The sequence below is a fragment of the Hoyosella sp. YIM 151337 genome (genome assembly GCF_026041215.1).
Lineage (GTDB): Bacteria > Actinomycetota > Actinomycetes > Mycobacteriales > Mycobacteriaceae > Hoyosella.
Window position 1 is genome coordinate 113919 of record NZ_JAPEIQ010000043.1, and the last position, 46328, is coordinate 160246.

At 63.1% G+C, this 46328-nt stretch carries 43 protein-coding genes and 2 tRNA genes (1 of these 45 only partly in view); 19 read left to right on the forward strand and 26 right to left on the reverse strand.

Annotated elements, in window-relative coordinates; genetic code table 11:
* Positions 1-1136, forward strand: partial view of an NAD(P)/FAD-dependent oxidoreductase gene (locus ONR57_RS20890; protein ID WP_265125639.1) — the 3' portion only. 154 nt of this gene lie to the left of the window's left edge; 1136 of the gene's 1290 nt are visible here — the last part of the coding sequence; the start codon falls outside the window, past its left edge; it ends in the stop codon at positions 1134-1136.
* Complete coding sequence (locus tag ONR57_RS20895) at positions 1133-1543, forward strand: RidA family protein (protein WP_265125640.1); 411 nt, start codon at positions 1133-1135, stop codon at positions 1541-1543. The genes ONR57_RS20890 and ONR57_RS20895 overlap by 4 nt, the downstream gene beginning before the upstream one ends.
* A gap of 8 nt (positions 1544-1551) precedes the next feature.
* Here ONR57_RS20895 and ONR57_RS20900 read toward each other — a convergent pair whose 3' ends face one another.
* Positions 1552-1743 (reverse strand): ferredoxin, encoded by a 192-nt coding sequence (locus ONR57_RS20900; protein ID WP_265125641.1) that lies wholly within the window; start codon positions 1741-1743, stop codon positions 1552-1554.
* A gap of 18 nt (positions 1744-1761) precedes the next feature.
* Positions 1762-2559 carry a 2-keto-4-pentenoate hydratase gene (locus tag ONR57_RS20905; protein WP_265125642.1) on the reverse strand — a complete coding sequence of 266 codons (798 nt, stop codon included), beginning with the start codon at positions 2557-2559 and terminating at the stop codon, positions 1762-1764.
* Between the two features lie 122 nt (positions 2560-2681).
* On the opposite strand from ONR57_RS20905, the gene ONR57_RS20910 reads away from it, so the two are divergent.
* Positions 2682-4547, forward strand: a complete 1866-nt coding sequence (locus tag ONR57_RS20910) for a 2-oxoacid:acceptor oxidoreductase subunit alpha (protein WP_308198729.1) — start codon at positions 2682-2684, stop codon at positions 4545-4547.
* Complete coding sequence (locus tag ONR57_RS20915; RefSeq protein ID WP_265125643.1) at positions 4544-5476, forward strand: 2-oxoacid:ferredoxin oxidoreductase subunit beta; 933 nt, start codon at positions 4544-4546, stop codon at positions 5474-5476. The genes ONR57_RS20910 and ONR57_RS20915 overlap by 4 nt, the downstream gene beginning before the upstream one ends.
* Before the next feature lie 81 nt (positions 5477-5557).
* Here the strand turns inward: ONR57_RS20915 and ONR57_RS20920 are convergent, their stop codons facing one another.
* Positions 5558-5968: a hypothetical protein gene (locus ONR57_RS20920; protein WP_265125644.1), complete on the reverse strand. Its 411-nt coding sequence runs from the start codon at positions 5966-5968 to the stop codon at positions 5558-5560.
* Between the two features lie 348 nt (positions 5969-6316).
* Between ONR57_RS20920 and ONR57_RS20925 the strand changes: the two genes are divergently transcribed.
* Both ONR57_RS20925 and ONR57_RS20930 read left to right on the forward strand, forming a co-directional pair.
* The gene (locus tag ONR57_RS20925) at positions 6317-6706 is read left to right on the forward strand and encodes a glyoxalase/bleomycin resistance/extradiol dioxygenase family protein (RefSeq protein ID WP_265125645.1); all 390 of its coding nucleotides are present in this window, start codon (positions 6317-6319) and stop codon (positions 6704-6706) included.
* Between the two features lie 16 nt (positions 6707-6722).
* A complete protein-coding gene (locus ONR57_RS20930) occupies positions 6723-7286 on the forward strand; it encodes a PadR family transcriptional regulator (RefSeq protein WP_265125646.1) in 564 nt (187 codons plus the stop codon).
* On the opposite strand, the gene ONR57_RS20935 is transcribed toward ONR57_RS20930, so the two are convergent.
* Complete coding sequence (locus ONR57_RS20935; protein WP_265125647.1) at positions 7283-7762, reverse strand: Lrp/AsnC family transcriptional regulator; 480 nt, start codon at positions 7760-7762, stop codon at positions 7283-7285. The genes ONR57_RS20930 and ONR57_RS20935 overlap by 4 nt on opposite strands.
* Positions 7763-7966: 204 nt before the next feature.
* On the opposite strand from ONR57_RS20935, the gene ONR57_RS20940 reads away from it, so the two are divergent.
* The 6 genes from ONR57_RS20940 (at position 7967) to ONR57_RS20965 (ending at position 17469) form a co-directional block, all read left to right on the forward strand.
* The gene (locus tag ONR57_RS20940) at positions 7967-11452 is read left to right on the forward strand and encodes an indolepyruvate ferredoxin oxidoreductase family protein (protein WP_265125648.1); all 3486 of its coding nucleotides are present in this window, start codon (positions 7967-7969) and stop codon (positions 11450-11452) included.
* Positions 11453-11564: 112 nt separating this feature from the next.
* Positions 11565-12494, forward strand: a complete 930-nt coding sequence (locus ONR57_RS20945; RefSeq protein WP_265125649.1) for a carbohydrate ABC transporter permease — start codon at positions 11565-11567, stop codon at positions 12492-12494.
* On the forward strand, positions 12494-13393 hold the full coding sequence (locus ONR57_RS20950) for a carbohydrate ABC transporter permease (protein ID WP_265125650.1): 900 nt from the start codon (positions 12494-12496) through the stop codon (positions 13391-13393). The genes ONR57_RS20945 and ONR57_RS20950 overlap by 1 nt, the downstream gene beginning before the upstream one ends.
* 26 nt (positions 13394-13419) lie before the next feature.
* Positions 13420-14742 (forward strand): ABC transporter substrate-binding protein, encoded by a 1323-nt coding sequence (locus tag ONR57_RS20955; protein ID WP_265125651.1) that lies wholly within the window; start codon positions 13420-13422, stop codon positions 14740-14742.
* 26 nt (positions 14743-14768) lie between these two features.
* The gene (locus tag ONR57_RS20960) at positions 14769-15863 is read left to right on the forward strand and encodes an ABC transporter ATP-binding protein (RefSeq protein ID WP_265125652.1); all 1095 of its coding nucleotides are present in this window, start codon (positions 14769-14771) and stop codon (positions 15861-15863) included.
* Between the two features lie 73 nt (positions 15864-15936).
* Positions 15937-17469 carry a phospholipase C gene (locus ONR57_RS20965; protein ID WP_265125653.1) on the forward strand — a complete coding sequence of 511 codons (1533 nt, stop codon included), beginning with the start codon at positions 15937-15939 and terminating at the stop codon, positions 17467-17469.
* Positions 17470-17513: 44 nt separating this feature from the next.
* Here the strand turns inward: ONR57_RS20965 and ONR57_RS20970 are convergent, their stop codons facing one another.
* Both ONR57_RS20970 and ONR57_RS20975 read right to left on the reverse strand, forming a co-directional pair.
* Positions 17514-18368 (reverse strand): type IV toxin-antitoxin system AbiEi family antitoxin domain-containing protein, encoded by an 855-nt coding sequence (locus tag ONR57_RS20970; RefSeq protein WP_265125654.1) that lies wholly within the window; start codon positions 18366-18368, stop codon positions 17514-17516.
* A 172-nt stretch (positions 18369-18540) separates the two neighbouring features.
* Positions 18541-18613, reverse strand: a tRNA-Lys gene (locus ONR57_RS20975).
* A 285-nt stretch (positions 18614-18898) separates the two neighbouring features.
* Here ONR57_RS20975 and ONR57_RS20980 point away from each other — a divergent pair.
* Positions 18899-20092: an Ig-like domain-containing protein gene (locus ONR57_RS20980; RefSeq protein ID WP_265125655.1), complete on the forward strand. Its 1194-nt coding sequence runs from the start codon at positions 18899-18901 to the stop codon at positions 20090-20092.
* Positions 20093-20145: 53 nt separating this feature from the next.
* Here ONR57_RS20980 and ONR57_RS20985 read toward each other — a convergent pair.
* The 15 genes from ONR57_RS20985 to ONR57_RS21055 all read right to left on the reverse strand — a co-directional run bounded on the left by ONR57_RS20985 (position 20146) and on the right by ONR57_RS21055 (position 33677).
* A tRNA-His gene (locus tag ONR57_RS20985) sits at positions 20146-20218 on the reverse strand.
* 61 nt (positions 20219-20279) lie between these two features.
* Positions 20280-20927, reverse strand: coding sequence for an oligoribonuclease (gene orn, locus ONR57_RS20990; RefSeq protein ID WP_265125679.1), 648 nt, complete (start codon positions 20925-20927; stop codon positions 20280-20282).
* Between the two features lie 56 nt (positions 20928-20983).
* A complete protein-coding gene (locus tag ONR57_RS20995) occupies positions 20984-22663 on the reverse strand; it encodes an AMP-binding protein (protein WP_265125656.1) in 1680 nt (559 codons plus the stop codon).
* Between the two features lie 10 nt (positions 22664-22673).
* Positions 22674-23480: a mycolate reductase gene (gene cmrA / locus ONR57_RS21000; RefSeq protein WP_265125657.1), complete on the reverse strand. Its 807-nt coding sequence runs from the start codon at positions 23478-23480 to the stop codon at positions 22674-22676.
* A gap of 48 nt (positions 23481-23528) precedes the next feature.
* Entirely contained in the window at positions 23529-24575 is a 1047-nt protein-coding gene (locus tag ONR57_RS21005; protein WP_265125658.1) for a zinc-dependent alcohol dehydrogenase family protein, read from the reverse strand.
* 74 nt (positions 24576-24649) lie between these two features.
* Positions 24650-26710 carry an NADPH-dependent 2,4-dienoyl-CoA reductase gene (locus ONR57_RS21010; protein ID WP_265125659.1) on the reverse strand — a complete coding sequence of 687 codons (2061 nt, stop codon included), beginning with the start codon at positions 26708-26710 and terminating at the stop codon, positions 24650-24652.
* Positions 26711-26759: 49 nt separating this feature from the next.
* A complete protein-coding gene (locus tag ONR57_RS21015; RefSeq protein WP_265125660.1) occupies positions 26760-27332 on the reverse strand; it encodes a PadR family transcriptional regulator in 573 nt (190 codons plus the stop codon).
* 40 nt (positions 27333-27372) lie between these two features.
* Positions 27373-27891, reverse strand: coding sequence for an O-acetyl-ADP-ribose deacetylase (locus ONR57_RS21020; protein ID WP_374116504.1), 519 nt, complete (start codon positions 27889-27891; stop codon positions 27373-27375).
* A 118-nt stretch (positions 27892-28009) separates the two neighbouring features.
* Entirely contained in the window at positions 28010-28711 is a 702-nt protein-coding gene (locus tag ONR57_RS21025) for a fasciclin domain-containing protein (RefSeq protein WP_265125662.1), read from the reverse strand.
* A 155-nt stretch (positions 28712-28866) separates the two neighbouring features.
* On the reverse strand, positions 28867-30477 hold the full coding sequence (locus tag ONR57_RS21030) for a molybdopterin-dependent oxidoreductase (protein WP_265125663.1): 1611 nt from the start codon (positions 30475-30477) through the stop codon (positions 28867-28869).
* Between the two features lie 84 nt (positions 30478-30561).
* On the reverse strand, positions 30562-30699 hold the full coding sequence (locus ONR57_RS21035; protein ID WP_265125664.1) for a hypothetical protein: 138 nt from the start codon (positions 30697-30699) through the stop codon (positions 30562-30564).
* Positions 30700-30739: 40 nt separating this feature from the next.
* Positions 30740-31093 carry a hypothetical protein gene (locus ONR57_RS21040; protein ID WP_265125665.1) on the reverse strand — a complete coding sequence of 118 codons (354 nt, stop codon included), beginning with the start codon at positions 31091-31093 and terminating at the stop codon, positions 30740-30742.
* 88 nt (positions 31094-31181) lie between these two features.
* Positions 31182-31907, reverse strand: a complete 726-nt coding sequence (locus ONR57_RS21045; protein WP_265125666.1) for an anti-sigma factor — start codon at positions 31905-31907, stop codon at positions 31182-31184.
* Positions 31904-32503: a sigma-70 family RNA polymerase sigma factor gene (locus tag ONR57_RS21050; protein WP_265125667.1), complete on the reverse strand. Its 600-nt coding sequence runs from the start codon at positions 32501-32503 to the stop codon at positions 31904-31906. The genes ONR57_RS21045 and ONR57_RS21050 overlap by 4 nt, the downstream gene beginning before the upstream one ends.
* Positions 32504-32684: 181 nt before the next feature.
* The gene (locus ONR57_RS21055) at positions 32685-33677 is read right to left on the reverse strand and encodes a YihY/virulence factor BrkB family protein (protein WP_265125668.1); all 993 of its coding nucleotides are present in this window, start codon (positions 33675-33677) and stop codon (positions 32685-32687) included.
* Between the two features lie 79 nt (positions 33678-33756).
* Here ONR57_RS21055 and ONR57_RS21060 point away from each other — a divergent pair, with 79 nt between their 5' ends.
* From ONR57_RS21060 to ONR57_RS21075, 4 genes are all read left to right on the forward strand, one after another.
* A complete protein-coding gene (locus ONR57_RS21060; RefSeq protein ID WP_265125669.1) occupies positions 33757-34824 on the forward strand; it encodes a hypothetical protein in 1068 nt (355 codons plus the stop codon).
* A 100-nt stretch (positions 34825-34924) separates the two neighbouring features.
* A complete protein-coding gene (locus ONR57_RS21065) occupies positions 34925-35566 on the forward strand; it encodes a DUF4232 domain-containing protein (protein ID WP_265125670.1) in 642 nt (213 codons plus the stop codon).
* A 14-nt stretch (positions 35567-35580) separates the two neighbouring features.
* Positions 35581-36141, forward strand: a complete 561-nt coding sequence (locus ONR57_RS21070) for a DUF4232 domain-containing protein (protein WP_265125671.1) — start codon at positions 35581-35583, stop codon at positions 36139-36141.
* A 590-nt stretch (positions 36142-36731) separates the two neighbouring features.
* On the forward strand, positions 36732-37040 hold the full coding sequence (locus ONR57_RS21075) for a sigma factor-like helix-turn-helix DNA-binding protein (protein WP_022916702.1): 309 nt from the start codon (positions 36732-36734) through the stop codon (positions 37038-37040).
* A gap of 370 nt (positions 37041-37410) precedes the next feature.
* On the opposite strand, the gene ONR57_RS21080 is transcribed toward ONR57_RS21075, so the two are convergent.
* Complete coding sequence (locus tag ONR57_RS21080) at positions 37411-37800, reverse strand: heavy metal-responsive transcriptional regulator (RefSeq protein ID WP_022916703.1); 390 nt, start codon at positions 37798-37800, stop codon at positions 37411-37413.
* 104 nt (positions 37801-37904) lie between these two features.
* Here ONR57_RS21080 and merA point away from each other — a divergent pair, with 104 nt between their 5' ends.
* Complete coding sequence (gene merA, locus ONR57_RS21085; protein WP_265125672.1) at positions 37905-39305, forward strand: mercury(II) reductase; 1401 nt, start codon at positions 37905-37907, stop codon at positions 39303-39305.
* Positions 39306-39583: 278 nt separating this feature from the next.
* Here merA and ONR57_RS21090 read toward each other — a convergent pair whose 3' ends face one another.
* From ONR57_RS21090 to mobF, 4 genes are all read right to left on the reverse strand, one after another.
* On the reverse strand, positions 39584-40180 hold the full coding sequence (locus tag ONR57_RS21090) for a cadmium resistance transporter (protein ID WP_265125673.1): 597 nt from the start codon (positions 40178-40180) through the stop codon (positions 39584-39586).
* Positions 40177-40536: a helix-turn-helix transcriptional regulator gene (locus tag ONR57_RS21095; protein ID WP_022916706.1), complete on the reverse strand. Its 360-nt coding sequence runs from the start codon at positions 40534-40536 to the stop codon at positions 40177-40179. Before ONR57_RS21095 ends, ONR57_RS21090 begins: the two co-directional genes overlap by 4 nt.
* A gap of 326 nt (positions 40537-40862) precedes the next feature.
* Entirely contained in the window at positions 40863-41252 is a 390-nt protein-coding gene (locus ONR57_RS21100; RefSeq protein WP_022916707.1) for a hypothetical protein, read from the reverse strand.
* Positions 41253-41398: 146 nt separating this feature from the next.
* A complete protein-coding gene (gene mobF / locus ONR57_RS21105) occupies positions 41399-44953 on the reverse strand; it encodes a MobF family relaxase (protein WP_265125674.1) in 3555 nt (1184 codons plus the stop codon).
* Between the two features lie 319 nt (positions 44954-45272).
* Here mobF and ONR57_RS21110 point away from each other — a divergent pair, with 319 nt between their 5' ends.
* The gene (locus ONR57_RS21110) at positions 45273-46268 is read left to right on the forward strand and encodes a DNA cytosine methyltransferase (RefSeq protein WP_265125675.1); all 996 of its coding nucleotides are present in this window, start codon (positions 45273-45275) and stop codon (positions 46266-46268) included.
* Positions 46269-46328 lie beyond the last annotated feature (60 nt).

Here is a 46328-nt window from a genome sequence, read left to right on the forward strand (position 1 = left end):
TGGCGAACGGGCCGGCCTGGCACGACCGATTCCCCAACATGGAATTCAGTGACGTCGCTCCGGACGCTTTCGCCCCGAAGGACCAGGTTGCCGACTACTTCGTCAAATACGCGGAGAAGTTCAGCGCGCCGATCCAGTGCGGTGTTGAGGTGCTTTCCGTCAGCAAGCTCGACCGCCGTCCCGGATTCCATGTGCAGACGTCAAAGGGAACAATAGGCGCGCAGTTCGTAGTCGCCGCGACCGGGCCGTTTCAGCGGCCGGTTATCCCGCCGGTCGTTCCGGATGATTCGGGTTTCCACCAGATCCACTCGAGTTCGTACCGCAACCCGCGACAGCTGCCCGACGGCGCTGTTCTTGTGGTGGGGGCCGGGTCTTCGGGAGTGCAGATCGCCGACGAACTACAGAAGTCAGGACGCCAGGTCTATCTCTCTGTAGGCCCCCACGACCGGCCCCCGCGGCGGTATCGCGGTCGCGATTTCTGCTGGTGGCTGGGTGTTCTCAACAAGTGGGACGCCGTGGCGCCGCCGCAGGGCGCGGAGCATGTGACGATCTCAGTCAGTGGGGCCGGCGGCGGCCAGACGGTCGACTTCCGCGGACTTGCCGCGAGCGGCATTCAGCTTGCTGGAATGGCGGGGTCGTACGAAAACGGAATCTTGCACTTCGCGCCGGACCTTCGAGACAACATCGCTCGTGGCGATGCCAACTATCTCGCGCTCCTCGCTGAAGCCGACGCATACGTTGAGTGCAACGGTCTCGATCTCCCCGAGGAGTCCGAGGCTCACGTGCTAGGTCCGGACCCGGAAAGCGTGATCAGCCCACTGCTCTCCGTCGACTTAGCCGCTGCGGGTGTCACCACGATCGTCTGGGCAACCGGATTCAGTGTTGACTACAGCTGGCTCGGCGTTGACGCCGTCGATGAGAAAGGCCGTCCCAAGCATCAACGTGGTGTCTCGCCCGAGCCGGGAGTCTATTTTCTGGGCCTGCCCTGGCAGTCACGACGCGGATCCAGCTTCATCTGGGGAGTGTGGCACGACGCCAAATACATCGCGGATCACATCGAGATTCAGCGTGGATACCGCCAGCATGGGCTTCCCCACGCCCGTCCACAACTCAATCCCGTAGGAGCTCACCAGTGAAACACACCAGAATCCGGCGCTTCAATACCAGGGAAACGTATCCGGAGCAGAACCTGGACAACGATCTGTGTCAGGCCGTGGTTGCCAATGGCGTGGTGTATCTGCGCGGGCAGATCGGCCAAGATCTGGAGACGCGCGAAAGCGTGGGTATCGGTGATGTTGAAGCCCAGGCGGAAAAGGCCATGGCCAACATTGACATGCTCATGAAGGAAGCGGGTGGCTCGCTCGAGCACATCGTCAAGGTCACTGTCTACGTGACGGATATCCGCTACCGCGAAGCCGTCTACCGGGTGATGGGGCGATGGCTAAAGGGCGTGTATCCAGTGTCCACCGGCCTGGTGGTCGATGCCCTGGCCCGGCCTGAATGGCTTGTCGAGATTGACGCTACCGCCGTGCTCGGAGACTAGAACAAAAGTCACTCGTCGACGTACAGCGCTCCCATGGGACATTGAGCGACGGCCTCATCTATGTCAGTTCGGTCAGCCTCAGTGAAGTCTTCTATGAGCAGTTGGACGACACCATCGTCGCCGACTTCAAAGATGTCCGAGCGGATTGCCTCGCAGAATCCCGTGCCCACGCAGGCGTTGGTATCGACCTGAATTTTCATATCTCTGTCCTCCTCGAGCTAGCGCTGGTCGCTATCCGAAAAAACTGCTGTTACGTCGCCAAGCTCTCCCATGAACGCGGTGACCGAGTCCCCAGCGCTGATTGACTCGGCGCGCGTCATCGAGCCCGGCAGGATGACATGTCCGGGTTCGAGTGTCGTGCCGAGGGGCCCGACCGTGTTGGCGAGCCAGACCAGCGCATTGATGGGGGAGCCCAGCACAGCTCCGCCGACTCCCGTGCCGACGGTTTTCCCATTGATGCTCATGACGCAGCTGATCTTCGCGAGATCAGCCTGGTGAAGGAGCGTCGGCTTGCTCCCGAGTACTACGCCGCCGGATGACGCGTTGTCCGCGATCGTATCGACGATCGAAATGCGCCAGTCCCGGATGCGTGAATCGACGATTTCCAGCGCAGGAACGACGTAATCGACCGCCCGCACAGCGTCGGCAACGGTGACGCCAGGCCCCGTCAGCTGTCGCCCCAGGACAAATCCGATTTCTGGTTCGATGCGGGGCTGGAGATAGCGAGTCGCGTCGATGGGCAGATGTTCCAGATGGAACATCGATGTCAGGAGGTGTCCATAATCCGGCTGGTCTACGCCCATTTGTGTTTGCATCGCGAGCGATGCCAGACCGACCTTATGTCCCTTGATGGTGTCACCACCAGCGAGCCACTGCTGGACGACTTCCTTTTGGATGCGGTACGCGTCTTCGATGGTAGATCCGGGAAAGTGATCAATGATGGGCTCTGTAGGTTTCCCCGTCTCGTAGGCATCCAGGATTGCCTGTGCGGCTTGGGAAATCGTTCCCGCTTCCATATAGCTCTCCGTCTGTTGGTGCACTAGACCCCCACTAGAATAGTAGAACGTGTTCTATTAGTGTGGGAAGGGGTAACGCGCGGACGATCCCGTGCGGACGTGACACAAAGGAACCACACCGAATGGCAGACAACACGACAGAGCGGGTTGTAGTACGGTTCGCGGGGGACTCCGGTGACGGCATGCAACTCACAGGAGAACGCTTCGCGTCCTCCACCGCCATCTTCGGCAACGATCTCGCGACACTCCCCGATTTTCCAGCCGAGATTAGAGCCCCACAAGGCACCATTCCAGGGGTCTCATCGTTCCAGATCCATTTCGCTGGCCACGACATCCTCACACCTGGTGACCGTCCCGACGTACTGGTCGTCATGAACCCCGCGGCCCTGCACGCGAACCTCAAAGATTTGCGTAGCGGCGGCGTCATCATCGCGAACAGTGACGAGTTCACCAAACGCAACGTACAAAAAGCGGGATACACCACGAACCCACTCGAAGACGACTCGCTCGACAGTTACCAGGTTCACCCAGTCGCGATGACGTCGCTCACCGAGGGTGCCGTCGCGCCCGCGGGCGTCGGCAAGAAGGACGCTTCCCGCTGTAAGAATATGTTTGCCCTGGGCCTTCTGTCCTGGATGTACCACCGGCCTGTCGCACACACCGAGCAGTTCTTGCGGCGCAAATTCGCGAAGGCACCCGCTGTCGCGGATGCGAACGTTCTCGCGTTGCATGCTGGCTGGAACTACGGCGAGACGATCGAATCGGCGGTCGCCCGCATCGAGATTCCGCCCGCGCGGTTACCGCCGGGCAAGTACCGGCAGATCACCGGCAATATCGCCCTGGCGTACGGCATTGTTGCCGCAGGGCAGTGCGCGCGCATGCCCGTCCTTCTTGGGTCGTACCCGATCACGCCAGCAAGCAGCATCCTGCATGAGCTCAGCAAGCACAAAAACTTCGGCGTCACGACCATTCAGGCAGAAGACGAAATCGCCGCGGTAGGTGCGGCACTTGGCGCCTCGTTCGGCGGGGCGCTCGGGGTTACCACAACATCGGGCCCAGGTCTCGCGCTCAAGGCGGAGACCATCGGGCTCGCCGTGATGACCGAGTTACCGCTGATAGTAGTCGACGTCCAGCGCGGTGGGCCCTCCACCGGACTTCCCACGAAGACCGAGCAGGCGGACCTGCTGCAGGCTTTTTACGGTCGCAATGGGGAGTCGCCGGTGGCAGTGCTAGCTCCGGCATCTCCCGCCGACTGTTTTGACATCGCGCTGGAAGCAGCCAGGATCGCACTGACGTACCGCACGCCGGTCATCGTGCTGTCGGACGGAATGATCGCGAACGGCAGCGAACCCTGGCGCATCCCTGACGTCTCCACGTTGCCGGAATTTTCCGCAGATTTTGCGACCGAACCCAACGCACCCGACGGTTCTGGGGAGTATTGGCCGTATCAGCGCGACCCACACACTCTCGCACGCGAGTGGGCGATACCCGGCACCCCCGGGCTCGAGCACCGCATAGGTGGTCTCGAGAAAGCTGATGGCAAGGGCGGCATTTCGTACGACCCAGAAAACCACGACACAATGGTGCGGCTGCGCCACGCCAAGATCGATGGCATCGACGTTCCCAACGTAGAGGTCGACGACCCAACCGGCGACGCGGATGTGCTCGTCGTCGGATGGGGGTCGACACACGGGCCGATCGGTGCGGGCTGCCGCCGCGTGCGGCGCCGGGGATTGAGCGTCGCGCAGGCACATCTGCGGTATCTCAACCCGCTACCAGCGAATCTCGGTGACGTACTGCGGCGCTATGAACGCGTCGTTGTGCCGGAAATGAACCTCGGACAGCTGGGAATGCTGCTTCGCTCGAAGTTCTTGATCGACGCGATTCCCTACACCAAAGTCAGCGGTATGCCGTTCAAGGCGGAGGAAGTAGAGCAGATGCTGCTCGATCAGCTGGCGCCCACGACAGCCAAAGCAGGTGCACGATGAATGGACTCGACCTCATCCCGCTGAGCGAAAGCCCGCAAAAAGCGAAAGACTTCAAGTCCGACCAGGAAGTCCGCTGGTGTCCCGGTTGTGGCGACTACATTGTTTTGAACGCCGTGCAGGCGTTCCTCCCTTCGCTGGGTCTGAAACGCGAAAACATCGTGTTCATTTCCGGTATTGGGTGTTCTTCGCGGTTCCCGTATTACCTGAATACCTACGGCATGCACTCGATCCACGGCCGCGCCCCGGCGATCGCGACGGGACTCGCCGTCGCGCGGCCAGACCTGTCAGTGTGGGTAGTGACAGGTGACGGCGACGCATTGTCTATCGGCGGCAACCATTTCATCCATGCGCTCCGCCGCAACGTCAACCTAAAGATCTTGCTGTTTAACAACCGCATCTACGGCCTGACAAAAGGACAGTACTCACCAACATCCGAAGCCGGGAAGATCACCTCGTCAACACCAATGGGTTCGCTCGATCATCCCTTCAATCCGGTGTCGCTGGCGCTTGGCGCGGACGCCACATTCGTCGGGCGTGCGCTCGACTCTGATCGACAAGGACTGACAGAGGTGCTCGAAGCGGCCGCCCGTCATCGGGGTGCCGCGTTCGTCGAGATCTACCAGAACTGCCCGATTTTCAACCAGGGCGCGTTCGACGCTCTCAAAACGGATGATGGCGAATCGTTGCTGCTGCGGTTGCAGCCGGGGATCGAGGTCGACGGCCGAATCCACGACCCCTCTGACCCCGATCCGACCGGCGCCTTCGCCTTGTCTCGTATCGAGGGCCGGACGCCGATCGGTATCTTCCGGCAGGTTGAGCGACCGGCGTACGACGACCTGGTGCGCGATCAAGTGGCGCAGGCGCAAGCTTCGGCGCAGCCGAACCTGCAGTACCTGCTCGATGGGCATGACACCTGGGTGGTGGAGTAGGGGGCGTGTTTCGAGAGAGAAGGCGATTTCTCCCCAGTCACGGGCCGGGGAGAAATCGCGTTACCGCGTGGGTGAGAGTTCTTAGCTGCCGGAGATGCTTCCGAAGCCGCCGCCGCCGTTGGCTGTTGGGATCACAAAGGGTCCATCGATTCGGGCGAATGGAATGAGATCACTATCCTCGCACAGGGCTTGCGTGAAGTAGGTGCCGTCGGGGAGGGCATCGAAGGTTACGGTTTCCTCGATAGCACCATCCTCATCTCCGTCGGCAACATGTGCCTCGTCCATATATGAAAGGTCGTTCGAAACGACCATCAGGTTGCACGCGAAACCTGGCTCCCCCGTCAGACCGAGGGCGAAAGAAATCTCGTCGCCGCTCGCAGTGACGTGGGCAGTTCCCGTCACCGCCGCTGCGCTGGCGCCTGTGCCCAAGGTAAGTGCGAGTGCTGTTGCAGCAGCGAACGCAGTTGTACGCCCGATGACGTGACTCTTCATCGCAGATGTCTCCTATTTCCAGGGCATGCAGTAAACACTGCAGCTCGGGTGTGGGTGCGCGGAGCTCGTGTGCCTGCTGCTCGACGACGAAACAAGGCATGGCGTACGTGACTCCTGTGCCCGCTGGGGCTTGAGGAGCATATCCGGCAGAATGCCGCGGAGTTTGAGCTATTTGTGCAAATTAGGCTGTTTGACTGACATGTGGACCTGGTCGCCAGAGCGTCCCCCAGGGGCGTGTGACCGAGGCCGGAGGCCTCTCTCATCGGGAGTGCGCGATGTCCAGTAGTCAAGTTTGTCTAGCTGCGGTAGAGTGAGTCTAGACAAATTTGATTAGTAAAGGAGGCCGCGATGGCTTCGCTCGCGCCGTACGTCATGGTGGATGACGCAAGGGTGTTCAAGAACTTCGTAGAACAGGTCTTCGGGGCTGAGGTGCTTACGGTTGTCCCGCTGCCGGAGGACCCGTCGCGGACGCTTCACGCTCAGGCGCGAATCGGTGACGACATCTTCTACTTCGCGGATTCCGGCCCTGGTGGCATGAAGTGTTTGGACTCGCCTGACGAGCCGGTGCACATCCAGATGTGGACGACAGTGGCAGACCCGGACACTTCGTTCTCCCGGGCGATTGCCGCCGGGGCCCGACCGGTCCTGGAGGTCAGCGAACTAGAGGACGGCACGAGGTCGGGCGGATTCGTCGATCCATTCGGCACGCTGTGGTGGGTCAACAGTCAGGCTCAGTAACTTAATCGGAGGTCATATGTCGGCGGTGCGGTTGCTGGTGCTCGGTGCAGTGCGCAGGAGGGGGTGCGCCCACGGCTATCAGGTCCGCTCCGACTTGGAATCATGGGGTGCGCACGAGTGGTCAACCGCGGCGCCGGGGTCGATCTACCACGCGCTCAAATCGATGGCCGGGCGCGGTTTGCTCGCCGTTCACGAAGAGGCTGCGAGCGATGCGGGAGGTCCGCCCCGCATCGAGTACGAGCTGACGGCCGAAGGGGAAGCCGCCTACTTCTCGCTGCTCCGTGAGGCGCTCTCCGGCAGGGATGACAAGCTCGACGAGCTGACGGCGGCCGTGGGCCTCATCGACGATCTTCCCCGCGCGGAGGCAATCGAACTCCTTCACAAGCGTGCCGAAGCAATGGACTTGTGGTTGCGGAGCATTCGTGAGCATGTCCCGACGGATGCCAACCTCGATGAGTGGGGACCAGTTGGTGAGGTGATCGGGCTGTGGACGACTACTGCCAGGACTCGCGCAGAGTGGACTCGCGGTCTGATCAGCCGTCTGGAGGGCGGGGCGTTCACGATGGCGGACGAGCGCTAACTCAACTCCCGGGCCAGCGCATCGATCAGCGGCCCGACGCGCAACGGTATCCGGCGGCTCAAAACGATCTCCGTTCGCGTCCGGACAACTCCCGGTGTGCCGATAATCCGCTGGATCACGCGCTCGAGCTCGTTATTGTCTTTGGCCACGACTTGGCAGATCAGATCACCTTCGCCAGCGATCGAATCAGCCGCAATGACCTCGGGTATCGCGGCGAGCAATCGGCTCGTCTGATCCAGCTGTCCCTGGGCCAGATGTATATGGATGTACGCGCGGCCGCTGAACCCCAGGCCGGCGGGGGATATCTGCGGCGCGTAGCTTTCGATGACTCCTGCACGCTGCAGCTTGTCGATGCGCGCCTGCGCGGTGCCGCGGGCAATCCCGAGTTGACGCGCGTATTCACGCACACCAGCCCTCGGCTGTTCCACGAGCAACCGCAAGATCGTCAGGTCGAGCCGATCGAATTCCGGGGCCATATCACCTCATATGCAGATGGCACACCAGGGGTATGCCTGATCGTGCGTTGACTGTACCAATGGCTCAATGTGTTGCGCATCACTTGCGGGGTTTCCGTCCTATCAGGCTAACTAGTAGGCACATGGACATTTATGAGCCGGATCACACCCGATTTTGGCTCACGCCGGGAGTCACCCATTCCAGGCGCGACAGGAGGTGCCACGATGACCACGTCCGAGGCTGCCCATGGTGCGGACATCACCACTGGCGGCAAAAGGAAGACCGAATCCTTCTATCTCGATGAGAGATACGAACGCGAAGACGGCGTTGTATACCTGACCGGTATTCAGGCGCTGGTCCGCATGCTCCTTGATCGCGCCCGCCAGGATCGCCGCAGCGGGGTGAAGACCGCGACCTTCGTCTCCGGTTATGAAGGATCGCCACTTGCTGGCTACGACCTCGAACTCATTCGGCAGCGCAACCTCATCGGCAAGCTCGATATTGTGCACCAGCCGGGCCTCAACGAGGAGTACGGCGCAACTGCGGTGATGGGCAGTCAAATCACACGCGGTGTCGGCACGCTTACGTGCGACGGTGTCACTGGAATCTGGTACGGCAAAGCACCCGGTCTCGACCGGTCGACGGACGCGCTGCGGCACGCGAACATGATCGGCACCGACCCCATGGGTGGGGCGGTGGCGCTAGTGGGGGACGATCCCGGTGCGAAGTCTTCGACAATCCCGTCAGCGTCCGAAGCGCTGATGGCGGACATGTACATGCCCGTGCTATATCCGGGTGATAGCCAAGACGTCGTCGAACTCGGTGTACACGCGCAGTACATGTCTCGTTTTACGGGCCTGTGGACGGGTTTGAAGGTTGTGACCGCAGTCGCCGATGGCGCAGGTACGGTGCAGGTCAACCGGCACATGTCGGCGCCGCTTCTTGGTCACTCGGAACCAAGTAAGCATCAGCCGACCGGCATGGTACTGGGCAAGACGCTTGCCGCGCTCGAGCGCAGCCTCCACGAGGTGCGGTTGCCGCGCGCGCTCGAGTACGCACGCAATAACGGGCTCAACAAGATCACCCGTAGCGGCGCCAATGACCGGATCGGTGTCATCGCGTCCGGCAAGACGTATCTTGACCTGCAAAGCGCTTTCCGCACGCTCCGCATCACCGATGCGGACCTCGCCCGGTTCGGTATTCGTGTGCTCAAGCTCGGCATGATCTATCCGCTAGAGCCGCGCATCGTCGAGACCTTCGCGGACGGCCTCGAAGAGATCATCGTCATTGAGGAAAAGCATTCGTTCATCGAGTCGGCGGTCCGCGACCTCCTGTACGGGCGCGTCAACGCGCCGCGCATTATCGGACGCAAGGCCGTCGACGGTTCGGTGCTGTTCCCCGTGACAGGTGAACTGGACCTCGACACCGTCGCGAAAGGTATGGCAAAGGCCCTCAAACCCCGCGGGATCGAAGCAGTCAAGGCCTACTACAAGCGTCCCCGCGCACGCACATTGTCGCTACCGCTCGCAGTGCGCAGCCCATACTTCTGCTCCGGCTGTCCGCACAACTCGTCCACCAAGGTGGACGACAACACACTCGTCGGCGGCGGCATCGGCTGTCACGCGATGGTGCTGCTGATGGATGAAAAGCAGGTCGGCAACGTCACCGGTGCGACCCAGATGGGTGGCGAGGGCGTGCAATGGATCGGCATGGCACCCTTCCTCGAAGAAGGTCACCTGGTGCAGAACATCGGTGACGGCACGTTCATGCACTCAGGATCGCTCGCTGTTCGCGCAGCGGTCGCTGCTGGCGTCAACATCACCTATAAGTTGCTGTACAACAGCGCGGTCGCGATGACGGGCGGCCAGCATCCAGTCGGTGAAATGACGGTCGAACAGATCACCAAGATCCTCATTGATGAGCGCGTCGCGAAGGTGGTCATCACCAGCGACAACCCGAAGCGAATCAACCGGAAGCTCTTGCCGAAGGGCGTTGACGTGCGTCCGCGCGACGACCTGATGGACGTGCAGCGGGAACTGGCGCAGGTCCCCGGCGTAACCGTTCTCATCCACGATCAGGAATGTGCGGCGCAGAAGCGGCGCAAGCGCAAGCGCGGCAAGGTCGCCACACCCACCACCAAGGTCATGATCAATGAGCGTGTGTGTGAAGGCTGTGGAGACTGCGGTGAGAAGTCCAACTGTCTCTCCGTGCAGCCGATCGACACCGACTTCGGCCGCAAGACCCAAATCAACCAGTCGTCGTGCAACCTCGATTACTCCTGCATCAAGGGTGACTGCCCCTCATTCATGACAATCACGCCGGGGGAGAAGCAGCAGCACCAGATGCTGCCGCCGCTGAGCCTCGACGACTTGCCGCACCCGAAGTACTACTCAGGCCGCGACGAGTTCGATATGCGCGTCATGGGTATCGGCGGCACTGGCGTGGTGACGGTGAGCCAGGTGCTCGCCATGGGGTCTGTCATCGACGGTCACGCGGTGCGCACACTCGACCAGACCGGACTCGCCCAGAAGGGCGGCGCCGTGGTGTCCGACATCAAGATGACGGACGGTCCCGAGGAACTGTCCGCGAAGGTCGGTGAAGGTTCGTGCGACCTGTATCTGGGCTGTGATGCGCTCGTCGCGACCGACCCGCAGAACCTCAAGGTCGCGTCGCCGAACAAGACGATCGCCGTCATTTCGACGACGAAGGTCGCTACGGGCCAGATGGTCACTGACACCAGCGCGACCTATCCGGCCGACAGCTCGATCCACTCGGCGATCGACGCTGCGACGAAGCAAGTGCATTACCTCGATGCAGCGGACCTGGCGGACCGCCTCTTCGGTGACGAGCAGTACGCCAACATGATCCTCGTCGGTGCTGCGCTGCAGACCGGTGTGCTCCCGATCAGCGAGTCTGCAATCGAGCAGGCGATCGTTCTGAATGGCGTCGCAGTGGAGAAGAACATACAGGCCTTGCGTCGCGGACGGCAGTCAGTTGCTGATCCAGATGCGCTCGCCGCCGCGATGCGTCAGGAACCGAAGAAGCGGGCGATTTCCTCGCAGGCACGGCAGCTTGGCGCGCTGATCGGTATGCCGCATCCGTCTGAGGCGATCGAGACCCGCATCGACGAGCTCATCGCATACCAGGATCTCAAGTATGCGAAGAAGTACGTGGCGTTCGTCGCGGAGACGTACCGGGCTGAGAAGGCGGTACAGCCGAGCTCGACCGTCCTCACCGAAACCGTCGCGATGTATCTGCACAAGCTGATGGCGTACAAGGACGAGTACGAGGTTGCGCGCCTTGCGCTACTCCCGGAGATTCGTGAGCAGATCGAAGGCGAGTTCGGTAAGGGCGCGAAAGTGCATTACAAGCTGCACCCGCCGATGCTGCGCGCCATGGGCATGAAGAACAAGATGACGTTCGGTCAGTGGTTCGATCCGGCGTTCCGCAGCCTGAAGTCGATGAAGAAGCTGCGCGGCACGAAGCTCGATCCCTTCGGTAAGGCAGAGGTCCGTAAGACCGAACGGGAACTCATCGACGAATACATCGGTGCGATGCGCACAGTATTCGCGGGCCTCGGCGCCGAAACGCTCAGCACCGCTGTGGAGACCGCCGCTCTGCCAGACATGGTCCGAGGCTACGAGGACATCAAGATGCGCAACGTGGCGAAGTACCGAAAGGCACTGGCGCAGCGGCTGGCACGCCAGTAGCAAAGAACTCGTTTGGGGCCGAGACCGGTTCGGCCCCAAATGTTTCTTGCGCGCCACGCGTGCTCAAGCTGGGCGTAACCTTCTGTTGAGCTGAGACCGGCACGCTCCCGGGGTGACTTCGACGACGACCGAGCGAGTGCTGCCCGAAACGGGCAAGCGAGGGTTCAGGGGCCGGCCGTGGCGCGATTACGCACTATTCGCCGCCCTCGCTGGGCCCAACCTGCTGCTGCTCGCACTGTTTACGTACCGGCCGCTCGTCGACAACATCCGGCTGTCGTTCTTCGACTGGAACTTGGCTTCGCCGGTCTCGACGTTCATCGGCTTCGACAATTACATCGAGTGGTTCGGGCGGGCTGACTCGTGGCAGATCGTGCGGAACACCGTGATTTTCACGGTGTTTACGGTGGTCGGCTCCATGATCCTTGGCCTCGCCCTCGCGCTGCTTCTCGACCAGCAGCTCAAGGGCCGCAACCTGGTTCGATCCGCGATCTTCGCGCCCTTTGTCATCTCGGGTGCCGCTGTGGGAATTGCCTTCCAGTTCGTGTTCGACCCGAACTTCGGGCTTGTCCAAGATCTCATTCGCCGCATCGGCCTCATATCCCCTGACTTCTATCAGAACCCGAACTGGGCGCTGTTCATGGTGACCCTCACGTTCATCTGGAAGAACCTCGGCTACACATTTGTCATCTACCTCGCTGCCCTGCAAGGTGTGCGCAAGGATTTGACGGAAGCCGCGCAGATTGACGGCGCCAGCCGCTGGACCACCTTTTGGCGCGTTCTCATGCCGCAGTTGCGGCCGAGCACGTATTTCCTCTCGATCACGGTGTTGCTGTCGTCCGTGCAGGTCTTCGACATCATTCACGTGATGACGCGGGGCGGGCCGCTCGGTACCGGCACGACCACCATGGTGTACCAGGTGTATCAGGAGACATTCCTCAATTTCCGTGCCGGTTACGGCGCGACCGTGGCAACCCTGATGTTCCTCGCGCTGCTCATCCTCACGGTGGTGCAAGTGCGAATGATGGATAGGGGGCGTGACTGATGCACACGAGCACCGCGATCGAAACACCCGTACTGCCCCCTGCGCAGCCTGCCGCGGCCACAGCGCCCACGCGGCGGCGAGTCCCCGCACGCAAAATATGGGGGTATCTGGCGATGGCCGTCGCACTGCTGATCATTGGCCTGCCGCTGTACTGGATTCTGATCACGTCGTTCAAAGAACGTGGCGACGTGTACGTACAACCGGTGACGTGGTGGCCCTCGGTTTTCCACCCGCAGAACTACGCGGACGCGACGGGTCTCGTCCCGTTCACCACGTTCCTTCGGAACTCGCTCATCATCACGACAACACTCGCCGTCATCAAGTTCGTGCTCGGGATTCTCTCGGCCTACGCGCTGGTTTTCCTGCGTTTCCCCGGGAAAACGGTCGTGTTCCTGACGGTGATCGCGGCGCTGATGGTACCCAATCAGATCACAGTCATCTCGAACTACGCGCTCGTCGCGGAGTGGGGCTGGCGCAACACCTTCCAGGGCATCATTCTCCCGCTCGCGGGGGTCGCCTTCGGAACCTTCCTGATGCGCAACCACTTCCTCTCCATCCCCTCGGAAATCATCGAGGCTGCACGGATGGACGGCGCGGGCCACGTCAAACTGTTGTGGCGCGTGGTACTGCCTATCTCCGGACCAACCATGGTGGCATTCGCCATCATCGTTATCGTCAACGAATGGAATGAGTACCTATGGCCATTCCTCATGTCGGATGATCACCGCGTCGCGCCGCTCCCGGTCGGGCTGACACTTCTGCAAAACAACGAGGGCCTTACCAACTGGGGGCCGGTGATGGCTGGCACGATCCTTACGATGCTGCCCATCCTGATCGTCTTCCTCATCTTGCAACGACACATGATCAAGGGCCTGACTTCAGGCGCGGTCAAAGGCTGACCATGACAGAGAAGGAAAAACACCCAATGGCTGGTTTCAATCGACGTCACTTCCTGGGTCTCGCAGGCACAGCTGCCGCGGCGGCGGCGCTGACCGCCTGCGCAGGTACCGGCGGCGGTGCCGGGGGAGGAAACGGCAACGGGTCAGGGGGCGGGAACCGCATTACATTCTGGTCCAACCACCCGGGCACCTCACGTGACGTCGAACTCGAACTGATCCGCCGTTTCGAAGCGGAGAACGACATCACCGTCCAGTTGATCAGCGCTGGGAAAAACTACGAAGACGTCGCGCAGAAATTCAACGCATCCCTGGCAGGCGGGGAACAGCCCGATGTCGTTGTGCTGTCAGATGTCTGGTGGTTTAACTACGCCCTGAACCGCCAGATCGAGCCTCTCGACGCGCATTTCTCCACCGCTGGTGTCGATGCCGATGACTACGTCGACGCGCTGCTCGCGGACTATCTGTTCGACAACAGCCACTTCGCGCTTCCGTACGCGCGCTCAACACCGCTGTTCTACTACAACAAGGACCTGTGGGAGCAAGTGGGACTTCCGGACCGGGGCCCGGAAAGCTGGGCCGAATTTGGGGAGTGGGCGCCGGAATTGCAGCAGGCGATCGGCAACGGCAGGTTCGCGCACAGCTGGGGCAACGCCGTCGACTACCTGGCCTGGACGTTCCAGGGGCCGAACTGGACCTTCGGCGGCGCGTACTCGGACGAGTGGCAACTGAAGCTCACCGACGAGCGGACTATCGAGGCGGGCAACTGGCTCCGTGATCAGATCCACGAGGCTCGATACGCGAACGTGTCACCCGATATCGCGACCGATTTCGCAGCTGGGCTGTGCGCGTCGACGATCGCATCAACCGGAAGCCTCAGCGGCATGATGGCGACGGCGACCAGCTTTGAGGTCGGCACCGCGTTCCTGCCTCGCACCGACGCGCCTGGCTGCCCAACAGGCGGCGCCGGACTCGCGATCCCGTCCGGCATTGCAGACGAGCGGAAAGAAAACGCACTGAAGTTCATCGAGTTCATCACCAACGCGGACAACACCGCGTACTTCGCACAAAACGTTGGTTACATGCCAGTGCGGAAGTCAGCCGCTGACTCAGCCGAATTCGCGCAGTATCTCGATGAAAACCCGAATGCCCGCACCGCTGTCGACCAACTGCCCTTCACTGGCCCGCAGGACTACGCGCGTGTCTTCGTACCTGGGGCCGACCAGATCCTCGGTACCGGTTTTGAGCGCATCGCGCTGCAGAACGCCGACGTCGAACCCACGTTCGCGGATGTTCAGAACCAGATCCAGCGGATCATTGACCGCCAGATCGCGCCCAGCCTGCCGCGCTGACCGCCCGTTACGAAAGGAGGCCCGCTGTGGCGGGTATTCGGCTCGACGATGTCACTCACCGCTATCAGGGCAGCGATGTCGTTGCTGTGGACGCACTGAACCTGGACATTGCCGACGGGGAGTTCCTCGTCCTCGTCGGCCCCTCGGGATGCGGGAAATCAACAACACTGCGGATGCTCGCCGGGCTCGAATCCGTTGAGCGTGGCAGCATTCACATCGGGGCGACGGACGTCACGCATCTGCCGCCCACGAAACGCGACGTCGCGATGGTGTTTCAGAATTACGCGCTCTACCCGAATATGACTGTCGCGGAAAACATGGCGTTCGCGCTGCGCAACGCGGGCGTGCCGAAAGCGGAACGGGCCGCGAAGGTCGCCGAGGCTGCACGGATGCTCGATCTGGAGCCTCTGCTGGACCGCAAACCCGCGCGCCTCTCCGGCGGTCAGCGGCAGCGCGTCGCGATGGGCCGTGCCATCGTGCGCCACCCGAAGGTGTTCTGTATGGACGAGCCGCTGTCGAACCTGGACGCGAAACTGCGCGTCAGCACCAGGTCGCAGATTGCAGCGTTGCAGCGCCGCCTCGGCGTCACCACTGTCTACGTCACTCACGATCAGGTGGAGGCGATGACGATGGGGCACCGGGTGGCAGTGCTCAACGGTGGAAAGCTGCAGCAAGTGGGCACGCCGCGCGCTCTGTACGACGACCCGGACAACGTGTTCGTCGCGGAGTTCATCGGGTCACCCGCGATGAATCTGATCACCGCCCCACTCGAGGATGGCCGGGCAGTTGTCGGCGGGCTGAAGATCGCGGTACCGCGATCGGTGCTGAGCCGGCTCGGTGGTGACACCGTCGTCGTGGGTATCCGTCCGGAGACATTCGAACTTGTGACAGAGGAATCTTCGGTAGCGCTTCGAGTGACGCTGCACGAGGAACTGGGGTCTGAAGGTTTCGCCTACGGCGTTCCGGTGCACGGTGACGCCTGGTCGAGCAAATCTGGCCAGCTCGTTGTGCGACTCCCAGCCCGTGTGCCGGTCACCGTCGGCGAAACGCTGCGGGCATGTGTCCATGCTGGAGGCGTCTTGTTTTTCGACTCCGTCACGGGCGAGCGATTGCGCGGCTGAAATACGCATTCGCGACTCACATGGTGTGAAAAAAGCTAGCATTAGCCAAATCGTTCTCACATCAGGGGCGCGTATGGCCAGTTCAGGGCCTTTTGCGGGCATGAGCCGCAGGGAATTCTTCGCCAAGTCATTCGCCGCTGGAGGAACGCTCCTGCTCACCTCCTGGGCGGGACCAGTCATCGAGCGGGCGTACGCCGCGGATCCGCTGGGCCATGGACGGCTGGATGACATCGAGCACTTCGTGTTGCTGATGCTCGAGAACCGATCCTTCGACCACTACTTCGGCACGCTGTCCGGTGTCCGCGGTTTCGGCGATGCATCACCCGCGTTCCAGCAGTATGGCTACTCGCCTGGGGTCGGGCCGACACCCACCGGATATCTCAACCCGTTCCGGCTCGACACCACCCGCGGGGCGACCCTGTCCGGCGAGTGCATCAACGACCCGACCCACAGCTGGGGTCCGCAGCATCGGGCGTGGAACGGCGGTCGCATGGACCAGTGGGTCAACGTGCACCTTCAGCATGAGGGACCAGGAAACGGCCCCGCAACGATGGGCTACTACACGCGTGAAGATCTGCCGGTACATTTCCAGCTCGCTGACGCTTTCACACTGTGTGACCACTACTTCTGCTCCGTCATGGGGCCAACTGACCCGAACCGGTTGTACTGGATAAGCGCTCATCTTGACCCGGAGGGGACACACGGTGGTCCGCTCGTCTACACCCCACCCGTTCTGCCGCAGCACGTATACAGGTGGCGCACGTACCCGGAGAATCTCGAAGAAGCTGGCGTCAGCTGGAAGGTGTACCAGAACAAGGATTATGGACCGCTTTCTAGTGTTCTGCTCGACGGGATGCTCGGCTGCTTCGTGCAATCCGCAGATCCCGCGTCCGCGCTGTACCGCAAAGGGATCGCGCCGAACTATCCGTACGACTTCCAGGTGGACGTCCAGAACGGCACGCTTCCTAGTGTCAGCTGGATCGTGCCGTCCCTGCTGGAATGCGAACATCCCGCGCTGCCCCCGGCATTCGGTGCCGTCGGACTTGTCCAGGTGCTCGACATCCTGACGTCGAACCGTGCGCTGTGGGAGAAGACAGCCCTCATCGTGAGTTACGACGAGAACGGCGGATTCTTCGATCATGTGCCGCCGCCCACGGCCCCGCCCGGCACGCCAGGGGAGTACTTGACCGCGCCGCTTAATACAGTCACGGAATCGGATGGGATCGCTGGGCCCATTGGCCTCGGATTCCGGGTTCCGGGCATGGTGATCTCGCCGTACAGCCGGGGCGGACTTGTGAGCTCCGAGACGTTCGACCACACGTCACAGCTGCGACTCCTGGAGAAACGCTTCGGTGTACCCGTCCCGAATCTGACGCCGTGGCGGCGCGCCGTCGTTGGCGACATGAGTTCAGCCTTCAACTTCGCGGCCGCGCCTGATTCCGGTGGTGTTGCGCTCATCGACCCGATCCCAAAGGCGCACGCCGCGCTGGTGCAGTGCAACCCCAATATCGTCACCGGCTTCTTCAACCAGGGCACGCCGTACCCAGTGCCACCCAACGCGATGCCACAACAGGAGCCGGGCGGGCGCGGCCGGCCAAGCGGCTGAGGTGTGATTGTGAAGAATCCGGGCGCCCCTTGCGCCCTGATCCTTCACAATCTTCCTTGGCGAGCGAGGGCCGAGCGGATTTCCCTCAGCACCCGATCGGGCTCATTTGCCAAGTGATGCCAGGTAAACCGGAGCACCAGCCAGCCAGCATTCATGAGGGCGTTCTGACGGTCAACGTCACTGCGAAACCGTGCAGCGTCCCGGTGCCACGCCCAACCGTCGACTTCTATCGCGACACGCTCCCGGATGAACGCCACGTCGATCTCGTATCCGATGCTTCGGACGTGCGGCTGCCACCCGCCGATATCAGCGCGGCGAAGCAAGCGATGAAGAAGCCGTTCGGCTGCGGAGGCTCCGCCTTCCCCGGCCGCCTGCAGCAACACCTCCGCCGCGCGAGCCCCTGCCCGTCCTCTGTTACGCTCGTGCACACGGCGCAGCGCATCCAGAGTCGTATGGGTCTGCAGCGCACGATCAAGGAAGACAGAGCCCCGCGGATGGTCCACTGCGGCTTCCAGGATTGTCAAGGGAAGACCGGTCACCGGCAGGCCGCGAACGGTTGTCACATCGTGTTTGTGGATGTCCCGGTGCCGGATGCGGCGGCCTTCGGCTTTCGTGATTCGGCGGCTGTGCGGAATAGTGACGTAATGTAGCCGGGGCGGGTGGGTGAGGAGCCCATGCCACCACGCAGCACTCAAACCGTGCGCCACGGCAGAATCACCCGCTGCGTGCACCGCGGCCCGCAGCGTCACAGCCGCGTCCACCGCACGGTCGGTCGCAACGTAGACGCCCGGGTACAGCCTAGTCCACCGGCCCGTGCGGAGCCTGCCTTTAACTTGATGCCGCGTGAGCCCCGCAGCAAGCGCCTGCTGCAGCGTGATCACGCCGTCATTCCGAGCCATGATCGCGGTCAACCGGTGTATTGCCATGCTCTGTTAGACGCGGCACACGACGACCGGTTCCATCGCGCGCCGATTGTGAAGAATCCGGGCGCCCCTTGCGCCCTGATTCTTCCGAATTACGCTGCACTTGGAAGTGGACAGCAAAAAACCCGCCGACTGGCGGGCTTGGGAGTGCGCCATCAGGGACTCGAACCCCGAACCCGCTGATTAAGAGTCAGCTGCTCTGCCAATTGAGCTAATGGCGCGCACATCGTGCTGCGGTGAGAAACAGTAACAGGTCCGCCGTCAGAAACGAAATCCGCAGGTCATGGCGGCCTCACAGCGGTTGTCATCCAAATAGGAGACAGATAGTTGCTTAGGTCACCATCCTCTATGCCGGGACGGTCCCACTCATGCATACTCTTCGATAGGTTCCGCCTCGTGCGGACATTGTGTCTCTTATGTCCAGTATGCGTAACAAGCGGGTCTCAACCGACCGAAAACTAAACGCGTACGGCAGCAAACAAGATATGACGAATGTGGTGGGATGCATGAAAAGCCGGCTAAGTAGCCCGGATCGACATACCCGAGCAGTGGGCGGGGCAGTACTCGCAGCCAGTGCTCTCTTTTTGTCTGTCGCGTGCACGGTTCCGTCCGGCAACAGCGCGGTACCCGCTGGCGAGCAGGAACAGTTGCCTCGCCCGGCGATCAGCAAATCACAGCCCGATGGTGCTGTCGGCATCAACCCCCTGGAACCGTTCACGCTCGCGGTTTCGGAGGGCGCACTGACGGACGTCACATTGACCAACCAGGATGGCAAGGTCGTCGAAGCGGAAGTGTCGGACGACGGTACATCTTGGACGACAACAGAGGTACTCGGCTACGGCCGCGTCTACACCCTTGATGCCGCAGCGACTGGTCCCGGCGGCACAACCGTGACATCAAGTCAGTTCACCACGGTGCAGCCGAACAATCTCACGAAGCCCTACGCGCTTCCATGGGACGGATCCGTCGTCGGTATCGGCCAGCCTGTGCGCGTCCAGTTCGATGAGCCGATCGCCGATCGGCAAGCGGCTGAAGATCGCATCACCATCACGACCGAACCGGCAGTCGAGGGCGCGTTCTACTGGGTGAACAACACGGAAGTGCGGTGGCGCCCCGAAAACTACTGGGAGCCCGGCACCACCGTCACCGTGGACGTTGACGTCTACGGCCATGACCTCGGCGGCGGCATGTATGGCGAAACCAACGCCAAGTCGACGTTCACGATCGGTGACTCGGTGATCGCTATCGCCGATGACTACACCAAAACGGTTTCCGTGCAGGTTAACGGCACCACGGTGCGCACCATGCCGGTCTCGTTCGGACGGCCATCGTCGCCCACCCCGAACGGAACTTACATCATCGGCGACCGGCAGCAATCGATGATTATGGACTCTTCCACCTATGGCGTTCCGGTGAACTCCGCATACGGGTACCGCACGCGCGTCGAGTGGGCGACCCAGATGTCGTACAGCGGCATCTACGTGCATTCCGCGCCGTGGTCGCTTGGTGACCAGGGATACCGAAACGTCAGCGCGGGCTGCCTCAACGTGAGCCCCGCCAATGCGCAGTGGTTCTACTACAACACCAAGCCTGGCGATCTGGTCGTCGTTCAGAACACGGTCGGCGGCACGCTCTCGGGAGTTGACGGTCTCGGCGACTGGAACATTCCATGGTCGACGTGGAAGGCCGGCAACGCCTGACACAAGTAAGACAAAACCCCGCTCCGGGAAACCCGGGGCGGGGTTTTGTTTTGGGTGAACGACGGGGCTCGAACCCGCGACACCTGGGATCACAACCCAGTGCTCTACCAACTGAGCTACGCCCACCATGCTTGCAGTAGATACAACATCATCCAGCCGTCGTATCTTCCCGCAGCGACTCCCGATATTAGCGTGTCTGGGTGGGGTTTGCCGAATCGGCCCCCTCAACTGCGTTGATTTCTTGTTGCAGATCACGCGCGACCTGCGCGATCTCACCGGTAGTGGGGCCCGGCTCGGCTACAAACGCGGTCCGGCGGTAAAACCTCAGCTCGAGGATCGACTCGCGAATGTCCGCGAGCGCGCGGTGTGCGAGGCCTTTGTCTGGCTGCCCGTAGTAGATGCGCGGATACCATCGGCGGCACAACTCCTTGATCGAACTCACATCGATCATTCGGTAGTGCAGGTGCGCGTCAAGGGCGGGCATGTCCCGGGCGAGGAAGCCGCGGTCGGTCGCGATGGAGTTGCCGGCAAGGGGCGCGGTGGATGCTGTGGGTACGTGCTGCCGGATGTAGCTGAGCACACGTTGTTCAGCTTCTTCGAGCGTGACTGTTGATCTGCGGACTTCCTCGGTAAGCCCGGAACGCTGATGCATCTCTGCGACCACTGGCTGCATTCCATCAAGTGCGGCATCGTCGGCATGGATAACCACGTCGACGCCTTCGCCGAGGATGTTCAGGTTCGCGTCTGTCACGAGCGCTGCGATTTCGATGAGTTTGTCCTTGCCGAGGTCAAGGCCCGTCATCTCACAGTCGATCCACACCAGCTTGTCTTGCACTCCATTCACAGTAGCCAGCATGTCATGGCGTCGCTGCCGCGTTGACCCCGGACTGCTTAGTTGTTGTCCGGGTCGGGAAGCTCACGCGGCACGACCTTCCCCGTTGCGTTACGCGGCAGTTCGTCGAGGAAAACTACGTCCCGTGGTACGGAGAACCGCGCCAGTTTCTGCTTGACGTGAGTCTTTACGTCGTCCTCAGTGAGTTCGTTTCCCGCGTCACCGTCTTTGCGCACGACGTAGGCCGCGAGGCGTTTTCCGAAGCTGTCGTCGTCGACGCCAATCACGGCGGCCTCAAGTACCCCGTCGAGTTCACTCAGTACATTTTCGACCTCACGCGGATAGATGTTCTCCCCACCGGAGACGATCATGTCGTCTGAGCGGCCGTCGATGAACAGCAGCCCTTCGTCATTGAAGTGACCGAGATCCCCCGTGGACATGAGGTTCCCGTGGCGGTGCCGATCTTCACCGTCGCGTGTGTAACCCTCGAAGATCATGCCGTTGCCGACGAAAATATTCCCGATTTCGCCGGTCGGTGCCTCGTTTCCGTCGTCGTCGAGGATTTTCACGACGGTGCCGAGCGGCGCCCGGCCTGCCGTCGTGGGATGCTCGAGCAGCTCTTCGGGAGTGGCGATTGCGGCCCAGCTCACCTCCGTCGACCCATACAGGTTGTACAGGACTGGCCCGAGCTCGCTGAGGGTGCGTTTAACAAGGCCAGTGGGGATGGCGGAGCCGCTCGCCGCCACGACCCTCAGCGCTGATAGGTCGACCTTTCGGTCCTCGGCTGGCAGGTCGATGATCCGGTGCAGCATCGTCGGTACAAGGAACAGCGACGCCGCTTTGTGTTTCGCGACGAGGCGTAGCGTGTCCTTTGGGCTGAATTTCCGCTGCAGTACCAGGGTCGAGCGCAGCGCCAGGTTGATCTGAATCGTCGCGAAACCCCAGGTGTGGAAGATTGGCGCCGCGATGAACGACACTTCTTTGCTTTTCAGCGGGAACCGGGACAACAGGGCGGAAGCGGGCATCCAGCTGCGCGGTTCGGGGCGACGCGCACCCTTCGGTGTACCGGTGGTGCCGGATGTGAGAACGATCGTTTTGCCGCGCCTCGGACGCCCGGGCAGCTTCGCCTGCGGGCTTTCCGTATCTGGTGCTTTGTTGATCAGTTGGTCCTGCGTAGTCCATCCGTTACGCAACGCCGTTTTTACGGTTTCTGTCCACGACAGGGCGACGCTGACGTCCCCGAGGTCCTCCGGCAGCGTCTCGGTGAATTCTTCGTCGAGGAACAGCCAGCGGATTTTCTGTTCGCGGATGACCTCGCCAAGCTGTCCACTTGAAGCGCCCGTGTTCAGCATGACCAGATCGGTTCCCAGGCGTGCGGACGCGCCGATCAGCTGCAAGAAGCCGCGATGGTTGCGAGCGAGGACACCGATCCGGTCACCGGCGGTGACGCCCTTTGCGGAGAGCGAGCGTGCGAGAGCCTCGGACGTTTCGTCGAGTTCCCCGTACGTCATCGAGCCGGCATCGTCGATGACGGCAAGGTGGTCGGGGTTTCTTCGCGCGGCGAACGCGATCAGTCCGCCTGGCGTGAAGTCAAAGCGGTACCACGCGGCCGCGAGCTTCCCGAGCCGATCCGGTCGCATGGGCGCAACGATGCCCGCCTTGGTAATCGGGATGAGGCCCTTAGCGAGGTCGCGGGTCTCGGACAGTCGTGACCGCAAGAGTGCGGACAGAGGTGGCATGGGAATCCTTTCACTCGCCGCCGAGCTTCTTATAGAAGCTCCCGACAATCGGTGCGACAACTGCGCGCGGGCTGTATCCGCCCGCCACGGACATGGCTTTGCTGAGTGGACCTGGCACAACCCGCATCTTGTTGCGCGAGAGCGCGTCAAGAGACAGACGGGCAGTGTATTCACCCGATACCCACAAGAAGTCGGGGACTAACCGCTCAACGACTGATTGGTCTTCGATCGGGGGCATGTCGGTGCGCACCGGTCCCGGCGCCAAAAGGGTGACGTGCACGCCGGTGTCTTTGAGTTCACCGCGCAGCGACTCACTGAACGAGTTAGTGAACGCCTTGGTTGCCGCGTAGGTCGCGTTGTGGGGGATCGGCATGTTTCCGGCAGCGGAACCGGTGATGAGGATGCCGCCGCTGCCGCGGTCGAGCATGCCGGGCAGCACCGCGAGGGTCAGATCGTGCACCGCAACCGCGTTGAGTTCGACGACGAACCGTTCGTACGCCGGATCAAGCTTGCTGACCGGCCCGAACGTAGCGATGCCCGCGTTGTTGCACAGGATCGCGATGTCGCGCCGCGCGAACTCGTCAGCCAGCTCCGCGCGTTCACCGCGGTCCGCTAGATCCATCGCGCGCACCTCGACGGTGACGCCGAAGCGGCGCGACAGCTTCTCGGCATTGCGCTCGAGCACGTCTTTGCGCCGGGCAACCGTAATGAGGTTGTACCCGCGAGCGGCGAGTTCAGCAGCGAGCGCTTCACCTATACCTTGGGACGCACCGGTGACAACGGCCCGGTTCTCAGCACTGGGAAGTGGTAAGGGCATGACGCAGATCGTACTGCCCGGTGGCTGCGGCGTCCCCCTAAGCCGTCCTTACGGGATGAGCATCGCTTTGATCGCCGCGCGCTGGTCCATGGCCTCGTACGCGCGGGCGACATCGGTAAGCGGAACCTCCAGGTCGAAAACGCGCCCGGGGTCGATTACGCCTTCCAGCACGTCGGTAAGGAGCTCAGGAATATAGCCTCGCACGGGCGCAACACCGCCTCCCACGCGAAGGTTCTTACCGAAGATCACACCGACGGGCAACTCTGGTGCACCTGCGGGCACTCCAACGAAACCGAGTCGGCCACCCGGCCGCAGACACGCGATCGCCTGGGCCATCGAGTCTTTCATTCCGACGCATTCAAGTGCGCAATCGGCTCCGCCACCGAGGAGTTCTTTGACGTGGGCGACCCCTTCCTTCCCGCGTTCGGAGACGATGTCGGTCGCCCCGAACTCTTTCGCGAGCGCCTGGCGGGGCGAGTGCCGTGACATTGCGACAATGCGGTCAGCGCCGAGGCGTTTGGCTGCGATGACGGCGCAGAGACCGACAGCCCCGTCGCCGACGACGACGACGGAAGAACCCGGGGATACGTCTGCCATCACTGCCGCGTGGTGTCCAGTACCCATGACGTCTGTGAGTGTGAGAAGACTTGCGTAGAGGTCTGGCTCCGGCTGGCTGGGGAGCGGTACGAGTGTGCCGTCGGCGAAAGGCACGCGCACGTATTCTGCTTGCGCACCGCCTAGCTGTTCACCGGCGCGGTTGCGGCCGCCCCAGAACCCGCCGCGTGAGCATGACGTGTAGATCCCGTTACTGCAGTTGGCGCAGGTGCCGTCGCTGTTGGCGAACGGTGCGATTACGAAGTCGCCGTTGCGGACTGTGCGCACCTGTGGGCCCGCGTCCTCCACGATTCCAATGAACTCGTGACCGATGGGGTGAGGACCCTCAGTCGGTTCCGCACCACGGTAGGGCCACAAATCGGAACCGCACACGCACGTGCGAACGATACGGACGATCGCGTCCGTATCCGCCGACAGGGTGGGGTCTGGCACACTCTCGAGCTGAATATCGCGGGGGCCATGGATGATTGTCGAACGCATGCGCCCCACGCTATATGAGGACCGGCTCGCGCAGGTGGGCGATGGGCGGGTTCATCGCCCACCTGCGCGATGGCTCACAACTTCGCTGCGAGCTCGGTGCCTTGCCTGATCGCGCGCTTCGCGTCGATTTCAGCGGCGACGTCGGCGCCACCGATAATGTGGGTCGGGATTTTCGCCGCTTTCAGCGCGTCCTCGAGATCCCGCACCGATTCCTGCCCAGCGCACAGCACAATCGTGTCGACGTCGAGCACTTTCGCGCCCTTGCGGTCCTCACCGAATGAGATATGCAGGCCGGCGTCGTCGATACGCTCGTAGTTCACACCGTTCAGCTTATTGACACCCTTGGCTTTGAGGGCTGCGCGATGGACCCAGCCGCTAGTTTTCCCGAGGTTTTTGCCGATCGGGCCAGTCTTGCGCTGGAGCAGATAAACCTCGCGGGGTGAGGGACTGGGCCGCGGTGCCGTGAGGAAGCCAGGTGCCGACTCGTCGTCGGTCACGCCCCACTCTGCTTTCCATTCCTCGAGGTTGAGTGTGGGTGACGTTTCATGCGTGAGGTACTCACTGACGTCCACCCCGATACCGCCGGCGCCGATGACAGCGACCTTCTTTCCGATCGGCTTCTTTTCCTTCACGGCCTCCGCGTAGGTGATCACCTTGGGATGGTCGACTCCGTCGATAGTGGGGATGCGGGGAACCACGCCGGTTGCGAGGATGACATCGTCGAAACCGCCCGCGACGAGGGCGTCAGCCGACACTCGAGTGTTGAGATGAACGATGACTCCCTTGAGTTCGAGTTGACGCCGGTAGTACCGGATCGTCTCCGTGAACTCTTCTTTGCCCGGTATTTCCTTCGCAATCGCGAACTGGCCGCCGATGTCGGATTCGGCCTCGAATAGCTCAACCTTGTGGCCACGGTCGGCGAGGTTCACGGCAGCGGACAAGCCAGCGGGGCCGGCGCCGACGATGGCGATCTTTTTTGCCCGCTTTGTCGGTAGCAATACAAGTTCTGTTTCACGTCCGGCTCGGGGGTTGAGCAGGCACGATACTCGCTTCATGCCGAAGGCGTGGTCCAGGCATGCCTGGTTACAGGCGATGCACGTATTTATTTCGTCTTCGCGCAGCTCAGCTGCCTTGTTGACCCAGTCGGGGTCGGCCAGCATGGGCCGCGCCATCGAGATCAACTGCGCATCGCCGTTCTCGAGGATTTCTTCCGCGAGTTCGGGCATGTTGATGCGGTTCGAGGCACAAACCGGGATGCCGACGTACTTCTCCAGCTTCGATGTGACATCGACGAAAGCGCCACGGGGTACCGACGTGACGATGGTGGGAACGCGCGCCTCGTGCCAGCCGATGTCGGTGTTGATGATGGTGACGCCTGCGCCTTCAAGATCTTTGGCGAGCGCGACGATCTCGTCCCAGGTTTGGCCGTCTTCGACGAGATCGGCCATGGACAGGCGGAAAATGATGATGAAGTTCGGCCCGACGGCTTTGCGCACCGCGCTGGTGATCTCGACTGCGATGCGGCGCCGGTTCTCCGCCGAACCGCCCCACTCATCTGAGCGTTTGTTGGTGCGTTTGCAGAGGAACTGATTGATGAAGTACCCCTCGCCGCCCATGATCTCGACGCCGTCATAACCGGCATCGTGCGCGAGCTTCGCGCACCGAGCGTAATCCCTGATCGTTTTCTTGATGGCCAGGCCTGGAAGCGGCAGCGGCGCAAACGGGGTAATCGGCGACTTCAAACGAGACGCGGACACGCTGAGCGGGTGATAGCTGTAGCGGCCGCCGTGCAGGATCTGCAATGCGATCTTCGCGCCTTCCGCATGTACCGCGTCGGTGATTTCGCGGTGGCGGCGCGCTTCCTTTTTCGTGGTGAGCTTCCCAGCGAAGGGGTAGAGACAACCCTCGAGGTTGGGCGAGTAGCCGCCGGTGACGATGAGGCCAACCCCGCCGCGTGCGCGCTCAGCGAAGTACGCAGCAAGCTTTTTGGTGTTCTTCGGTCGGTCCTCGAGCCCGGTGTGCATCGACCCCATGATGATGCGGTTGCGCAGTGTCGTGAACCCCAGGTCGAGCGGGGAAAGCAGGTGCGGGTATTTCGGATGCGGCTGCGCTGCCGCGAGAGAACTAGCTGCCATCATTGTCACTTTCGTGGTGATGTGAACCGGGCCGGGCTGCGGCCGCGGTTCAATGTGATTCGGCGGGCTGTGCCGTGAGTTTGTTCGCATCCTCAGTGAGCCGGTCAATGACTTCAGCGCACCAGGAAGCGAAGGTTTGCTGCTCGAGGATGCCTGCTCGAAGCACCAAATGCTGGTGCAGTGCAGTGCCCGTGAGGCTGGTGTGATCTGGAAAATCACGCGCTTCGATTTCGTGGTAGACGGCGAGTTGCCGGGTAGCGGCTTCTCGATGCCGTTTGAACTCCTCGATGAGTTGATCGAGATCGCCGTAGTTCGCGCCACGAAGCTTGACGGCGAGTATCGCCCGCGTGTTCGCTCCGGAGACTGGCTCGGCAATCCATTCGCGCAAGGCACGGCGGCCGTCCACGCTCGGTCTGTAGACCTTCTTATCGGGCCGGTCGTCCTGGTAGACGACCTGCTGGTCGACCCAATGAACATCCGCCATGCGCTTAAGGGTGCGGTAGATCTGCTGGTGGCTTGCGTTCCAGAAGTAGCCAATAGAACGGTCGAAGCGGCGGGCGAGCTCGTAACCCGACGCGGCCCGTTCCATCAGCGACACCAAAATCGCATGCTCCAGTGACATGACAGGAGCATAGCTATGCAACCCGTTTCATAGCAAGGCCCTAGTCGCTCCCCAGTTGGTCAAGGGCATGGCGGAGTGCATCGGCAGCGGAAGGGGAATAGGCGACCAGACGTACACGCATCTTGGCGGTGGAGTCCAGCACGGACTCCACCGCGATCAGGGCCGCGTTCTGCAATGGCCAGCCGTAGGCGCCAGCCGAGATAAGCGGGAAAGCAATTGACTCAGCACCGAGATCTGTCGCGACCTCAACGCTGCTCCGGTAAGCCGAGCGAAGCAGGTGCGACCTGTCCTCGGATTGTGAAAAAACCGGACCAACAGTATGGATCACCCAGCGTGCGGGCAGTTTCCCGGCCGTAGTCGCAACAGCGTTGCCAGCCGGGAGTCCGGAGAGCAGTACGGTGTCCCGAAGCTTCCGGCATTCACGCAAAATTTCTGGACCGCCGGCGCGATGTATCGCGCCGTCCACGCCACCACCACCGAGCAAGGATGAATTGGCGGCATTAACGATCGCATCCACCGCGACCCGCGTTATATCACCCTGATGGACTTCGATGTGCATCGTCATCTCCACTCAGCGTCGCAATAAATGCGATTATATGGGGCGCGCGAAAAGCGCCCCAGCGTTAACTGGGGCGCTCGAGCGAATTAGGTTGGTGCTGCTGGAAAAGGCAGCTGCATCACTCCTCCGGTGGCAGCAGCACAGTGTCGATGACAAACACCGTCGCGTTCGCCGTTGGGATGTTGCCGCACAGCACGCTGGCTTCGTTCACTGTCACGTCGTCGCCGGAACCGCCGATAGTGAGCGTCTCGCCCTGGATAGTCTCAAGTTCGCCTGCCTCGAGGATTGCGTCGCGATCATGCCGCTCGGAAATCACGTGGTAGGTCAGGATGGCCGTCAACTGCTCCTGATCAGCAAGAACCGCGTTGAGCGTCTCCTCGCCGAGCGCATCGAAAGCGTCGTCTGTAGGTGCGAACACGGTGTATTCGGCCGATGGATCGTTCAGTGTATCCACGAGGCCTGCTTCAGCCACCGCGGTGGCAAGCGTCTGAAGCAGCGGATTGTTGCTCGCCGCGGTGGCGACAGGATCGGCAACCATGCCGTCTAGTGATCCTGGGTCCGACGGATCCTGCGGAACAGCGCCGCACGCTTCACCGAATACGTCGTCAACGGTTGTGACCCCGTCGCGCGTTTCCATTTCCATTTCGTCGGTACCATTCATGGTGCCGGTCGTATCGTCGCCCATTTCGGTCATTTCGGTGGGAGCGGCATCCGGAACGGTGTCAGTCGTGCCGTTGCCGTCATCAGTACCGCAGGCCGCCATCGCCAACGCGAGTGCAGAGGCAGCTGAGAGTACGGCGATGTTTTTCGTTACGCGCATGGACTATCACTCCTTCATCGGACGTGGCCCCGGTGGATTTCGTCCGGCACCTACATCCAGTTCTTCGGAACGTCGGGCGCGGGGGATTGGTGGGACTGACAGAAATTTTCGAAGTCCCCTTTTTTTGAGAAAGGGAACGCGCAATGCCGTCGCTTTTACTCAGCCCGGAACGCTACCGAATGCCAGCCGGTAGCCCCGTCAGGGATCGGCGGCACGCGTTGTTCTGTCTGCGTGTACCCGTCGCGGTCGGTCGCGCGGCACTCGATGCGGTGGTTTCCAGGTGAGACGTCCAGCTCGATGCGCCACATGCGCCATGTGTCGTTGTTCACTTCGCTGCTGAGGTCGGCGTCTTGCCACAGACCGCCGTCCACCCTGACCTCGACGCGTGCGATGCCGGTGGGCTGTGCCCAGGCGATGCCTGCAGCGATGAAGCGGCCCGCTGGTACCTCGGCGAACGAGCGGGGCCGGTCGATCCGCGACATCGTTTTCACGGGCGCGCGCGCAGCCCAGTTACGCCGCACCCAGTAGGGAGTGAAGGCGTCGAATGTTGTCAGTTCCATGTCGACGAGCCATTTGGTCGCGGACACATAGCCGTAGAGCCCAGGCACCACCATCCGTACCGGGAAGCCATGCGCGACGGGCAAAGGGTCACCATTCATGCCGATCGCGAGCATTGCGTTGCTGCCTTCGGCCATCACGGCATCGACCGGAGTGCCGCACGTCCATCCGTCCGAACTTGTTGTGGCGATCTGGTTGGACGCGGGATTAACACCCGCTTCGTTCAGTACGTCTGGCAGTGATACGCCGATGAAATTCGCGTTCGAGATATAGGGTCCTCCCACCTCATTTGACACACAGACGAGGGTGATCGTGCGTTCGTACAGCGGCAGCTCGAGAAGATCGTCGAAGGTGAGGAAAAGCTCCCGGTCGACCATCCCGTGAATCCGAAGCTGCCACGCATCGGCGCGCAAGCGCGGCGGGGTCAGCGCGGTGTCGACGCGATAGAAATCTCGGTTAGGCGTGATAAAGGAAGGCGTGCCGTCGGCCGCGAAGTCGGCTCCTGCGGGAATGGGAGGAGCGGGCACATTCGGTGTGATGGAGAGCGCCCGCAATGCGTCCCGCGACTGTTCCGCTCCGGTGCGCTGCGACAGCAGGCTGCCACCTAGCGCGGCGGCGCCGGCGCCCACTGCCACCGCGGTTGACGACACCAGAAATGAGCGCCGACCAAGATCAGGCACGTGCCATGTCACTTGCTTTGGCATTTCGCTAGCGGCGTTCTCAGATGCTGCTCTACGAGCGGCGCGGCGCAGCCAAAGCAGGGCGAGAATACCCGCGACTGGGGCTGTCACGGCTGCGGCGAGCCAGCCGACGGCGAAAGTCGGACGCGAAGCAGCAGCGACGGTGCCGACCAGCCCCAGAGCCAGGATAAGCGTGACGCTGAGGGCCGCTGAAGACCGCGACAGCGAACCAGACACGATCGCGAGCAGCAGCAGCGTCACGCCAATAGAACCAAGCAGAACAGATTTGTTGTCCTCACCGAACTGCTGGATCGCGAACTCTTTCAGCGGAGCGGGTGTGATGTCGATGACGGCGCTGCCGACGACGAAAAGCGGTGACGAATCCGGCGCGACGATGCCCGCCACGAGGTGTCCAGCGCCGACTGCGGCCACCACGGCCACCACACACGCGACAGCGGAATGCAGCCTTGAGATCGGGGGTGTTCGGCCGCGTGCCCCAGTCGCGGTCTCTGTATCACTGCGGTTCATCACGCTAGGCCTCCTGCTTCGGCGCATCAATGGAGGATTCGGCGCAGGGAGGCGGGCGGATTGCCTTAACGGCACAGCACGGAGTCAAGCCCCGAAAAGCGCTGCGAGCGCCTCAGCGCTCTGCCTGGTACATGCATCGAGGATCAGGTAGGCGCCCAGGGCCGCCACAGCGATCATGACGATCCGCCAGACCAGAGGGTTCTTACTTTGCGGATCAGCCATAGTGCCTCGTCCGTCTCGACGTACGTGCGTGTCAAACAGTTTAAGCGTAACGCGCTGACCACGAATTTCGTGCCGCGCTGTCCGAACCGATCGCGTCGATCGCGGTCGCGCCATCTGGGGTCAACATAGCTGGGACGCGTTCCCCAACGCTTCCGGGACGCACCGGGTGCACGAGTCCAGCCCGCACCAGTGCATAAGCTGTGGACTGGTCACACAGCGGTAGTCCGTCGATGAACAGTTCCGGTTCACGGCTGAGCGTGAGATGCACTCGCCCGTTGCGCGTCGCACGCAAGACGCTGAGTTCGCGGCGGTTCAGTACCGACGGGGCGGCTGTGTTGTGTTCCGACATGGTGATCACCGGCTTGGGGATGAGTTTGCTGTCTGGGCCGTACAAGAAGTGACGGTAGCCGCCGCGTCCCAGAGCCGAAATCCTGTGAACGCGGCCGCTATCCATAAAGCGCGCTGCACGCCGGGAACCCCGCCTACCCGACTGGCATCACCATGATCGGGTCCGTAGTGCCCTGCGGCGATCCGCCTGCCGGCTCCACGGTGATGGCTAGCTGCGTGTCAGCACCGATCCCTCGTGCGAGCACTGCGCCTTCCGTTTCGACAACACCAGGCGAATGGGTCCCGTCCGGACCGATGACCCACAGCTGGTAGTCGCTGTCTTCCGGCAGCGGAGGCAAGTCATGCGTCACGAACAACGCAGAATTGTGACTGTGCGCGACGACTGCTGACGCGGTACCTCCACCCTCCATTGTGGTTGTCATCAGCTGCGCATCCCCGGCGGTAACGAGGTCTGCGAACTCCTGGTAGCGCTGCGCGATGAGTTCGCGTGCTTCTCTTTCCTCGCCGAGCTGCTGATTCACTTGGCCGAGTTGGATACCGAGGGCGATCGCGATGAGGAGACTAGCCGCGGCTGCCACGGCCGAAGCAACAGGAAGCCACTGTGGCTTTCGCCGTTCGGGTGCCACCTCTGGCGGTCGTTGCCGGGTTTGTGAAACCTCGTGCAGCACGCGTTCGCGCAAGTGACTGGGCGGCTCCGCAGCCGCCGCGGCGCCGATTCGCGCGGCCGCACCGCGCAATTCAGCAACTTCGTTTGCGCAGGTAGGGCAACGCTTCAGGTGTGCCTCGAAACGTTCGCGCTCGATCGGGGGGAGCGCATCAAGCGCGTACGCTCCGGTCAGAGAGTGAAAATCAATCCTCACCGCGATACCCCCAGACAATCACGCAGCCGGATGAGCCCATCCCGCATCCGGGTCTTGATGGTGCCCAACGGTACTTTCAGTAAGGCCGCCACCTCCGGGTACGTATACCCCTGATAGAAAGCAAGCATCACCGACTCTCGCTGCAGTTCGGTCAGCGAGCCGAGACATCGCTGTACCTGATGCTGTTCCATCTTCGCGTCGACCTTTTCGCTGACTTCGTCAAAGCTCCGTGGCTCAGACATGAATGCCGCTTTGCGCTCACGGTCCGTGGACGCCTGTGCCGAACGCACTCGATCTACCGCGCGCCGATGCGCGAGAGTCAGCACCCAGGTCATCGCGCTGCCGCGCGCGGGATCGAAGCGCGGCGCGGTTCGCCACAGTTCGACGAAGACATCCTGCGCCACTTCCTCCGACTGAGCGTGATCTCGCACAATGCGCCGCACAAGGCCGAACACTGACGGTGCCACCTCGTCGTAAAGCTGCGCGAAAGCGTCCTCATCGCCGAGGCCAGCGCGGGCGAGGAGGACCTCGGGCGGCTCAGGCGCGTCGTCCGCCCCGACTGGAACGACGGCCCGAACACGTTCATGCTCCGGCATTTCGGATCCTTCCTGATCCCTCTCAGCATGTGCGACATCCGCACGCGGCGCACTGTATTGGCGAAACCGGTGTATGCCAGGTCGCACCTCACCACCGCTTGCGACTTCTACATGCCTATTCGAAGCCAGGCGCACACAGGATTGGTCGCTGTCGGGTGACCTCGGACACGCTGCGAAAGACTCAATCAGCCTCGGACGTGCCGCGTGAGCGGCGCAGCGCAACTCCTTCGTCACGCTCTTCTTCACGTTGCTGGGCGCGTTTGTCGAAACCCCTGGTGTCTCTGGCTTCGAGCTGAATGTTGTCTTCGGCAGGCAGCCCTTTTTGCAGCTGCCTCGCGCGCACGATTTCGCTGTCCAGTTCGGCACCGAAAAGGAGCGCCATGTTCGTGATCCACAACCACATGAGGAAAACGATCACCCCTGCCAGCGATCCGTACGTTTGATTGAAGTTGCCGAAGTTCGTGACGAAGATTCCGAAACCGACCGACCCCAACACCCATATGGTGATCGCTACGACCGCACCTGCGCTCAGCCAGCGGAAGTGGTGGCGCCGCACGTTCGGTGTCGCCCAGTAGAGAACACCCACGAGAATAATGACGAGAAATAGAATCAGCGGAAAGCGAGCAAGGTTCCACACTTGCAAAGCCCTGTCGCCGAGACCGACTATGTCGCCCACGGCGCGCAGGATTGGCCCGCTCACCACGAGCATCGCACAAACCAGGGCAACTGATATGAGGACGATCACCGTGATTCCGACCATGAATGGGCGGACTTTCCAGAAAGGCCGCCCTTCTTCGATCTCGTAGATGCGGTTCATCGCACGGCCGAAGCCGTTTACATAAATTGACGCGGTCCACAGCGCACCCACCAAACCGACTGCCAGCGCGAATCCGGCTGCTGGCGCTGTAACGATCTGCTCGACCGGCCCCTCCATGGCCTCCACGACGACGTCAGGCGCTGCGCCGGCGAGGTAGTCGAGTGCGGAATCTACGGTGCGCTGCCCCTCGCCGAGGACGCCCACCAGCGAGACGAGTGCGAGCAGTGCGGGAAACAGGGAGAGGACAGCGTAGAACGTCAAACCCGCCGCGAGATCCATACAGTCATCGCGCAGGAACTGGCGCACTGTCTTTTTTGCCACGAAGCGAAACGATGCAACCGTCAGCTTCACCCTCATGCACTCCTTATGTAATTTGTCGATAACGCATTCCGCGGCGTTAATCGTTATGCCACAGTATGTTGTGCGGGCTACGGCGATGCCACCGCTGCGACAGCGGACGAAGTTAATACGCAACTTCTTCGGCAGCTCTGCTGCCGAAGCGTTCCTCGTCGCCGCAATCGCTACGATCCTGCTGACGCGCCTCTACCTCGCAATTACTGACTACCCGCAGGTGGGAGGTGAAACCCTGCACATCGCGCACGCGGTGCACGGCGGCCTGGCGATGGTGTTGGCCTTGCTGATCGGCTGGTTGTTTCTCGGCTTTGCAGTCCGCGTGACCGCGGTAGTGCTTGGGGGCGTCGGGTTCGGACTGTTCCTCGACGAAATCGGCAAGTTTGTCACAGTCGACAACGACTATTTCTACGGCCCCTCCGCCGAAATCATGTACGTCACGGTCTTGCTGCTCCTCGTCGCGAATCGGGTAATCCGCCAGTTCCGCGCTCCCACGGCGGACGAGAATCTCGCCAACGCCGCTGCGATCGCCGCCGACGGCGTCGTGCATGGACTGCCACCGGGGCGCCGTGCGGCCGCATTCCGTTTGATCGAGCAGGCTGAGCAGCTGGGGGCTGACCCGACCGCGGTGCGTGCGGTGCGGATGCTTCTCGCCAGCGCGGATCAGCGTGACGATCGGCTGCATGCAGTGCGAGAGCTAGCGCCACGGCTCGTGCCGGGTTTTCTGAGACACCCAGTACTGGTGCCGGTACTCGGATGGCTTCTGGTGCTCGCTGCATCCAGCGGACTGGTTCTTGGCGTTGTTCAGTTGCTGGCAGGGGGTCTCGATCTCGACGACCGCGCTCGCGCCATCCAAGTGGGCGAAATGGGAATTGCGAGCGGAATCCTGTTCGTCAGCGCCGTGATTACACTTGCCCTCGCGCTGCCTGCCATGCTTTGGCTGCACCGGGCCGACACGCTGTGGCCGTTGCGGACATTGCGGTTGGCCGCCCTGATCTTCACAGCACTCAACGCGCTCTCCGAATTCGCGACGGACGGGTTCGGTGCCGTTACCAATGTCGCAATCGGTCTTTTCGTGATGGCTGTCATTTCTTATCGGATAAACGTCCGTACCGGCGAGCCAACTGGCGCCGATCGTGAAGTTCTCGGCTGAATAGGGTATTTCAGACACCCGCTATCCTTCTGCGAGTAAGATCACATTCGTTCACAAACCGCCGCCTCGGAGAATCTGACGATGGATGGAGGGCGCGCACATGAATGGACGAACCCCCTTACGTTTGGCTGCAGCCGCAAGCTGCGCCCTTGCTCTCGCGCTTGCCGGGTGTGCGACGGTCGAGGAAGGTGAGCCTGCGCCTGAGCCGGGTGTCACCGACGAGCAAACCGCTGCGCAACCAAGCCCGGAGACACCTGAAGCGCAGCAAACAACCCCGGCTACCGAGACGCCAGTCGGCCCCCCGCACGGCGAACGCTGCCTCACCGATGAGTTGAGTGTCGAGCTCGGCGGGGAGGAAGGCGCAGCCGGTTCGACGGTGTACACGATCGTCTTCACCAACACCGGTGACCGCACATGTGTGCTGCACGGATTCCCCGGCGTCTCCTACGTGACGGGCGAGGACGGCTCACAAATCGGCCAAGCCGCTGAACGGCGCGGGGATGCAGGGACAGCCGTCAACCTCACGCCTGGTGATGAGGCTTCATCAGAAGTAGAGGCCGTCGACGTCACGAACTATCCCGACGATGTGTGTGACCAGACGGACGTGGCAGGATTCAGAATCTATCCGCCCAATGACTTCGACTACCTCTTCATCGCGAACGAAACCACAGCGTGCGCGAACGCGACCGAGGATGCGCACCAACTTGACGTCACCGCCGTCGTCGCCGGTGCCGGTGAATAGCACGGAGGCACGAAATGAGTGGGAAATCAGTCACGACTCGAACCGGCGCTGCCACCATGTTGATCGCCGCGACAGCGCTGGCAGGTTGCGGCACAGCGCAACCGCCGACAACCCCTGAGTTAATGAGTTCATCGCAGTCAGTGGCAGGCTGCACCACCGCGGAACTCGACGTGAGCCTCGGTGAACCACAAGGCGCGGCTGGGTCAACGGTCTACGCCCTCATCTTCACCAACGTCAGTGGCGACACTTGCACGCTGCAAGGCTTTCCGGGAGTCTCCTACGTGACGGGGGCTGACGGTTCACAGATTGGACGCGCGGCGGAACGCAGCGGCGCTACTGGCGGTGCGGTATCTCTGAACCCCGACGGGCAAGCCTCTGCGCGTATTCGCGCGGTGGACGTCGAAAACTATCCTGCGGACGTATGCGACCCGATGCAGGTCGCGGGCTTCCGCATCTACCCGCCTAACGATTACGACTCCCTCTACGTTGCGAACAGTGCTACTGCCTGCGCCAACATCAATGCGGACGCGCACCAGCTCGATGTGACGACGGTAGTGCCGGGCGTACAGGAATAATGCCGCTCAGACCCGGCGCCGACCGGACAACAGCCGTAGACGGTTCCGGAAAGCCGGAGGCAGCTCTGCTCGTGCTCGTCTCCGTATACGCCTCGAGCAGCCGTGATGTGCGGCAATCTGGATAGGGCTGTTCCATCACCGCTTCCTGGTATGTGGGGGCGGTGCGCCTTTGGTTCTGATGACCGGAGTGCCGCAAGGATCGCCGCAGCCTCCGCAAACGCCACGGCCGAGGATTTCGAACACGCATGGAAAGTTGCCGAGAGTGACTCACCGGCCAACGAGGGCACGACCGAAGCAGGTAGCGGCCGCCTGTCTCGCGTTTTCCGGCGCTTCCAGCGCGACCGTACTCGCGCGCCGCCTTGGGTTACGTCTCTGGCACGGGCACGATCAACGGCTATCGAAAATAGCTTTGACCTGCATGAACAGATGTGCACCTCGCTGGGTGGTTCTCAAACCCACGCAAGCCGCTCGTGACGTTGATTCGCCGGGTTCTGCGGGGATCACGGCGCTCGGCGTCGCGTCCTGAACGTCAGCCTATCGCGGATGTGCGCGGCTCAGTGGCGAAAAATTCACCCCGGTCTCAAACCCGTTTGAGTGTCTCGAATCGGGCTGCGCTGGCCGAGGAGTACGCCAAGGGTGTGCCAGTTGATGAGCTGGTGCGGCGGTTCGGGATACATCGCACGACGGTGCACCGGCTCGCTTCTCAGGTGGGCGTCGCGATGCGCCGCCGCGGTCTGGATGAGCCCGGGCGCCGGGAGGCCGCGCGATTGTACGAGCAGGGCATGACGCTCGAAGAGGTCGCAGCTGAACTGGGGGTCGGCCATGAGACGGTGCGCTCTGCGGTCGTGGCCGGTGGGGGAACGATCCGCCCGCGCGGTCGCCGTCCCGCCAGGGTCTGACCCGCTGTGTAGCTCACCTCGCTGTCGGCAGGGGCGGTAGAGGCCGACGATGGCCTTCGCGTTGCTGGATCGGCCGCCATCGGGCGTTCGTGAGATTTCCGGCTGTACCGGCCCGGATTCGGTGGTTTCGTACGGTGTCCGTGCCCCATCCTCCGGTATATCGCGATGATCGCTGGCCTGCGCGGGGTTGGCTGGAGTGCTGCGCCGGTGGGTGTGGCTTTTGGGGTTCTGTCGACGCTCCGTGGCAACTTTCGCTTCCGGGTAATGCTGGCGGGGCTACGCTGACTGACGTTCCGTTAGCCGATCGCTCACCGGACGCTGTTCGGCATTGAGCGTGGGTCCGGTGCCAGACGGCGCCGGTTCCGTGCGGTCACAGGTAGCGGCAGACGGTCGTGGCGTCGCAGTTGGTGGGGTCGCTGGTGGCGGCACCGTCGCGAAGGTGCGCGACGGTGTGTCGCAGTGCCTGCAGGTCGGCGATCTGCTGGTCCAGGTCGCCCAGGCGGGCCTCGAGCAGGTCGTGCACGTGCTGGCAGGGCGCGACTCCGGCGTCGCGGATGTCGAGGACCTCGCGGATCTGGGCCAGGGTGAGCCCAGCGGTGCGGCCGCGGCGAACGAAATCCAGGCGCACCAGGGTATCAGGGGCGTAGTCGCGGTATCCGTTGGCGGTGCGCTCAGGCGGGGGCAGGAGTCCGGCCTCTTCGTAGAAGCGGAGCGTCTTGGTCGTGGTGCCGCTGGCCTCGGCCAGCTCACCGATGCGCACAGTGACCCCTTGCTCGGCTCTCTTCCATGTTCACCTTGACCTTCCCCTGCACTGGAACGTCCAGTGTGGTCACTGAAAACGCGTAACGCAAATGAGGGTGCGAGATGACTGAGGACTACGACATCGATCTGGCCGTGATCGGCTCAGGAGGCGCGGCCATGTCGGCCGCCATCGCGGCCAGCCAGGCCGGTAAGAGCGTCGTGCTGATCGAGCGGGGTGTCCTGGGCGGCACATGCGTGAACATCGGCTGCGTGCCGTCCAAGACGCTCCTGGCGGCCGCTGGAGCCCGGCACGCCGCGATCACCAACCCCTTCACCGGCGCCCCAACGGCAGCCGGGCGCGTGAACCTCGGCGATCTGGTGGCCCAGAAGGACGCCCTGATCGAGCGCCTGCGCGATGCGAAGTACGCCGACGTGGCCGCCGCCTACGGCTTCGAGGTCCGCCCGGGCCAGGCTACCTTCCTGGACAGGGACACCCTGGCCGTCGACGGCCAGTCGCTGCGGGCACGGGCCTATCTGGTCGCCACCGGCTCCGCCCCCGCCGTCCCGGACGTGACCGGCCTTGGCTCCGTGGACTGGCTGACGTCCACCACCGCGATGCAGCTCACTGAGCTGCCCGAGTCCCTGGCCGTCATCGGTGGCGGGTACGTCGGGATGGAGCAGGCCCAGCTGTTCGCTCACCTCGGCGCCCGGGTGTCGGTGGTGGGGCGTCTGGCGCCCCACGCCGAGCCGGAGCTGGCCCAGGGTCTTCGAGAGATTTTTGCCGACGACGGCATCACCGTGGTGGAAGAGCACGCGACGACGGTGGCTCGCGAGGCGGGCCCCGCAGGAGAGGTGGTGGTGACCACGGACTCGGGCGAGCAGGTGCGCGGCGCGCGGGTCCTGGTGGCCACCGGACGCCTGCCCCGTATCGACGGCCTGGACCTGGCTGCGGCCGGTGTGGACGTGGACGAGCGGGGCTTTATCGTGGTCGACGAGGCCCAGCGCACCTCCAATCCCCGCATCTACGCCGCGGGTGACGTCTCTGGGGCTCCCCAGTACGTCTACGTCGCCGCCGCTGGCGGTCGGGCCGCCGCGCTCAACGCCCTGACCGATGACGGAGTCCCGCAGGTAGCTCGGGTCGACTACGCCGGCTTGCCAGCGGTCGTCTTCACCCGGCCCCAGCTGGCCTCAGCGGGGCTGACCGAGGACGAGGCCCTCATCCGCGGGCACGCTTGCGACTGCCGCGTCCTGGACCTTTCCGACGTCCCCCGGGCGCTGGTCCAGCACGACACCCGCGGCGCGGTGAAGCTCGTCGCCGACGCCGAGAGCGGCGAGATCCTGGGCGTACACGCCCTGGCTGACGGCGCCGGAGAGATCATGCTGGCGGCCACCTACGCCATCAAAGCCGGCATGACCGTCGATGATCTGGCCGATACCTGGGCGCCATATCTGACCATGGCCGAAAGCCTGCGCATCGCGGCCGGCCTCTTCCGCAACCAGATGCCAACGTCCTGCTGCGCTTGACCCGCGGCCCCAACCCGAGGCTGGGGCCAGAGCGCGACGTCGCCTGGTGGTGCACGCGCTCCTGTGCCGCGCCGGGCACAACACAAGCACGACCCACCGCCCTAGATGCCTTGGACCTGTAAGCACTCCTTCAGACAGTGGGCTGCGGCATCTCCATAAGGGGAACCCGCCGGGCCGAAGCGTACCTGGGTTGGAAGAAGTGCGGTGGTGACGTCCCGCCAGGGGATCCTCTACCGGAACGTCGAGCCTGGGGACCTCTCTTGTTCGCTTTGGCTTCGTCAGAGACCAAACGCTCCGCCGCTGACGAGGATGAGGATGCCCAGGCCGATCAGGACGATGGGGAACAGGATGTGTTCCCAGCGTTCGAGGACTTCGGCGATCGGCGGGCGGGTGGCGACGAACTTGGCGAGTATGACTAGGACCGCGACGAGTGCGAGGAAGACGAGGCAGTAGGCGACCACTGCGATGGGTTCCACGTTGAGGAAGACGGGGACGTAGACGCCGATGTTGTCTCCGCCGTTGGCGAAGGTGACTCCTGCGACGGTCCACGCGCTGACCTTCTTGCCTGCGATCTTGGCGTCATCGTCGTCATCGTCTCCGCGTAAGGCTTGCCATGCCGCCCAGAGGCCGAGGGTCAGGGGGATGAGCCCGAAGTACGGGATAGCTGCTGAGGGCAGGAATGCTCCGGCTCCGATAGTCACCAGCACAGCGGCACCGAGGATGCCGGCGAACCCCAGGTACTGGCCGACCAGGATGCGCGTGGTCGTCCCGCGTTGGCACGCGCCGCGGGCGAAAAACAGGGAGAGCACGATGATGTCGTCGATGTTGGTCACGATGAACAGGCCGATTGCCTGCAGGACGGAAGCCAGGATCACGCGACCACCTCTGCTGCGTCGCATCTGGGCACCGAGCAGGCCGGTTCAATGCACGGGGCGTTCTCGTCCAACGCGAGGGTGACGTCGACCAGGGCAGTCAGCGCCCGCGTCAGGTGCGGATCGGCGATCTCATAGCGCGTCTTGCGGCCCTCGGGCTCGGCGATCACGATCCCGCAGTCGCGCAGGCACGCCAGATGGTTGGACACGTTAGAGCGTGTCAGATCCAGATCGCGGGCCAGCTCTGCCGGGTAGGCCGGTCGGTCGAGCAGCGTCAGGATGATGCGGGACCTGGTCGGGTCGGCCAGCGCGCGGCCCAGCCGGTTCATGACGTTCAGGCGAGAAGCAATGGTCAGCATGCACTGAACTATACAGCAGGGACTGAAGTGTCCCAGGCGCAGCCCGGAATCAAGTTACGTGTGCGAACCGAGCCGAACACCCTCCTGGCTGTGCCAGTTGGGGAACCCATGACGGGAACGGTGCAGGTCATCGGTCGCGCGTGTTCGGGTGTTCGCAAGATCCGCCCGAGAAGGTGCCCGGCGACGGGGCGTCATGCCGGACACGCCCGTCGTCCCGCCAACGATTCCACTACCAGGTTCGTGCGTTGGGGCGTGAAGGTCCGGGGCAGTCTGCGGTTCTTGCCACCGCGTTTGGAGCGTGCGGCACATGTTGGTCACTGCGCATATCAGACCATCCTCGCCAACTCGGACATGCCTCTTTCGGATGTGTCGTTGGCCTCTTGTGGGGCGGTTCGTCGCTGTCGTCGACGTGCGCCGGCTTCACCGAGGCGGGCTCGGAGGAGCCAGGCGATGCTGGCGGGTCCGAGCCAGAGCATCTTGAATCCGGACCACACTGTCAGCAGTACGAACAGGTGGAGCCAGCCCGGCGCGCCCTGTTCGATAACGCCGACGAGCCAGACGGCAGCGGCGAAGTACGGGACGGCCAGCAGCATCGCTACCGGTCCCCACTTCACGCCGCGTCTGGTGTGGATCGCGTCAGCGAGGATGTTGGTGGGCATGTAGCGGCGCAGGAAGTATCGGATTCTGAGGCTTCCCGCTAGCAGGAGGCGGAACATGATCGGCTCCTCTCAATCGCACGTTTCACCTGAGGAGGCAGTGCGTTGAGAAGGGTCCAAAGCCGGACTGACCGCGTACGGCCGAGTGGTGAGAAGAATCCTGCCTCGCCTCCACGATACGCCCGATCTCTGACATCTGAAAGTGCTCACAGCCGGGGACCGATCTGGTCGCGTCCGGCCGGTTGCGGCCCCGGCCCATCCTGCCGGGGCCGGGTGATGGCTTGGGCGCGTTGGAGGGCGGTGTCGGCACGGGCGTGGCCGATCTTCTGCGCCGTGGTGTCCGGTTCGGGGCCGAGGGGGTGGCTGCCGGTGATCTGGTAATGGTCGCGGTAGGCGGCCACGACTCTCGCTTCGCGCCGCCACGCCTGCGCTTCCTTCTCTCCCTCGGGCACGGCGCCGAGCCGGGTAGTCCAGGGCTCTTGGTCGGTGATGGCGGTGTCCAGGACGGCGGTGGCTCGTTGCTCGATGAGTTGGTGACATTCATCGAGGGCATGGCGCATGTCAGCGGTCATCGGGCCTCGCGCTGCGGGGACGAGCCCGGCGATCAGCCGCGGTGCCGTCCGGGTCCGGCCCGAGCCGGCGGGACGTGCTGTGGCGCGAGTGACGCGGTGGTGCAGGACGGAGGCGATGTCGTCTGCGTCATCGAACCCGCGGGCCGCGATCAGGCGCGGGAGCAAACGGTCCATATCGTGGTGGTTGGCCTCGGCGCGCCGCAGCTCGGCGGTGAGTGCTCCGAAGGCCTCCGAGTCCGCCGCGGCGTCGGCCTGGCTTTCGGTGAGACCGCAGGCACGGATCAAAGTCGCCCAGCGGTCACGTTGGGCTGCGGCAGCGATGGTTTCGTACTCGGCCGCGAGTTGGGCGATCGAGCCCCACTGCTCGTGTTCCGCGGTGATGGTCTCATAGGCGGACAGCTCCGCGCCGACGTGCTGGAGGACGCCGTAGAGCACGCTCCGGGCGGTGGCGTCGGGATTGTCGCCTGGATGCGGCTCGGCGTGGGCATCGTCCGCGCGGTCCAGGACCACATACGCCCGGTTGGAGTGCCTGCCGCGGGTCATGGCGACATAGAAGTTCTCCCGCGTGGTCGTCGGCCCCACCAACACATGCGCGGTATCGACCGTGACACCCTGAGCGCGATGTGCGGTGACCGCGTACCCAAGATCGACATGCTCGGCCACATACGACGTCGGCAGCACGATCGACCCGCCGAATCTGCGTCTGCTGGGACGGATCGTGACCGAGCCATCGTCGCGCACGTCTTTGATAGTCCAGGTGTCGCCGTTGCGGACCCAGTCCTTGCCGTTGCGAAGGCGCCGGTTGTTGCGGCGGGTGATGACCGTGTCCCCGACCCCGGCGGTGGTGCCGTCGGTCAGCTCGACCTCGCGGCCGGGTGCGAGGGTGCCGTCGAGGATCAGGTCCGCGCGGGCACGGGTGTTGAGGGTGTTCACGTCGTCGCGGGTCTCGGCGATCAGCACTGCCACCGACCCGGCGTCGCGGTCGGCGCGCCAGGCGGCGTAAGCGGCATCGGTCATCGCCTCGGCGTCGCCCTCGTGGATGCGGCCATGATCGAGGTAGGCGTCGATCACCTCGGTACGTCCATGCCGTAGCCCAAGGGATGCGGTCTTCTCCCAGGCGTTCGTGAAGCGGTGGACGTCGACCAACTGGGGAGCATCGTCCCGGTCGCTCACAAGGAGGTTGAATGCGCCACCGGCGTCCACGGACTGGAGCTGGGCGAAGTCACCCACCAGCAGCACCTTCGCGCCCGCCTGCTCCGCGAGGTGCGTGATCCGGTCCAGGGACAGGGTGCCTGCCAGGGATGCTTCGTCGATCATGACGAGCTGCCCCGCCTCGAACCTCGTCCCGTGCACGAGGTGGTTGGTCCACCATTTCGCGGTGTTCTCCGTCGCGATGCCAAGGTCATCAGCGAGGACCTGCGCTGCCACTGCGGAGGGGGCCAGCCCGACCACGGACCCGGAACCGTGTTCCTTCTCCCACATCCTCCGCAACGCCGACATAGCCGTGGTCTTGCCCGCACCTGCCGGGCCGACGAGCACGTCGAGCACCCGCCCGGAGACGGCGATCTTCATCAAAGCGTCGGCCTGGTCCTCGCCGAGCATTCGTCTCTCGGCATCGGCCTGGGAGGTGATCGTTTCCACAGTGCCGACTGGGACCGTGGGTGCGGTGATAGTGCGGGATCGGTCGAGCAGCCGGTCCTCGGCTGCGAGCAACAGCTCGGAGGAGAACACGGTGGAGTGCTTGGGCCGGAACACACTGGTGCCGTCCACGCGCCGGAGCGCTGCTGGGCTGGTAGTGAGGTCGGGTGGAGTGAGTCGCAGCGACGCGTTCTCGGCGGCGTCAGCGACCATGCCGACGATCGCCTCCCGGTCCTGCATGGAGGCGAACCGCCAGCCCATCGTCTGGCGGGACGCCTCGGCCATAAGGTTCCAACGGCGCCAAGTCGAGCGCTTCTCACCGACGACCTCGACCACCGCGATCCCGAGCTCGGCAACCACGCCGAGTGGGACGTCGTCGGCTCGCAGCAGTAAGGGCGTCTCGTTGTCGGTGACGGCGCGTGCCCATGTAGTGGCGTCCTGACCGATTACACCGGTGGCACGGGTGCGCCACTGCTCGGTGAGGTTCGCCAGCGACCGGACCTCCTTGTCGGGGCGCGTGGACAGGGTGGCTTGGGCGCGCAGCTTCATGATCGTCGCCGGTGACGGCCGCCGCCCGCGCTTGTCGACGTACTCGGCGATGAGGCGGTCGGTCTCGGTGTCGATGTGCCGGGCGCGGGTGGAGAACTCTTGGACCAGCTCTTCCGGCACACCGGTGATCGCCCACGCCGGGTTCCGGTCCCGGCCCATGTCACGGGCTTCCCATTCGACGCCGAAGGTGCGGGTCATGTGATCGGCGAACACCGCCTGGTGCAGCTCCGAGAGCGCGACGACGGCGGCGTGCATCGGCCGCCCATCCACGCTCCGCCACTTCCCATCCAAGGCAGTCTGTACCTTGTTGGAGATAACGACGTGGGTATGCAGGTGGGGGTCGCTGGCGCGGGAATCGAAGTGATCGAACGCCGTGGCTACCAGCCCGGTGACATCGACCTGTGCAACAGCTCCGTCGCCGGCGGTTGCGCCGGTGCGGGTGGCTGCAACCTCTCGCTCCATGAACGCAACCACCTCCGCAACCGCCCGATGATGCGCCTCACCGATCAACGCCTGCGTCCCGGCATCAGAGACCGCCCACAGTGCCGAAGCGGACTTCGGAATCGAGAAAGTGAAGTCGAACCCCGCAACCGCCCGCCGCGTCCCACACTCACTCTCCTCGGCCTCGATCTGCGCGACCGCCTCACCTTTCGCGCCAGGACTCAACGCCGGGTCGAGGCCAGCCACGCGGGCTTCGATCCGCTCTGCCGCGGACTTGTAGGCCGGGAACGCCAGACCGAGCGGGTCGCCGGTGAGCGGGTCGCGGCCCATACCCATCAAGAGCTGGAGCTGGGCCTCCGACACCCGATCACCCACGGCAAGTCGGCCCGTGCCGAGGGAGGCCACCCCCGACCCAAGCCACTGGCCTGGTGGTGTGCCCGCCTCGGCGTAGTAACGCGTGAGAGGGGTCGAAAGCGACCGATCACCATCGGCCGCAGCGACCGTGCGCAGCAGGTACTTGTAGCCGTCGCCAGCCGACATGACCCGCATCGAGACCGTCACCACTGCCTCCTTCGTGACAGTCAGGTGAGCGCCCGGCGACCAAGCCGAGCAGGCTCGGAGTCACTTGCTCTCGACAACCGACGTCAACCTTGGCTGACAGCGTCAACCTCGACCTGCAAGAGGCGTGGCAGCTCCGATGGCGGGCTGAGCGAGAGTCGGATGGGTGCTGGTCTGACGGCCGGGAGTGGGCGTGCCTGGTCGTGTCGTCAGCGAGGCATCGGCGGCAGTTGAGCGGTGTCGTGCACCTGGCAGGTGATCAGCCCGGCGATCGGCCCCGTGAGGGGTCCGGGTCCGGGGTCACCGAACTGCCGGAGCCCTCATGCACGACCGCTCTGTCCCACCTGAGGACCATCGTCTGCGGGTCGGGTCGCTGTTCTCCGGATACGGCGGCCTTGACCTGGCCGTCGAGCATGTCTTCGACGCCGAGACGATCTGGTTCTCCGAGATCAACGAACCCGTCGCCCGCATCTTCGCTCACCACTGGCCCGACGCGCCGAACCTGGGTGACGTCACCACCATCGACTGGAGCGACGTGCCGTCGGTGGACATCCTCTGCGGCGGCTTTCCATGTCAAGACGTCTCGACGGTGGGCAAGCAGACCGGCCTCGCGCCCGGCACCCGTTCGGGGCTCTGGTCGCACATGGCGGCCGCGATCGAGGCGTTGCAGCCGGAGTTCGTGGTGATCGAGAACGTCCGCGGTCTGCTCTCCACGCCGGCGGTCCGCAACCTCCCGGAAGGAGCAACCAATGCCCGAAGCAACCCCGCCACCGCAACCCCCGCCGCCGATGCGACCACAACCCTTCGCGAGATGGAACCCGACCCGTGGGGTGTGGGAGACGATGCAACCCGACTTCTCAGGGCGTTTGGCGCCGTGGCGGGAGACCTGGCCGACCTGCGGCGAGATGCGCGATGGATCGGCCTACCGGCATCATCCATCGGCGCACCGCATCAGCGCTTCCGTGTCTTCGTCTTCGCCGACCGCCCTGTTCCGGACCCCGCTGGCCTCGGACTCCTCCCGCGGCGGCGAGAGCCTGGAACAGGTCCGGGCTCGTCGGGGCACGATCGCGCTGAGCCATCAGATCATCGACCCCGCCCTGCACGGACCGCATGGCTCACCGAAGCAGAACAGCGAGTCGGAGACGCTGTGGTCCCTGATCGAGGACATCTTCACCGCTGGGGACGCTACGCCCCAGCTATCGCCCGATGGGAACACATCACCGGCCGACCCGCCCCCGCACCAGCGCTCTTGAACGAAGAGAAGGGGCCACGGCCCGCGCCGGAGTTCGTGGAATGGGTGATGGGCCTCGAACCATGAATCGCCCCGCGTCTGGTGGAGGGTCTGATTCCCCGAGAGGATGGGTGTCATGCCAGCACC

Coding starts and splice junctions, on each gene's coding strand:
- ONR57_RS21065 (WP_265125670.1), top strand. CDS start 34,925: ATGAATGGACGAACCCCCTTACGTTTGGCTGCAGCCGCAAGCTGCGCC.
- ONR57_RS20925 (WP_265125645.1), top strand. CDS start 6,317: ATGGCTTCGCTCGCGCCGTACGTCATGGTGGATGACGCAAGGGTGTTC.
- ONR57_RS21110 (WP_265125675.1), top strand. CDS start 45,273: ATGCACGACCGCTCTGTCCCACCTGAGGACCATCGTCTGCGGGTCGGG.
- ONR57_RS21020 (WP_374116504.1), bottom strand. CDS start 27,891: ATGCACATCGAAGTCCATCAGGGTGATATAACGCGGGTCGCGGTGGAT.
- merA (WP_265125672.1), top strand. CDS start 37,905: ATGACTGAGGACTACGACATCGATCTGGCCGTGATCGGCTCAGGAGGC.
- ONR57_RS20930 (WP_265125646.1), top strand. CDS start 6,723: ATGTCGGCGGTGCGGTTGCTGGTGCTCGGTGCAGTGCGCAGGAGGGGG.
- ONR57_RS21035 (WP_265125664.1), bottom strand. CDS start 30,699: ATGGCTGATCCGCAAAGTAAGAACCCTCTGGTCTGGCGGATCGTCATG.
- ONR57_RS20905 (WP_265125642.1), bottom strand. CDS start 2,559: ATGGAAGCGGGAACGATTTCCCAAGCCGCACAGGCAATCCTGGATGCC.
- ONR57_RS20980 (WP_265125655.1), top strand. CDS start 18,899: ATGAAAAGCCGGCTAAGTAGCCCGGATCGACATACCCGAGCAGTGGGC.
- ONR57_RS21095 (WP_022916706.1), bottom strand. CDS start 40,536: ATGCTGACCATTGCTTCTCGCCTGAACGTCATGAACCGGCTGGGCCGC.
- ONR57_RS20910 (WP_308198729.1), top strand. CDS start 2,682: ATGGCAGACAACACGACAGAGCGGGTTGTAGTACGGTTCGCGGGGGAC.
- ONR57_RS21025 (WP_265125662.1), bottom strand. CDS start 28,711: ATGCGCGTAACGAAAAACATCGCCGTACTCTCAGCTGCCTCTGCACTC.
- ONR57_RS21030 (WP_265125663.1), bottom strand. CDS start 30,477: ATGAACCGCAGTGATACAGAGACCGCGACTGGGGCACGCGGCCGAACA.
- ONR57_RS21070 (WP_265125671.1), top strand. CDS start 35,581: ATGAGTGGGAAATCAGTCACGACTCGAACCGGCGCTGCCACCATGTTG.
- ONR57_RS20955 (WP_265125651.1), top strand. CDS start 13,420: ATGGCTGGTTTCAATCGACGTCACTTCCTGGGTCTCGCAGGCACAGCT.
- ONR57_RS21100 (WP_022916707.1), bottom strand. CDS start 41,252: ATGTTCCGCCTCCTGCTAGCGGGAAGCCTCAGAATCCGATACTTCCTG.
- ONR57_RS21050 (WP_265125667.1), bottom strand. CDS start 32,503: ATGCCGGAGCATGAACGTGTTCGGGCCGTCGTTCCAGTCGGGGCGGAC.
- ONR57_RS21010 (WP_265125659.1), bottom strand. CDS start 26,710: ATGGCAGCTAGTTCTCTCGCGGCAGCGCAGCCGCATCCGAAATACCCG.
- ONR57_RS20935 (WP_265125647.1), bottom strand. CDS start 7,762: ATGGCCCCGGAATTCGATCGGCTCGACCTGACGATCTTGCGGTTGCTC.
- ONR57_RS20940 (WP_265125648.1), top strand. CDS start 7,967: ATGACCACGTCCGAGGCTGCCCATGGTGCGGACATCACCACTGGCGGC.
- ONR57_RS20915 (WP_265125643.1), top strand. CDS start 4,544: ATGAATGGACTCGACCTCATCCCGCTGAGCGAAAGCCCGCAAAAAGCG.
- ONR57_RS21055 (WP_265125668.1), bottom strand. CDS start 33,677: ATGAGGGTGAAGCTGACGGTTGCATCGTTTCGCTTCGTGGCAAAAAAG.
- ONR57_RS21060 (WP_265125669.1), top strand. CDS start 33,757: ATGCCACCGCTGCGACAGCGGACGAAGTTAATACGCAACTTCTTCGGC.
- ONR57_RS20920 (WP_265125644.1), bottom strand. CDS start 5,968: ATGAAGAGTCACGTCATCGGGCGTACAACTGCGTTCGCTGCTGCAACA.
- ONR57_RS20995 (WP_265125656.1), bottom strand. CDS start 22,663: ATGCCACCTCTGTCCGCACTCTTGCGGTCACGACTGTCCGAGACCCGC.
- ONR57_RS20970 (WP_265125654.1), bottom strand. CDS start 18,368: ATGGCTCGGAATGACGGCGTGATCACGCTGCAGCAGGCGCTTGCTGCG.
- ONR57_RS21005 (WP_265125658.1), bottom strand. CDS start 24,575: ATGCGTTCGACAATCATCCATGGCCCCCGCGATATTCAGCTCGAGAGT.
- ONR57_RS21015 (WP_265125660.1), bottom strand. CDS start 27,332: ATGTCACTGGAGCATGCGATTTTGGTGTCGCTGATGGAACGGGCCGCG.
- ONR57_RS20950 (WP_265125650.1), top strand. CDS start 12,494: ATGCACACGAGCACCGCGATCGAAACACCCGTACTGCCCCCTGCGCAG.
- ONR57_RS20900 (WP_265125641.1), bottom strand. CDS start 1,743: ATGAAAATTCAGGTCGATACCAACGCCTGCGTGGGCACGGGATTCTGC.
- ONR57_RS20965 (WP_265125653.1), top strand. CDS start 15,937: ATGGCCAGTTCAGGGCCTTTTGCGGGCATGAGCCGCAGGGAATTCTTC.
- cmrA (WP_265125657.1), bottom strand. CDS start 23,480: ATGCCCTTACCACTTCCCAGTGCTGAGAACCGGGCCGTTGTCACCGGT.